At 51.9% G+C, this 57,671-nt stretch carries 39 protein-coding genes (2 of these 39 running past the window's edge); 33 read left to right on the top strand and 6 right to left on the bottom strand.

What is annotated here, in order from left to right:
• On the top strand, positions 1 to 105 hold the end of the coding sequence (locus B1728_RS26870; RefSeq protein WP_179136226.1) for a LysR family transcriptional regulator. It extends 771 nt beyond the left edge of the window; the window shows 105 of its 876 coding nt (coding positions 772-876); the start codon falls outside the window, past its left edge; it ends in the stop codon at positions 103 to 105.
• 68 nt (positions 106 to 173) lie between these two features.
• Here B1728_RS26870 and B1728_RS26865 read toward each other — a convergent pair whose 3' ends face one another.
• Positions 174 to 1,379, bottom strand: coding sequence for an MFS transporter (locus B1728_RS26865; protein ID WP_079913503.1), 1,206 nt, complete (start codon positions 1,377 to 1,379; stop codon positions 174 to 176).
• A 287-nt stretch (positions 1,380 to 1,666) separates the two neighbouring features.
• Here B1728_RS26865 and B1728_RS26860 point away from each other — a divergent pair, with 287 nt between their 5' ends.
• The 12 genes from B1728_RS26860 to B1728_RS26805 all read left to right on the top strand — a co-directional run bounded on the left by B1728_RS26860 (position 1,667) and on the right by B1728_RS26805 (position 13,878).
• On the top strand, positions 1,667 to 2,302 hold the full coding sequence (locus B1728_RS26860) for a GGDEF domain-containing protein (protein ID WP_079913502.1): 636 nt from the start codon (positions 1,667 to 1,669) through the stop codon (positions 2,300 to 2,302).
• A 240-nt stretch (positions 2,303 to 2,542) separates the two neighbouring features.
• The gene (locus tag B1728_RS26855) at positions 2,543 to 2,938 is read left to right on the top strand and encodes a Fur family transcriptional regulator (protein WP_079913501.1); all 396 of its coding nucleotides are present in this window, start codon (positions 2,543 to 2,545) and stop codon (positions 2,936 to 2,938) included.
• Entirely contained in the window at positions 2,917 to 3,666 is a 750-nt protein-coding gene (locus B1728_RS26850; protein ID WP_079913500.1) for a winged helix-turn-helix transcriptional regulator, read from the top strand. Before B1728_RS26855 ends, B1728_RS26850 begins: the two co-directional genes overlap by 22 nt.
• A gap of 205 nt (positions 3,667 to 3,871) precedes the next feature.
• Positions 3,872 to 4,795 carry an NAD(P)/FAD-dependent oxidoreductase gene (locus B1728_RS26845; protein WP_079913499.1) on the top strand — a complete coding sequence of 308 codons (924 nt, stop codon included), beginning with the start codon at positions 3,872 to 3,874 and terminating at the stop codon, positions 4,793 to 4,795.
• 32 nt (positions 4,796 to 4,827) lie between these two features.
• Positions 4,828 to 5,073, top strand: a complete 246-nt coding sequence (locus B1728_RS26840; protein ID WP_079913498.1) for a glutaredoxin family protein — start codon at positions 4,828 to 4,830, stop codon at positions 5,071 to 5,073.
• A gap of 66 nt (positions 5,074 to 5,139) precedes the next feature.
• Entirely contained in the window at positions 5,140 to 5,706 is a 567-nt protein-coding gene (locus B1728_RS26835; RefSeq protein ID WP_079913497.1) for a peroxiredoxin, read from the top strand.
• 264 nt (positions 5,707 to 5,970) lie between these two features.
• The gene (locus B1728_RS26830; protein WP_079913496.1) at positions 5,971 to 6,762 is read left to right on the top strand and encodes a (2Fe-2S)-binding protein; all 792 of its coding nucleotides are present in this window, start codon (positions 5,971 to 5,973) and stop codon (positions 6,760 to 6,762) included.
• A 376-nt stretch (positions 6,763 to 7,138) separates the two neighbouring features.
• Entirely contained in the window at positions 7,139 to 8,461 is a 1,323-nt protein-coding gene (locus tag B1728_RS26825) for an ABC transporter substrate-binding protein (protein WP_079913495.1), read from the top strand.
• A 291-nt stretch (positions 8,462 to 8,752) separates the two neighbouring features.
• Entirely contained in the window at positions 8,753 to 9,691 is a 939-nt protein-coding gene (locus tag B1728_RS26820; protein ID WP_079913494.1) for a carbohydrate ABC transporter permease, read from the top strand.
• A complete protein-coding gene (locus B1728_RS26815) occupies positions 9,688 to 10,509 on the top strand; it encodes a carbohydrate ABC transporter permease (RefSeq protein ID WP_179136225.1) in 822 nt (273 codons plus the stop codon). The genes B1728_RS26820 and B1728_RS26815 overlap by 4 nt, the downstream gene beginning before the upstream one ends.
• A 118-nt stretch (positions 10,510 to 10,627) precedes the next feature.
• The gene (locus tag B1728_RS26810) at positions 10,628 to 12,373 is read left to right on the top strand and encodes a cache domain-containing sensor histidine kinase (protein WP_179136224.1); all 1,746 of its coding nucleotides are present in this window, start codon (positions 10,628 to 10,630) and stop codon (positions 12,371 to 12,373) included.
• Positions 12,370 to 13,878 carry a helix-turn-helix domain-containing protein gene (locus B1728_RS26805; protein ID WP_079913492.1) on the top strand — a complete coding sequence of 503 codons (1,509 nt, stop codon included), beginning with the start codon at positions 12,370 to 12,372 and terminating at the stop codon, positions 13,876 to 13,878. The genes B1728_RS26810 and B1728_RS26805 overlap by 4 nt, the downstream gene beginning before the upstream one ends.
• Positions 13,879 to 14,080: 202 nt before the next feature.
• Here the strand turns inward: B1728_RS26805 and B1728_RS26800 are convergent, their stop codons facing one another.
• The 4 genes from B1728_RS26800 to B1728_RS36435 all read right to left on the bottom strand — a co-directional run bounded on the left by B1728_RS26800 (position 14,081) and on the right by B1728_RS36435 (position 18,063).
• Positions 14,081 to 15,085 carry an HD domain-containing protein gene (locus B1728_RS26800; protein WP_179136223.1) on the bottom strand — a complete coding sequence of 335 codons (1,005 nt, stop codon included), beginning with the start codon at positions 15,083 to 15,085 and terminating at the stop codon, positions 14,081 to 14,083.
• A 76-nt stretch (positions 15,086 to 15,161) separates the two neighbouring features.
• On the bottom strand, positions 15,162 to 16,964 hold the full coding sequence (locus tag B1728_RS26795) for a hypothetical protein (RefSeq protein WP_079913490.1): 1,803 nt from the start codon (positions 16,962 to 16,964) through the stop codon (positions 15,162 to 15,164).
• A 6-nt stretch (positions 16,965 to 16,970) separates the two neighbouring features.
• The gene (locus B1728_RS26790) at positions 16,971 to 17,918 is read right to left on the bottom strand and encodes a hypothetical protein (RefSeq protein WP_079913489.1); all 948 of its coding nucleotides are present in this window, start codon (positions 17,916 to 17,918) and stop codon (positions 16,971 to 16,973) included.
• Entirely contained in the window at positions 17,911 to 18,063 is a 153-nt protein-coding gene (locus B1728_RS36435) for a hypothetical protein (RefSeq protein WP_179136222.1), read from the bottom strand. The genes B1728_RS26790 and B1728_RS36435 overlap by 8 nt, the downstream gene beginning before the upstream one ends.
• A gap of 242 nt (positions 18,064 to 18,305) precedes the next feature.
• Here B1728_RS36435 and B1728_RS26785 point away from each other — a divergent pair, with 242 nt between their 5' ends.
• From B1728_RS26785 to B1728_RS26750, 8 genes are all read left to right on the top strand, one after another.
• Positions 18,306 to 20,069, top strand: coding sequence for a vWA domain-containing protein (locus tag B1728_RS26785; RefSeq protein ID WP_079913488.1), 1,764 nt, complete (start codon positions 18,306 to 18,308; stop codon positions 20,067 to 20,069).
• Positions 20,070 to 20,092: 23 nt separating this feature from the next.
• Positions 20,093 to 23,482: a tubulin-like doman-containing protein gene (locus B1728_RS26780; protein ID WP_079913487.1), complete on the top strand. Its 3,390-nt coding sequence runs from the start codon at positions 20,093 to 20,095 to the stop codon at positions 23,480 to 23,482.
• A gap of 51 nt (positions 23,483 to 23,533) precedes the next feature.
• Complete coding sequence (locus B1728_RS26775) at positions 23,534 to 25,912, top strand: hypothetical protein (RefSeq protein WP_079913486.1); 2,379 nt, start codon at positions 23,534 to 23,536, stop codon at positions 25,910 to 25,912.
• Between the two features lie 69 nt (positions 25,913 to 25,981).
• Positions 25,982 to 27,271 (top strand): vWA domain-containing protein, encoded by a 1,290-nt coding sequence (locus B1728_RS26770; RefSeq protein ID WP_079913485.1) that lies wholly within the window; start codon positions 25,982 to 25,984, stop codon positions 27,269 to 27,271.
• A 552-nt stretch (positions 27,272 to 27,823) separates the two neighbouring features.
• Positions 27,824 to 28,459: a hypothetical protein gene (locus tag B1728_RS26765; protein WP_079913484.1), complete on the top strand. Its 636-nt coding sequence runs from the start codon at positions 27,824 to 27,826 to the stop codon at positions 28,457 to 28,459.
• Positions 28,460 to 28,790: 331 nt separating this feature from the next.
• A complete protein-coding gene (locus tag B1728_RS26760; protein WP_079913483.1) occupies positions 28,791 to 30,056 on the top strand; it encodes a TRAFAC clade GTPase domain-containing protein in 1,266 nt (421 codons plus the stop codon).
• Positions 30,056 to 32,980: a GAP1-N2 domain-containing protein gene (locus B1728_RS26755; protein ID WP_079913482.1), complete on the top strand. Its 2,925-nt coding sequence runs from the start codon at positions 30,056 to 30,058 to the stop codon at positions 32,978 to 32,980. The genes B1728_RS26760 and B1728_RS26755 overlap by 1 nt, the downstream gene beginning before the upstream one ends.
• A gap of 171 nt (positions 32,981 to 33,151) precedes the next feature.
• Positions 33,152 to 33,808 (top strand): YheC/YheD family protein, encoded by a 657-nt coding sequence (locus tag B1728_RS26750; protein WP_079913481.1) that lies wholly within the window; start codon positions 33,152 to 33,154, stop codon positions 33,806 to 33,808.
• Between the two features lie 73 nt (positions 33,809 to 33,881).
• Here the strand turns inward: B1728_RS26750 and B1728_RS26745 are convergent, their stop codons facing one another.
• The gene (locus B1728_RS26745) at positions 33,882 to 35,105 is read right to left on the bottom strand and encodes an ROK family transcriptional regulator (RefSeq protein WP_079913480.1); all 1,224 of its coding nucleotides are present in this window, start codon (positions 35,103 to 35,105) and stop codon (positions 33,882 to 33,884) included.
• 352 nt (positions 35,106 to 35,457) lie between these two features.
• Here B1728_RS26745 and hepB (B1728_RS26740) point away from each other — a divergent pair, with 352 nt between their 5' ends.
• The 12 genes from hepB (B1728_RS26740) to B1728_RS26685 all read left to right on the top strand — a co-directional run.
• Complete coding sequence (gene hepB / locus B1728_RS26740; RefSeq protein WP_079913479.1) at positions 35,458 to 37,746, top strand: heparin/heparin-sulfate lyase HepB; 2,289 nt, start codon at positions 35,458 to 35,460, stop codon at positions 37,744 to 37,746.
• On the top strand, positions 37,736 to 39,193 hold the full coding sequence (locus B1728_RS26735) for a sulfatase family protein (RefSeq protein ID WP_079913478.1): 1,458 nt from the start codon (positions 37,736 to 37,738) through the stop codon (positions 39,191 to 39,193). The genes hepB (B1728_RS26740) and B1728_RS26735 overlap by 11 nt, the downstream gene beginning before the upstream one ends.
• Before the next feature lie 60 nt (positions 39,194 to 39,253).
• Positions 39,254 to 40,390, top strand: coding sequence for a glycoside hydrolase family 88 protein (locus B1728_RS26730; RefSeq protein WP_079913477.1), 1,137 nt, complete (start codon positions 39,254 to 39,256; stop codon positions 40,388 to 40,390).
• A gap of 56 nt (positions 40,391 to 40,446) precedes the next feature.
• Positions 40,447 to 42,486, top strand: a complete 2,040-nt coding sequence (locus tag B1728_RS26725) for a heparinase II/III domain-containing protein (protein WP_079913476.1) — start codon at positions 40,447 to 40,449, stop codon at positions 42,484 to 42,486.
• Positions 42,487 to 42,570: 84 nt separating this feature from the next.
• Positions 42,571 to 43,881, top strand: a complete 1,311-nt coding sequence (locus tag B1728_RS26720) for an ABC transporter substrate-binding protein (RefSeq protein WP_079913475.1) — start codon at positions 42,571 to 42,573, stop codon at positions 43,879 to 43,881.
• A 617-nt stretch (positions 43,882 to 44,498) separates the two neighbouring features.
• On the top strand, positions 44,499 to 46,742 hold the full coding sequence (gene hepB / locus B1728_RS26715; protein ID WP_079913474.1) for a heparin/heparin-sulfate lyase HepB: 2,244 nt from the start codon (positions 44,499 to 44,501) through the stop codon (positions 46,740 to 46,742).
• Positions 46,743 to 46,751: 9 nt separating this feature from the next.
• A complete protein-coding gene (locus tag B1728_RS26710; protein ID WP_079913473.1) occupies positions 46,752 to 48,647 on the top strand; it encodes a heparinase II/III family protein in 1,896 nt (631 codons plus the stop codon).
• Between the two features lie 65 nt (positions 48,648 to 48,712).
• The gene (locus B1728_RS26705; protein ID WP_079913472.1) at positions 48,713 to 50,218 is read left to right on the top strand and encodes a DUF3604 domain-containing protein; all 1,506 of its coding nucleotides are present in this window, start codon (positions 48,713 to 48,715) and stop codon (positions 50,216 to 50,218) included.
• 37 nt (positions 50,219 to 50,255) lie between these two features.
• A complete protein-coding gene (locus B1728_RS26700) occupies positions 50,256 to 51,659 on the top strand; it encodes a sulfatase family protein (RefSeq protein WP_079913471.1) in 1,404 nt (467 codons plus the stop codon).
• A 199-nt stretch (positions 51,660 to 51,858) separates the two neighbouring features.
• Complete coding sequence (locus B1728_RS26695; protein ID WP_179136221.1) at positions 51,859 to 53,154, top strand: ABC transporter substrate-binding protein; 1,296 nt, start codon at positions 51,859 to 51,861, stop codon at positions 53,152 to 53,154.
• A gap of 75 nt (positions 53,155 to 53,229) precedes the next feature.
• Complete coding sequence (locus B1728_RS26690) at positions 53,230 to 54,555, top strand: ABC transporter substrate-binding protein (RefSeq protein ID WP_079913469.1); 1,326 nt, start codon at positions 53,230 to 53,232, stop codon at positions 54,553 to 54,555.
• 340 nt (positions 54,556 to 54,895) lie between these two features.
• Positions 54,896 to 57,671, top strand: the 5' portion of a protein-coding gene (locus B1728_RS26685) for a discoidin domain-containing protein (RefSeq protein WP_079913468.1). Its footprint extends 1,007 nt past the window's final position; the window shows 2,776 of its 3,783 coding nt (coding positions 1-2,776); it begins with the start codon at positions 54,896 to 54,898; the stop codon falls past the right edge of the window.

Raw genomic sequence — 57,671 nt, 5'->3', positions numbered from 1 at the left:
GAACCCTTGTGCAAAAGGGAGATTGGTCTCGCTTGGGTTGAAGACCGGACATTATCTCCTTCGGCCGAGCTGTTCCGCACCTTTATCATCGAGCAGTTTCGCTAAAGACCACCCAGAGAGAAAAACAGGCCGCAAAAGAATTCGCTTGGAATTCCATGCAGCCTGTTTTTGCATTATGAAAGACGTGATGCCGTTTGGACCTTTTGTTTTTTGTGATGAAGGCCGTAATAGAGAATGACGGTAAAGGCGACGACGATGCCCCCGACAAGGTACATGACGTGATAATTGGTTTTGGCGGCAATAAGACCGAGAATATAGGAACCGAGCCCATACCCGGAATCGAAAAAGACGAAATATGTGCCGGTGGCCAGACCGCTTCGGTGGCTTGGAGCCGATTTGACGGCAATAGCCTGAAAGCTTGGCAGCAGTGCGCCGAAGCCGAGCCCAATAATGCCTCCGGTCAGCAGGAAGATGAAGGCCGTATTCGCTTGGCTCAGCCAGAGCATGCCGACGACGAACAGGACGATGCCGGGATAGACAAGCACATGCTCGCCTTTGCGGTCGAACAGTCTGCCGGTAAAGGGTCTGGATATAAGAATCATTGCGGCGAACACCATGAAGAAATAGCTGGCTACCTGCTCCAGGCCGATCGATTTGGCGTAGACGGAAATGAAGGTGGAGATAGCCCCGTAAGAAAACGCCAGTACACAGCCTGCTAACGAAATCGGAATTGCCTTAGGCTCGATAAATCTTTTCCAGTTCCAGGACGTGCCCGCGGTTTGGGCCGGTGCCGGAGTATCGGGAAGCTTGGTTATTGCCCCGCATAGGAAAGCCAGAAGAGAAAGAACGAAACAGGCGATGAACAGAACGTGGAAGCTGGCTTTTGTCATCAGCGTCAGTCCGAGGAAGGGACCGATGACCATGGCCAGGCTCATAAACAGACTGAAATAGCCGATCCCTTCGCCTCTGCGATGCGCGGGAATGATGTGAATCACTACCGCGGATGTGGCTGTAGCGGCGATGCCGAAGCCGATCCCGTGAATAAATCTTAGCAGTAAGAGAACATAAAAGTTAGTTACGACAAGATGCAATATGCTGCAAACGGCGAACAGGATGAGCGAGAAGAGAATGATTTTCTTCTTGTCCAGCTCGTCCAGCCATTTCCCCGTCAGTGGGCGGAAAATAACAGCACTAATGATGAACACAGTAGTGACCAGGCCGATTTGCTGGCCGCTTCCTTGCAGATGCTCCAGAACAAAGGTCGGAAGGGTCACCGCCAAAATATAAAAGGTCATATATACAAAAAAACTGCTGATACAAATCGTTATAAAATTGCGGCTCCACAAAGGAGCTTCTTGCTTTGCTGTCTGATTCTGCATATGAGAGTATCGCTTCCTTCTTCATTTATTATTGTGTCTGATGCGCATGAGGTTATTCATGGACCGAATAGCAACGCACAGCAAGTAAAGGTAATCTCACAAAATGTGAAATTACCTTAAGATCTTCTTTTATTCAATTGTTGTTATAACAATTATATGTATATCAATTAAAATTGTCAACGATGAGTGCCAGCTTTTTAGCAGAAAGGGTTGTTGACATTTCCATTTTTTTCTTATATAAAATTATATATATAGTATTATATATATTGATATAAGGATGTTTATATATGAAGGGAAGAATAGACGAAATGACTGGTTTACGCAACCGGGAGGCATTGGAGCTTCAGCTGAAGGAGACGTCTCAGGAATGTGAAGGAGTCGCTCTGGCTCTTATTGATGTGGACCATTTTTTGGACATCAACCGGCTGTTCGGTCATGATACCGGGGACCATGTATTGAAAACGATCGCGGATATCCTTAAGGAACAGACCTCGGAGCAAGCGGTGTTTCGCGTCTCCGGGGATGAATTTGCGGTAGTGCTGGCCGATTTCAGCCTGGAACAGGGCTTTTTGAAGATGGAGTCGGTTCGGGCGGCCGTACAAGCCTCGAACGAACGGTTTCAACTGCCGGCGGACGAGCAGGCACAGGAAATTAGTGTAACGGTAGGAGTGGCTCAATACCCGCGGGATGCCAAGGATATGAACGGGTTGATGCGGGCGGCCAATGCGGCGCTTATGTCGGCGAAGGAATCGGGGAGAAACCAGGTTGCGCTGCCTCCTAATGAGGAGATGGTGATGAAGACCTGCTATTATCCGGCGACGATGGTTCGGCAGCTGAAGACGCTGGCCGAGAAGCTGAAGAAGAAGGAGTCCATTTTATTCCGTGAAGCATTGGCGGATCTGATCCGCAAGTATGACCGCTAATCCCTTTGTCTTGGCCGTCAGAGGAATCCCTGATAAAGCAGACGGGAAATTATAAGAATAAGGAAAGACCTCCTGACGATGTCAGGCGGCACAAGGGCAGGCTGGACAAGCGCTGCTCTTGTTTGATTTGTGGAGTCCTGGCGAATTATGTTTCGTATGAAGTGAAAGGGATATTGACTTAGACTAAGTTTAAGATTAGAATTAATCTAAATATAATAAAAAAATACCGGGGGAATCACAATGAGCAGAAAAGGACAGCTGACACCTCAGCGGAAAGCAATCTATGAAATTGTGATGGAAAGCACCGATCACCCTACCGCTGCAGAAATTATTGAACGGTTGAACAAGCGCGGGCATCAATTTGCCTATGCAACCACCTACAATTCCTTGCGCTATTTGACGGAGGAAGGGCTGATTCGGGAGCTGAAGCTCGAAGGAGACGCAAGCCGATACGATGCACGGACAGAGGATCATCAGCACATCGTTTGCCGGGTTTGTGGCAAAGTGGATGAAGTCTTTACGCACGTTCCGGCCGAATGGTCGAAAGCCGTAGCGGAAGAGACCGGTTATATAGTGGAGGATGAACATATTTTGCTGAAAGGAGTGTGCCCTTCATGCAGCAGCAAAGAGAAGTAAGCGAATGGACGAATGTGGCAATAGATACGTCCCGGGATGAGCAGCCCATCGGAGCGTTTTGCTCCACCACGCATACCATTGTCATTATCAGCCCGTTTCCTCATGCCTTGCACGAATTGGTGAGAGAGCTGACAGCCAAGTGCTATGATGTACTGGTCTTTCATCATCTGGATGAGCACTCGCTCGCGGCGCTGCCGATTGATCTCCTGATTGTAGATGCAACTTACGATGCGCTTGTGCCGAAGCCGCGCCCGAATACGGTGTCGTCGCCGGCTCTTCTGCTCGTCAAAGGAACGGAGCGGCTGGTGGAGCCGGGCTTTTCATCTTACGAAGATGCTGTTGTCTGGTCTTCCGCGAGCACCGAGGCGATTCTCGAGCGGATTCAATCCAAGCTGCTCGGCGAAGGAAGGGTACCGGAGGAGCGGGGCGATCAAGTGCAGCATAAGGAGCTCCTCGTGGATTACAAACGAATGGCCGTATATCTCGGGGCCTCCCGCGTCGATTTGACCAAGACCGAGTTTGATCTGCTGAAGGCATTGCTCGATACCAATGGCGCCGTATTGTCCAGACAGGAGCTGATGGACCGCGTCTGGGGCGATCAATATTTCGGAGGCAGCAATACGGTGGACGTCCATGTCAAAAGTCTGCGGCAAAAGCTGAAGGACAATCCAAAGGCACCGACCTACATTGAAACGGTTCGCGGGGTCGGGTACCGGCTGGCTGATTAATAGGATATAAGTAAGAAAGGTGGGTTTGGCGATTCGTCGCTAAACCCACCTTTCCGCATGTAAGGGGCTGCTTCATGAAATCTTCACGAGAGTTTAATCAAACCTTCATGATCCATTGGGTTTGCCGTGGTAATATTCAGATATAAGATTTTTAGATTTAGTTTAAGTTTAAATATAAACAGAACGATCAGCAAGGAGGGTTTATATGTACGATGTCATCATTATCGGAGGAGGGCCGGCAGGCGCAACGGCGGCTTTGTATACGGCAAGAGGTCATTTATCCACTCTGGTGCTGGACAAAGCCCCGAATACCGGAGCCTTGGCGCTGACTCATAAGATCGCGAACTATCCCGGCGTTACCGAGGAGCTTAGCGGGAAGGAGCTGCTGGATCGCATTCGCGGCCAGGCCCGAGGCTTCGGGGCGGAGTTCAAGCAGACGACGATTACCGCCGTGGATCTGGAAGGGGAGTCGAAGCTTGTGTTTACGGCAGACGGCATGTTCGAGGCCAAAGCCGTAATCGTCGCTACCGGCTCCAAAGGGCGCAACCGGATGCTTCCGGGGGAGGAGAAGCTGCTCGGCCGCGGGGTAAGCACCTGCGCCACCTGCGACGGCGCCTTCTTCGAAGGTAAGGAAATCGCCGTGATCGGCGATTCCGAGGAAGCGCTGGATGAGGTACTGGCCTTGAACAAGCTGGTCTCGAAAATTCACTTTGTCGTGCCCCGCAATGAGCTGCAGGGAGCCGAGACGCTTCCGCCGCTGGATAAGGCCGAGCTGTATTTTCGGACAAGGCCTTTGGAGATCGTCGGCGAGCACCATGTGGAGGGACTGCGGGTGAAAACCCCGAACGGCGAAGAGCAGCAGCTCCAGGTGGATGGAGTCTTCGTCTTCTTATCGGGCAGCAAGCCCGGCACCGACTTTTTGCAGGATCAGGTTCCACTCGACGAGAACGGCTTTATGATCCTGGATGAATCCATGCAGTCGCCCGTTCCCGGAGTATTCGGAGCCGGAGAGGTTCGCCGTTCGCCGGTGAAGCAGGCGGTCGTCGCCGCAGCTGACGGCGCTATTGCCGCCATGGCGGTGGATAAATTCATCCATCGCAGAGCACAGCTGATTCCACAGTACAAATAAAATCATTTCTACAATCCAAGGAGGAACTGCCCATGTCTACAACAACTACACCGGTCATTGTTTATTCCAGCACAACCTGCACCTACTGCAGCCAGCTGAAAAAATATTTAACGGAGCAGCAAATTGCGTTTGAAGAGCGAAACATTGATGTGAATGAAGCTTACCGCGATGAGCTGGAAGCCATGGGGATGAGCTCGATTCCCGTCACGGTGATCGGAGAGACGAGAATTCTCGGCCTTAATCCGACCCGTATCAAAAAAGCACTGGCGCAGCAATGACACCATCGTCAAGCAGATATTTGACCATTAGTTAATTAAATAAAAACCACTAGGAGGACATTCATTATGACAACAACAACTACTAATGCAGAACAAACGGTAAAAATCGGACTGAAAGCACCATCGTTTCATCTTCCTTCCACCATCAATCTGGAGACGTTAGAAGAGCACGTATCCCTGGAACAATACCGCGGCCGCTGGGTTATGGTCTTCTTCTGGCCGTTCGACTTCACTTATGTGTGCCCGACGGAGATTATTGCCTTCAGCGACCATTATGACAAGTTTCAGGAGCTGGATTGCGAGGTCATAGGGATTTCCGTAGACAGCATCTATACCCACCGTGCTTGGATCAACACGCCGCGTGATCAACAGGGGATCGGACCGATCAGCTATCCGATAGCCTCGGATTTCAAGAAGGAGACCGCGAAGGCTTATGGCGTTCTAGATGACGCAACAGGCGCTGCTCATCGGGGACTGTTCATTATCGACCCGGATGGAATCCTGCGCTACCAGGTGGTAACTGATATGAACGTCGGCAGAAGCGTAGAGGAAACGCTGCGGATTCTTGAAGCGCTACAATCCGGCGGCATGTGCCCGGCCAACTGGAAAAAAGGGGATAAAACACTCGGTTAATAGTGACAAAAAGGATGACTCGCGATCAGCGGGTCATCTTTTTTTACAAATTCGGGGTTCCCTGCATAATAGAAAGTGTGTCATAGTTCACGATAAGTTTCGTTGACTAGTCTTAGGCAATCATGTATTTTTATGGAAGAACCCGAATCGTATAAATTTGACAGGGGATGGCATCCTGTTTATTATGAAAATGAGAATCGTTTTCACTAATAGACCTATGCGGAAGATGTGTGTGGTTACCATTAGGAGGGAGCTTCAGAGGTTGTGGATACGGCGTATTATGAAAATCAGTTTTTTGTGGTCTTGGAAGATCAGCCTGGTACGCTGTTCGGCGCATCGCTTTCTTGCCTGAGCAGAAGACAGGGAGCGAGCGCATTCATCCAAACCTATGCTCCGCTGCTCAAGGCGCTGGAGCCCGATGTGGCGGCTGCCTATTTTGCCAGCTGGTTCGGCGGGGTATGTGCGGCTTTCCAATATTCCCTATGGCATGATTCCTTTATCCCCGATTTTTCATTGGACAATATGGAAGTACAGATTTACGACAACGGCCGCAGGATCGCATTGGCTTTCCGGATGAAGGAGTGGCGGGGGGAACCGCTCACGTGGCCGAACCGGAACGATCGGTCGAAAGAGGCGATGATCCAGTTTTATGGCCAGCAGGTCAAGCCTTTGCTAGAAAGCCTTGCCGGGACCGTTTCCATCTCTGCCGGTATTCTATGGGCGACTATGATCACCCGAATGCACTATGCGATGGACCGCTGGTACAAGGAAGCCCATTCCGAAGAATCGCTCGTCCGGTTAAAGCAGGACATGGACACGCTTCTGCACGGACTTGATCCGGCACTATTCGGACGCTCCCGCAGCCCGTTCGATATCCGGTTCCGGATGATGGAGAATCCGAGAGTTCCCGGGGAACAAATGCGCATCAAGCCGGTATGCTGCCTGGCCTACAAGACGGATACGGATCATGGCTATTGCTATACCTGCCCTCGTCTAACGGAGGCGGAGCGCGAGGAAAAGGTACGGCGGATTAAAATGGAAGCAGGACATGGATAAGCGAGTGGAGCTCATTCTCATAAGAGGATGGGCTTTTTATAATTTGCAATTATAAATTCCCGGTTTCCCCACAAAGTATCTGAATCCTTGCGTGGGGATTTTGTCTGGGGAATCGGAATCCGCCTACTGAAGGCGGAAGGCTTATCTTCTCCGGTCAGGTACAAGGGCTGCGGACGGATGACCAGCTGCCAGTTAATAAATGAGCGCTTCTATTGTAGAATTGCATCATATGTAAGCGTGTTCATTTATGTTAAGATCAATTTCGAAAAGACAACTGCTACAACTACCCGGGAAATGATAATGACTTCAATTGGTCAATGCAGCAGGGGAAGACCTGTTATACCCAAAGCATGGAAACGATAAGGGAGGCCAATTCATGAACAAGAAACTGTGGAGCTCAGCAATGTTGGTTTTGACATGCTCTATCGCTTTAGCGGGATGCTCGCAAAGGCAAGGGGGAACGGCCGCGGAGAAGACGGCGGCACCTGCGCCGACGGCGGATACGGGCAAGAGCAGCTCTCCTGCCGGAAGCGGAGACAAGACAAGAATCACCGTCTATTCGACCGTCAACGACAAGCCGATTCAAGAGGTTTACAAGCAGATCGCAAGCGATTTTGCCAGGGAGAACGGAAAGGTCGATGTCGATTTGCAGTTCCCCGGCACGGAGTACGAAAACATTTTGAAGGTCAAAATGGCCGCGAACGATTTGCCCGATGTATTCGATACTCACGGCTGGGCCATTATCCGTTACGGCAAATATTTGGCCGATTTGAAGGACCAGCCTTGGGCGTCCCAGCTGACGAATACCATCAAGGATGTCGTGACGGACAAAAGCGGCAAGGTTCACGCGCTGGTGCTGAGCGAAGCCAAGGACGGCTTGACGTATAATGCGGATCTCCTGAAAAAATACAACATCGAACCGCCCAAAACGTTCGACGAGCTGATGGCTGCGGCTGAAAAATTGAAAACCGAGAGCAAAGGCGAGGTGACGCCCTTCTATTTCTCGGGAATCGACGATTGGATGATCGGGCAATATTTCGATTATTTCGCCACTTCCTTGTTGATTAGCCCTAAGGATAACGAAGCGCAGAACCTGCTCGACAAAAAGTTCGACTGGAACAAGTGGAAGCCGCTCCCGGACAAATTCCTGGAAATGCAGAAAAAAGGCTACATCAACAAAGATGTGCTGACGGCCAAATACAGCGACCTTCCCCAGCAGTTTTCTCAAGGTAAGGTAGCCTTCACCCTGCAAGGGCCATCCTTCGCCGATGAGGTTCATAAGATTAAAGCCGACCTGAAAATAGGCTTTATGCCCGTTCCCTCGATGGTACCGGGAGATGCACCGAACTTCTCGGGCGGCGAGCGCTATACGATGGGAGCGTGGAAGGACGGCAAGCATCTGGACGATGCGAAGAAGCTGATCGCTTATTTCGCGAAGCCGGAGAATATGACCAAGATCGCCAACGCGACGAAGCTTCCTCCCGGACTAAAAGGGGTCGAAGCGAAGCATGAGTTTACCGAGTATTACAACAAATACGCCGATATTCGGGTGTTCCCTTACTTTGACCGCGTCTATTTGCCTAACGGTATGTGGGATGTGATGTGCAAGACGGGAACGGCGCTGCTCGCCGGTAACGTGGATGCGAAGCAGTACAGCGATAAAATGAAGCAGGAAGTCGAGCGGCTTAGTAATAAATAAGCTTTCGGAGGGGCTTTTTGTCCCTGCGGTCAGATTGAAAGTCACTTTTGTTTTCAGCAATGGATAGTGGAAGAAGGTGAGGTGTCCCTCGGAAGAGCGATAGCGGCCGCCTTTGTTATCAGGAAATGACCGCTGAAAAACGTATACAATAAAGAATTTCCTGATAACAACAGCGGCTGGAGGGGGATACCTTACCGGATTCCCTGCTATCCTTTTGAAATACTTTGTTCTCATCAATCCCGGAGGGGCATCAAGCCTCTCCGATGCTATCACGGAAGGGTGGAAGCCGATATGGCCCCTGCGCCTATAGAGACAAGCCATCACACGAAGCCGCATCCCCGGCGCGAACGCCGGCGGCAATGGTTTCATTCGCCGGCATGGCTGAACCTGCTGTACGTTCCGGCGCTGCTCTTGTTTTGTTTGTTCATTTTTTACCCGTTTCTGAAAGGCATCTCGATCTCCATGACCAATTGGAACGGGTACTCCCAGGAATATAAGTGGATCGGCCTGAGCAACTACAAGCGGATGCTGACCGACCCCGATATGAGCAACGTCATTAAGAACACCCTCATCTACGGCCTGGGGAGCGCCTTGTTTCAGAACATCATCGGTCTGGCTTATGCGCTCTTCCTGAACCGGAATATCCGCATAAGAGGGCTGACCCGCACCATCATTTATTTGCCCGCCATCATCAGCCCGCTCATTATGGGCTACATCTGGTACTTTTTCTTTCAATATAACGGCGGCGCGATCAACGATATTTTATTGCTGTTTCAAGATAAGCCCGTCAATTTGCTGGGCAGTCCCAAAATCAATGTATGGATCATTACGTTCGTCAATACTTACCAGTACTTGGGAATTGCGATGATTATTTTTTTGGCCGGACTGCAGATTATCCCCAAGGATTACTATGAAGCCGCTACAATCGACGGGGCAGGCTCCTTCGCCAAATTTGCACATGTAACCTGGCCTCTGTTGGCCCCTTCTTTTACGGTCAGCGTCGTGCTGAACGTCATCGGGGGACTGAAGCTGTTTGACGTGGTTACCGCCATGACGAACAGCGGCCCCGGCTACGCCTCCGCTTCACTGTCGACCTTGATGTACCAGCTGTATTTTGGCCGGGAGGATGCGGGGTATGCTGCTGCAATCGGCAATCTGATGTTTGTGATGATTTCCATCGTGAGCATCACGGTGCTGTACTATTTGCGAAAGAGAGAGGTGAGCGCGTGAGCAGAGCATCGGTACGTTGGGGGGCGGAAATCGTTTCGGGAGTCCTCTGTCTGATTCACATTCTCCCTTTTTATATTTTGATCACAACCTCGTTTAAGGCCATCGACGACCCCAGCTCCAAATGGATCATGCCGGGCTATTTGTATCTCGATAATTTTTTGAATGCCTGGCATGAAGCCAACCTGGCCCGGGCATTTATGAACAATGTGACGGTAACGGCTTTTGCGTTGGCAGGCATTGTCATACTGGGCTCCATCGCTTCCTATCCGTTGGCACGATACCAGACAGGCTGGAACAAATTCATGTACGCCGTCTTTATATCAGCGCTGATCGTGCCTCCGCTGACGATTCTCGTTCCGCTCTATAAGCTGATGGTCGATATCGGGGGAATGAACCGGTTTTGGGGCATCATTATGCTGCACATTACGTTCAGTCTTCCGATCACGATTTTTTTGTACACCGGGTTTATCGGCACCATTCCCAAGGAGCTGGATGAAGCCGCCATGATTGATGGCGCGGGGAGACTCGGGCTCTTTTACCGGGTGCTGCTGCCCCTCCTGAAGCCGGTGACGGCCACCGTCCTGATCTTGACCGGGGTTACGATTTGGAGCGACTACCAATTCTCCGTCTTTTTCCTGCAGCAGCCGGTGACCCGAACGATTACGGTGGCGCTGTCGAGCTTTTTCGGACAGTATAACAATAACATCGGCTGGGTAGCGGCAGGCTCGTTCATGGCGGCGGTACCGATTACCGTGCTCTATTTGTTCCTGCAAAAATATTTTATACACGGTCTGTCCTCCGGTGCGGTCAAGGGATGAATGGCTTCAACGCCATCTCTAGACATGACGAAATGACGAAAGCGCTCTCTTCCCTCCCGGTATCGTGGTGGTATAAAATGGAACTAAACAATATACCATGGTCGGGATGTGGCCGCTCGTGAATTTGGCGTATTCGATCCGTTCCAAGCTATCCTTGCTGTTTCTGTTAACGCTTGTAATCCCTTTGGCGCTGATTGTGATCAGCGTGCCCGCTTACTACGAGAAGCTGATCGGAGAGCAGACGGCTACACTGACCGAAGGGACTTTAACGGCGCTCACGAACAATATTATGACGTATGTTGATGATCTGGAGCGCATGACGATTACGCCTTATCTGAACAATGACGTAATGGTCGCCTTGAAGCTCAAGGCAAGCCACCAGTATGCCATGGCAAGCGATTATGCCAAGATGGAAGCGGAAAAATCCTTGAACCTGATGCTTCCGAAGTTTTTGCGCAATGCGCGTAAAGATATTTTGGCGACTACGCTGATTCCGTATGACGGCTCGGTGTATGTGTCCTCCGCCTTCGGCATGAATGAACCGGTTCCCGGCTATCCGTTCCAGGAGCAGGATTGGTACCAGGAAGCGGTGCGTAAGGACGGGGCCGTTGCTTTTATCAGCGTCCATCTGCAGGATTATCTGAATACGTCCGATGTGAAGCAAGTGTTCTCGGTGGCCCGGCTTATTAAAGACCCCGATTCCGGCAAGCCGTTAGCCGTTATGATGGCCGATGCCGACACGGTCGTGCTTGAAAGCATCATTAAAGATGTGCCGTTCAGCAATAAGGCGATCGTAGTGATCCTTGATAACAACCGGAAGCTGCTGTACGCCAACTACTATGTTTCCCAAGCAATGCTTAGACAGCTGGCCCAGGGTCAGCATGAAATCAAGGGGGACGATGACAGCTATAAGGTCGTCAGCAAAACGGTCGCAAGCTCCAATTGGAGCATCGCCGTGCTGTTCCCGGATTCCGTTGTCAAAGCGCAGCTCAGCTGGATTTACTGGGTTGGATTGATGCTGGCGCTAGGCGGCCTGGTCATTACGCTGCTGCTGTATTTTACCGTATCGCACTGGATTGTGACCCCGTTCAAAAAAATGGTCGTCGTTATGAAAAGGGTCCAGAGAGGCGACTTGCAGACAAGGCTTGCGGTTAGAGGCAAGGACGAGATCGCCCAGCTCGGGATGAGTCTCAACACGATGATTGCCCAGCTGAAGGAGCTGATCGACCGTGAATATCATGCGGCTCTAGGCAGAAGAGAAGTGGAATACCGGGCGCTGCAGTCACAGATTCAGCCCCATTTTCTATACAATACGCTCAGCGGCTTCATCGGTCTGAACCGGAAGGGGGAGCGTCAGCTGCTGGAAAAAGCGATCCTGTCCTTAAGCAGTATGCTTAGATATATTCTGGAACGCAACGATTGGGTGAAGCTGGAGGAGGAGCTGGAGTTTCTCCGTAAATATGGCGAGCTGCAGCGGATGAGGTTTCAGGACAGACTACATTTTCGAATTGAAATGCAGGAGGAGCTCGGTTCCTTCCGCATTCCCAAGCTGCTCTTGCAGCCTATTGTGGAGAATGCCGTGATTCACGGCATCGAGCCCCTGGATCGGCCTTGCTCTCTTGCCGTTACCGCGCATACGCGATTCATCGGCGAGGATAACGAGCAGGAATGGCTCGAAATCATCATTCAGGATGACGGGGTGGGGTTCGACCCTTCAAGCGGGCCGGAAAGCGTCGGGTTATCGAATGTAAAGGAACGCTTGAGACTCTCCTTTGAACAGGCGGTATTTCAGTTGAACAGCGCGGTTGGAGATGGAACGCAAGTTAGATTTCAGATTCCATTGAAAGGCGGGGACAGAGGATGAATATCGTAATCGCCGACGATGAGGCCCTGGTTCGGTCCAGCCTGACCAGCATGCTCGAAGAGATGGAAGGCTCATGGAACGTGCTCGGCGAGGCCGCGAATGGGGAGGAGCTGCTGGACCTGGTTGGGCGCTGCCTGCCGGATATCGCTATTGTGGATATCAAGATGCCGAGACTGAGCGGCCTCGAAGCGATCCAGCAGGGGAGGCTGTTGTCCCCGTTGACCCAGTGGATCATAGTAAGCGGGTACTCGGAATTTTCCTTTGCCCAGCAGGCGCTGAAGCTGGGAGCATCGGAATATTTGCTCAAGCCGGTCGATCCGGAGGAGCTGCAAAGAACGCTTCATCGGGTTTATGCGAGCAATCAGCAGTATATTGCGTTGTTGAATCAGCAGTTCGAGAATACGCTGTTCAATCTATTTCATGGTCTTACCTCGATTACGGCGGAGCCGGAGGATAGCTTATTCCATCGCGGCAGCTTCCATGGAACCTTCGTCTGCCTGGATTCCTCCTTGCCGGCGAATCAACAGATTGCCCTGCAGCATGAGCTTTGCCGCGCTGCACGAAGCCTTATGAACACTTCTCTTGGCTGCGGCATGAATATCGGTATCTTTGCGCTGCCTGGCGGCGAAATGGCGTCGGTAAGCGCATGGGAGCCAGATAAGGGAATTGAAGCAAGACAGCGGGTAGTGAGCCATCAGGAAGCGCTGGAACGGACGCTGAATACCTTGAGCGGGAATGCGGCATCCGTTACGCTGATGCAAACCTCGGAATGCCGAAGCTTTCAGGAGCTTGTCGACCAGATGGGGCGGCTGCAGCGATGGGCGGAGCTGCGCCCTGTTCTCGGACTGAACCGCACATGGATGACGGAGGAGCTCGAGCCGCATGCGGAGCAGGAAGGGAAGCTTAAGCTCGGCAGGCTGATGATCATGGCAAGCCAGCAGTTCAAAAACAAGCTGTATGTCCAGTTTCAGCAAACGATCGGTGAATTGGGGCAGCTATGGGGCCGTACGGGCCTGTCCCGGGACCATCATGTTGAGCAGGCCCTATTGACCTACATGGGCTGTGTCTTTCCTCGGGACAGTGAAGCAGCGCCTGTTCGCACGGTTGAGGAGGGGTTCCGGTACCTTCAGGCGCTAGGCGACCGTCAGCTGCTGGGACCGCAAAGCATGGAGCAGCCGATCGATTGGGTAGAGCGCGTCATTGCCTACATCGAGAGCAGCTACATGAAGGATATCGGGATCAGTCAAATCGCGGCCGATTTGAACGTGACGCCTAACTATCTAAGCACGCTGTTTCATAAAAAAACCGGATCGACCTTTATGAAATATGTCACCCGGCTGCGGATACTCAAGGCCAAGGAGCTGCTCGCGGATAGCGGCCTGCAGGTACAGCAGGTTGCCGAAAGCGTCGGGTATTACAGCACAAGGCATTTCACCAAGCTTTTTACGGAAATGGTCGGCATGTATCCTTCGGACTATCGAAGATCCAGACAGACTTCCCTATAACCTTTATGAATCGGCGCGGCTTCTTCCCGGTCATCGTCTACCGGTGGAGAAGTCTTTTTTTATGGGGGCGCCCGGCTATGTACACCAAGCGAATCGGATCTCCTGCTTCATACCGCATATGCGCTGAGCATTGTATGCTGCTCCTGATGAATGAGCTTTATCAGAGAGCGGTCTCTCTGAAACGAACCTGCAGGCTCTGCTATCAGGGACGAAGCCGATAGTAACAGGCTCTGGGCAGCGATTCCAGCTTCCCCAAGGCTTCTTGGGCCGCAGGGTTTATGCTGCTTAACGGAAGGCCGCCGACTAACGGCTGCTTGAGGTATAGCTTGCGGATACCGACTTTCCTTGCCCCCGGATCCGTCTCGCCGCAGCTTTCTATTTTGTGAGGCTCCCTGAGCAGAACGTGCAGTGTGCCGTTCAATTCCGGACAAGCATCTGCGGCGGATTGCAGCAGTGACAGCAGCTCAGCGTCAGTCATTCGCGCAATAGCCAGCTGCATGCCTGGCTGTTCATAGCAGAACAAATGAACAGCACGGGACAGCAAATCATCCATCGCCAAAAACGGCGGATGCAAAAACATGAGGTTATCGTTGATTACAGCGTTCAGCAGGTGGAGGGCCGTTTCTTCATCGGTATCCATATAAATGCCGTGAAAGCGGATGCGGTGTACGATTTCCGATGGAGGGAGCTTATACCGGCCAGCCATATAGGTATCCCGCAAAAAGCTGTCGAGATGGTCAATACCCAGCCAATCGGACCGATGCGTCAATGGGGAGTCGGAGTTCAGCAGCTCGATGATCCGCTGCGGCGATAAGCCGTGGCGGGTTAAAATCTCGGAAACCGGCGGCTCCGCTATGGCCTCCTCCGTCATTTGATGATGGCTTATCCCAAGTGCCTGCTCTATCGTGTGGGAAAAAGGAAGATGTCCGATGTCATGCAGGATAGCTGCGGCATGCCATTCTCGCTGGCCGGGGAAAAAATGACGCAGGAGCGCCCAGACACCGACCGTATGCTCGAAGCGGGAATGGGTGACAGGACTGAATAAAGCACCTGCGCCATAATGATGCAGATGCTTTAATCTTCTTACTGCCGGGCATTGAAACAGCTCTCTTTCGAAAGGCTCCGGGTGAACCGTCAGCTGATAGAGCGGCTCCCATACGGAATCAAGCCCGAATGTTTGTTGAATAGGGACATAAGTCAAGGTCATTTGCACCCCCGGTTCCAATTTATGGATAAAGAGTTTCATTATAATGGGTTCCGCAAGGTTTGTAAATGACCTTTCCCTATGGAAGAAGGCGCCGATTGGCCGCTTCGGTTGCCGCCGGCTCGCTTGAGGTGAGGGCGGTCACCGCAATTTTATAGGCGGTTGCGGTCTGGGAGGAGCCGACACTTACACGGCTTTTATCGACATAAGTACCTGTGACTGTAACCGGCCCCGGCTTGAATTTCATGCTGCCGTTCAAGAGCACATAATCGTTATTCAGCTGAACGACGGCGGTGTCCCCGTCCACAGACACTATCGTGCAAGGAAAGCGAACAAGAGAGCCGATCTTTTGCTTCGGAAGCTCGCTCAGCGCAATATCCGCCGCTTCCGTTTTCATTTTGGATACGGCGTACTGGCCGTCCTTGTACTCGTAGTACGTCTTTTGTCCGGCAGGCTCTCCGGCTGCATGATCCACTGCCAGTATGCCGGGCCGTTCCTGAACGAGCCCGTCGGCTTCAATGTCCAGCAGCTTGCGCAGGTCCGCCGACTGGGCTTCATAGACTATATATCTGGCTTTGCGCTGCTTGCTCTCCGCCTCGATCAGAAGAACGGGAAGCCCGCGCATCGTAAATTGATCTGTCAACGTGATCGATTTGATATTCTGCTTCCCGTCAATGGAAGCCGCCGCTTGATTGATGCTTTGATCCGGCATCAGCCGCACCAGGACGACGGATTGATTGTCCGCAACGGCTGCCGCAGCGAGCTGCGAGCCCCATAGGCCTTTGGCGCTCGCGATATTCGTGAGCTTGACGTTGGCATCCAGCGCTTTGCGAAGCAGCTGCGAAGGATCGGCCTGGAGCCAGTGAAGCTCCGCATCGCGAATCTCTTTGCTGGTGTCCTTATAGCTGTTCAGCACCGTATAAAGCTCAATCGCTTCGGCGAATTTTTTGGCGGATACGAGCTGCTCAGCCCGGGTGAATTGACCCCTCATGGCATTTTGGACATAGGTGCTGAGCTTGGTTCGGGAATCAGCCAGCTCTTTGACGCTAAGCACCTTTTGCGAATTATCGATAAAGGCTTTCAAGTCGGTTTTCTTCAGCATCGCCGCAAGCGCATTTTGTATATTCGTCTCTATCAATGGCCCGAGCCATTCCGCTTGAATGCTATTGGATGTGTAAAATTTGCGGATTCGCACCGCTTCATCCACGGCTTCGCCGAACGATTTTTTCTGAAAAACCGACTCCATGCGGGCCTGATCATAGGCTTTCAGCCGTGATGCAAGCTCCTGTTTTTTCGTTTTTTCATCCTTGAAATAGACGGCCGGGATTTGCGCCAAGTAAGCAATTGCATTTTCGTTATCGAAAGCCTTTTTGGAAACAGCGGTTTGCAGGCTTTTTAACAAGCCTTCCTTTACGCCGGCGAAAGCCTCCGTTAACTGCTTCTCCACTTGGTAAGCGGCTTCGGCATCGGCAAACCGTTGTTGCGCCGTTTCGTCCCGGGACGAATAATCCGCTTTAATGCTCTGATAGGAATCGTATGCCTTGACCAGCGTCGGCACATCGTTGAGCGGAACGGCCGATTGGATGTCCGATACGATCGACATCAGTCCCCGTTTGAGCTCGGTTGCCGGGCGCAGCGCTTCCAGCGCCGCATCGATCTCCCGGTTTTTATAATTGATCATCGTGTTGGAACGGGCCTTCTGGTACAGCGCCTCCGCTTCAAGATCATGGCCTGCGGCTTGCTCCTTCTCCGCTTGGGCATACAGGTCCACCTTCACCCAGCTGGCATAGCTCTTGAAGCCGGCCAGGCAGACCATAAGCACGAGCAGAAGAGAGGAGGCGTACAGGTACCGGCTGGAACGGTGATACATCGAATTCGACATCGCCTGCTACCCTCCTAAACCTTGGGCTTGAAACTCGGGATCCGAGCCGTATTTCTGCTGGACGATGTCCCTTGTTCTGGCATACAGCTCCGGCGCTTCGTTCTGGCTGTCCTGAAGCAGGCGCGAAAGCCGGAGAAGCCGGTCACGCGGCAGCTCGTCAATAAAGGCAGTGACCAGCTCCTGATACTGCAGCACATAAGCCTTCACGCGGAGAGCGGCGCTGGCGGCCAGCGCCAGCGTCTCCCTGCCTTCAGGCAGCGCCTCGATCAGGACGCGATATTTCCACACGTAGCTGAGAGTGTCGCTCTTGATCAGCTGCGGGTTCACCTTGCTGACCTCGTGCAGGTAACGAACAAACTCCTTGTCAAAATCGTCGGGAATCAGCTCCGACAGCTCCAGCTCCATATCTCTTCGCAAAATAAAATGGTTCAGGCACATCAGCTTGAGCACCTTCACCTGATTGCCCTGGATCAAATAGCCGATTTCCCTCAGCTTTTCATAGGCGAGCTTATATTCTCCCGCCTTCAGATCCTGTCCCGCGTCCTCTACATCAAGCAGCAGCCCGTCTCGGATAGAGCGGTGCTCCTCCGCCAACAGCTGGTGAAGCAGCCGTTTCTCGATAGACGGGGCATACTTGCGGTTCAGCAGCAAATAGCCTGCGGCCAGAACAAAGCCTCCGACGATAGAAAGAATCATCTGAGGGCCGCTCTCGGCCAGGAAAAAAGCGGCCAGGCAGATGGAGAAGACGATCATGGAGTCTCTCCAGGCTCCCCGGCGGCGCACCGTACCCACGAGCTCCTGCAGCGATTGAAATTTTCCTTCCGCACCGCATTTCAAGCAACGGTCATGCCAAAGCACGGAATAAGAACCGCAACCTTTGCAATGTTTCAAACGTTCAAATGCATGGCGGGTTACGACGGATTTGCGGAATTGTACGGGAATTTTGCTACTCATGTCGCTCACCGTTGTTGTTCAAGGCTTGAATAAACCCGGCGTCGACAGCATTTGACGATACTTCCCGCTGCTTGGATGTATGAAAGTAGACCCAACGGACGGCAATAAAAACGGCGGCAAACGCAATTCCAATAAATGTCGGCATGGTTTTCTCCTGATATCAGATTCTCTTAGTGGAATTTTACATACCAAAAAGTTAATATGTTAGTAGACATAATATACAGCATAACTCCCACTTCGTTCCACCTTTGATTGTCTATTGACAGCGAAGCGGCTCGAACAAAGGCGATCGGGTAGCGAAGAATGCGAGATTTGCACGGCTGCAACAGGAGCATAGAATGCTTCGTTATGTTAAGTAAACCATCTTGCTTTGGAGGAATCAACACCATGAATAAAACCAAATCCATCATCCGCTTGCTTTCCGCGACGCTGCTGTTGCTTCTTACCTTGTCGCAAGCGGCATGGGCTGCCGATACGAACAGCGATACGAAAATCGACGCCGTGCTATCGGTAGACGTCAGCACCTCGATGAACGAGAGCGACGTCAATAAAGTAAGCTATGAGGCGATGAAAATGTTCGTCGACATGGCATCGGTCCAAGGGGACAAAATCGGGGTGGTCGCTTATACCGATCAGGTGCTTAGGGAAAAGGCGCTTCTAAAGATGAACAGCATGCAGGATAAACAAGATCTGAAGTCGTTCATCGACCAGCTGACGAGAGGACCTTATACGGATATTGCCGTTGGCGTCAGCGAAGCGGTCAAAGTGCTGGAATCGGGCTCCGAGCCGGGGCATGTTCCGCTCATCGTGTTGCTGACCGACGGGAACAACTCCCTCAATACGGGCAAGTCGCAGGATCAGTCCGATAAGGTGCTGAACGACGCGGTGAAGAAGGCCAAGGACAAGGGCATTCCGATCTATACGATCGGCCTTAATGCCGACGGGCAATTGAACAAGGACGCGCTGGAGCGCATCTCCAAGGAGACGAACGGCAAGCTGTTCGTGACGAGCACGGCGGACGATCTCCCGCAAATCCTGAGCGAGATCTATGCCAGCCATTTGAAGCTCAAGGTCGTTCCGCTGACGGGCTTTACGGCGAACGGGCAGTTCCAGGACGTAGCGGTCAAAATCCCGAATTCCAGCGTTCAGGAAGCGAATATTTCGATCATGTCCAGCAAGCCTGTGGAGGTCAAGCTGTTTAACCCTTCGGGTCAGGAGCAGGCGGTGCCTTCCGATAAGATCGTCTATTCCACTTCTAATGCATACTCGCTGATCAAAATTTTGAATCCGGTCCAGGGAGATTGGAAGCTGCAAATCAAAGGCGTTCCAAAAGAAAAAATCAATATCAATTTAATTTATAACTACGATTTGCAGGTGTCGATGGAACTTTCGTCGTCTATATCTTATGGGCCTGGTGTAACTGTGCCTGTCAAAGCGTATTTGCAGTCCAACGGACAGAACATTACGGACACCGATTTGTACAAAAATGCGAAGTCGACGCTGATCGTGACCGATCTTGATACGCAAAAAACGCAGGAGATTCCGCTGACTACGTCGGACAAAGGCATCGAGGGCTCCATGAAAATCGCGGATGCGCATGATTACGAGCTGAAGGTAAAGGTAGAGAATGCCAACTTCGTGCGGGAATCCCAGCCTGCCAAGGTATCGGCCAAGTCGGGGGCCAAGGCTGCAACGGACAACGGTGCGGCTGCGGAAGCCTCCAAGACGAACTGGGCGGTTACCGGCGGTTGGATTGCCGGAGTGCTCGTGCTGTTAGCCGCCGCATGGTTTGCCTTCTCCGCCTGGAAGAAAGCGAACAAGGGCTTCGTCGGGCAGATTGTCCTTGAAATCAAGGATGAAGATACCGGGGAGCGGACGAATCCGCAGTATAAGAAGCTGAATGCGTTCAAGGGCAAATGCCAGCTCCACCAGCTGCTGCAGCTGGCTCCTGAGTTTGCGGAGACCAGGGAAATCGTATTGAAGCCTGGAGCCGGCGATAACGTCGTGCTGTACAACGAGTCGGGCTGTACGATTGAAAAGGGCGGCCGGGTATTCGACGCATCCAAAGGAAAAGAGCTTAAAAATAACGATCGAGTCAAAATAACGCTACAAAATGTCAATAAATCGATTACTCTTGAGTATTTAAAATAGTTCCGTATACGGGAGGACATACCATGAAAGCAGTAGTCAGAGAGCATATACAACAGCTGGATGTATCGCTTGGCGGAGGGATTATCAGCGATAAAATCCGCGTAGATACGATAGACAATCCGATGCTGATCATCGGTCTTGGCGGCACGGGAATCGATGCGCTGCTCCGTTTGAAATACCAGATCAACCGCCGCTTCAAGCTGCCGGAGGACCCTTTTACGAAGAAGAAGAAGGAGAAGCCGAACAACGTCGAGTTTCTTGCCCTGGAGACTAACGAGCATGACCGCAACAAGAAATATAAGGGAATCGGGCTTGATCCGCTGACGGAATTCGTGCTGCTCTCCAATGCCGAAATCGGCAGCGTCCTGCAAAACCGCAGCGTACTGGAGGACTACATAAAGGAATGGCTTTCTCCTGAGCTGACCATCACCGATGGGATCAACGGAGCGTCAGGTGTCAGACAAGCCGGCCGCCTCCTGTTGTTTACCAAAATCGTTCAAGTCGTTCAAACGATCGAACGGAAGATCAAGACACTGTCGGTCGGCACGAACAAGAAGCTGATGGTGTTTCTGCTGACAGGTTTATCGGGAGGCACGGGTAGCGGATGCTTCCTGGACATCGCCTATATCGTACGCGGTATTATTGAGCGGGATTTCGGCTCTGCCGGAGTCGATAAGGTGAACCTGCTCGGCTATCTGTTCACACCGGACGTGAATCTGGCGAACAAGAGCTTGACTGAGCATTCCCGCGAATATATCAAGAAGAACGGCTATGCGGCTTTGAAAGAGCTCGATTACTGGATGAACGTGGATGAGCGCAATGAGCGCTTCAAGCAGCAGTACGCCAGCATTTTGAACGTCAATTCGCCTATGCCTCCGTTCAATCTGGCGCATTTGATCTCCGCGACCAATCTCGAGGGCAAGCTGCTGGAAAATGCGTACGATTACTGTATGAATGTGACGGCGGAAAATATTACGAACTTTATGGCGAGCGAGGACAAAAGCTCCGGCGAAGAATTCGCGATCCACGATTATATCAGCAACATTCGCACGAACATCAACCAGATGCCGAAGGCGTATGCCGCTAACTATCAGTACAACATTTTGGGCGCATCCTCTGCGGTGCTGCCGATTGAAGAAATGACGACTTACTTGGCTTACAAAGTATTTCAGCGCATGGAAAAAATGTTCGAAGCGGGCCCATCCCAGGAAGACGTGGAGAAGCTGGCTCACAAGCTGGGCATCGACCCGGATTCGATTCATCGGGAATTCGGCCAAAGGGTGCCGGAGCCGATTCCTGGCTACCAGAACAGCGAGCGCCTCAGCTACCATAATGTGATCAAGCAGCAGACGGTCAACCTCGATACCGAGCTGGAGCAAAATTTCCTGTCCCGGGCGCGTGAGGAATACATCAAATGCCGTAAGCAGCTGCCGGGCGAGAAGAAGGAGCTGTTCACCGAGCAGGTGACCAAAATCTTCAGAAATCCGGAGCAGGGACCGTTTTACGTGTCGCGTATCATTTTGCAGGATAAAGGCTTCTGTCTGCTCAAGCTGATCTCCTCCTATATCGAATCGTTGAAGGAGAGCATCTATCGCATTCCGCGCGATATCGAATCCGCTGAAGAGAGCTCGGAGCAGAAGATGACCGAAGCGCGCAGCGCCTTCATTTCCAAGGACAAGAAGAAGGATGCGTTTATCGAGGCTAAAATTCAGGAGTATTTGCTGCACGCCGACCGCGAGCGCATGGAACAAATGGTGGAGTTTTACGAGGATCTGTACCATTTGATTAATCAGGAAAATTCCCGCATTTATCAGGTATTCACGGAGCTGTTAAACGAGCTGAATAAAATTTTCGAGAAAAACGGCGATATCCTGACGAACGGACAAGAAGAGGTAGACCATAAAGGAAACCGGACGTACTACTGGAACGTGGTCAGCGTGCCGGACATCGCCAAGCTGATCAACCAGGTGACCGACGAGAAGAACGTAAATGACTTGATCCGCGACTTTACGAACGAGCTGCTGGTGAAGTCCAATCAATGGATCAAGGAGCAGGAAGTGGATGTCGTCAGCTCGATCTCGGAATTTTTGACGGACCATTTCGGGGATCTGATCACCAAGTCGATGGAAGAGTATTTGATCATCAAATACGGCAACGACGATTCCATCGAGAAGCTTGTGGAGCAGAAAATCTCAAGCCGCTTGTACGAGGAGGCGAAGCCGGTTTTCCATCTGAGCAACAGCTCGGGTCATTTCAACTTCCCTTCTTGGGGCTTCGTTTCGGTACCGGTTAAAGCGCCGAATATTTTCAAGGGCATCCGGAATTTCCAGGATCACGCCATCGCCAACTCTCGCTTCACGATCAAAGAGAGCGAAGTAAAGAACCGGATTTTCTGGCTGAACACCCAGAACGGGATTCCGCTGTTCCTGTATACGCCGCTTAAAGTGTATGAGACCAGCTACGAGAATACGATTCTGGAGCCGGAAGGCATCGGACGCCACCTTGTACAGACCGATAAGGTGAACTGGACTTATCTGCCGTCGCCAATCCCTGAGAAATCCTGGGGAGATACGTATGATAACAAGCGGGTAAAAAAATATAACGCGGAAGTGCGCGACCTGTTCGATCAGATGGTGGCTTACCGCTGCATCAGGGAAAAAGGTGAGGACAGCGGCACGATCAACCGGTACGAGTGCGTGTTCACGAAGCCATTTGATGTAGAGCGTCACCTGGAGTCGTACCAGCTTCAGCTTAACTCGCAAAAGCCGAACTTAGGAGAACTGCAGCGCTGCGTAGCCGATTTGAAACGGATGCTGGAGCAGGGGCTTCCGGTTGAGAGCACCAAGGATATTTTCGGCAGCGTGAACGAGGAGCTGGCCAAGGACAATTTGATCCGTTCTCCGGAGCTGCTGAAGCGAGTGAAGGAAGAATGGCGCAAAATGAATTCGATCACCCTCAAAATCGAGGAGCTCGAAAAGTTGCTCGACGCTCATAAGGATGAGGAGAAATTAATGCAGCTGTTTATCGATGCGTCCTATACGCTCACCATTCGCAAAAAAGGCGCCTTGTACGTCTATGACCATGACGCAGAGGAAGATCCTTGGGAGCCGTTCGTCAACCTGATGCAAAGCAACAAATTCGTAGAATACGAAATCTATTCCAAGATTCGCGGCCTGGATGAGAAGAAACGGAGCCTGCTGCAGCGCAAAGCAGCCAAACGGAGCCAGCAGCTGACGGCTTCGGCGGATATCAGCGAGTTGCTCGCAACGCTTCAGCAAATGGCTGAAGCCTATGCGGAGGCCAAGTCGGCCCTGGACTATGACCGCGTGGAATGGGAAAACGGTGAAGACATGTACCAGTTCTATAAGCTGGTATCCGGTAAAGTAAGCGATATGGTGAGAAGCCTGAAATAATGAGCTTTCGCCCGCTTTGTACAGAGCTGTGAAAGGAGGGAGCAGAGGACTATGCGCGACGCATTGCTAGCATTTGCAAATGAATATGACGCGGAGATGGACAGCCTGGGGAGCAACGACGATGAGCTGCGCAGCATCAACCATCCTCTCGTCTTCCTGTTTCTTGGCGACAAGACGGAGGAGGCGCTTCAGCAGATCCGCAAGCTGAACGGGAACCAGTGGAACAACAGTGACGGGGTTGTCTATCTGCATGTAGGGACGAAGCCGGTGGAGACGGATGATAATCTGTACTCCTGGACGCTGCCTGCCCTGTCAGAAGACAAGAAGACGGTGCGCACGAATACGCACAGGCAGTTTTATCTCGAGGAAGCCAAGCTGCTGGAGCTGAATGTGCTGCTTCGCCGGATGAACAGCCGGATTGCCCAATTCGGCCGGATGTATTCCAGCCTGCAGCGTTTGAATATTGCTGTCATTACTCAGCTGGATGACCCTTGCAACGTGCTGCTGCCGGAGCTGACCGTCCTGGCGAGGACGATATTCGGGGAACAGTTCCGCTCCGTGATGACGGACCTTTATGGGTTATTGGAGGAGAAGCAGGTCGGGGAGACCTATGCTTTCTCCTCTTCGCTTGGGGTCAGCTTTTTACGGGAAGTGGACAGATACCAGGACAGAGCTTACAGCTTCCAGGGGATGCTCCAGGTGACGGGGGAAGGCATCCGCATGCCGGTTCAGCACGGTCCCGCCCCGCTGTTTGATATGGTATACCTGCTGAGCACGAAGGACGAGAGGGGCCTGTTCGCGGACAGCGGAATGCGGGGGAGCTGCGAGATCGTTTGCAGCCTCAATCTGCTGAAGAACCGGATGGCGCCGGAGCAGACGGACCCGCAGCATGGTATTTATAACCATCAGCAGTTCAGGCAAAATATGATGCCGCCGGATGGAGATAACCGGTTTTACGTTTCGGCGGGTCTATCCAAGGTGAAGCGGCCGAATCAGCCGATTGCTTTGACCGTTCTGTACCATTGGTACCGGGTTGTTTTGGAGCGGCAGCGGGAGCAGGGCCAGGTCGATCGCAAAGAACTGATTGAACTGTTGGAGCTGGACGATCAGCAGTCAGACCAGACGATCCGCACTCTGATGGAAGAACCGGCCAAGGCGGTAGAGGGGATGTACGGGCTGCTCTATCATTCCATTTCCCCGGGACAATGGAGATCGATGACCTACCGGGAAGCGGAGACCGCCTTGTTCGGCAGCAATGCCCGGGTCTTTTTTGACACGAATGTAGCCCGGCGGGTCGAAGCGGCGCTTCTTCAACGGGACTATGGGCGTCAATTGGAGCGGCGGTTTCAGGAGCGCGTTATTGAGAACCCGCGGTACGGGGTCCTTGGCGGCTATGCGTGGACTTCGGAGGCTGCGGAAGAGAACACGGTCATGCCCGAGCTCAGGAGGCAGCTGAAGGAAACGGACGCGCTGCTGGAGCAGTGCGCAATGGACCTGGAGCTCCGGTATGAGGAGCAGGTAGATCCGCATTCGGGCGAGCGGGTATCGCTGTGGAGCCGTCTCACCAATCAGGTTCCGTTGAAGCAGGTTGTGAAAACCGTTCTGGACGATATTTATGGAATGAAGCTGGATATGCTTTATTACCAGGCGAAACGAAGTTTACTGGAGCAATACATCCAGAAGCTGGAAGAGCTCCATGTTCGGATGAAGCAGTATGTTGAGCAGCTCCAACAGATAGAGAAGCAGCTTCGTGATGCAAGCCGCAGCAGTATTTCCTTTACGAGCGACTATTTGGGGCGCAATATTAACGAGTATTACGAGTATGTCGTGAACCAGGTTACCAAGGAGCTGGAGGAGCGCCGCGGACCTCATTTTTATTGGGAGGAACGGTGTCTCGGGAATGTTTCGAAGCTGCTGATGCAAGGAGAGGAGCAGCTGCTTCGGAAGCTGATGGAATCGGTGAGGCACCATGTATTCATTCATCCGCTGTTCCATCAATCGTTTGAAGACGAGCTGCTGCAAAGAGCCAACGTGGTGACCAGCTACGATAACCGTGCCGTATTGTCCAAGGAAGAGCTGTTCCGTGATCTGTATGCGACCTTGGAAAGTGAGGCGGCTGTGCGGGCGGACGTCTATCGATCCACGCATCGTCATCGGTATGAAGAAAAATATTTGTTCGGCGACTTTCAGAGCGAATTTATTCAATACGCGTTTGCCGTCGATCGCGGCAGCCGTACTTACAAGCTGGGCTGCGTTCATGAGAAGAAAGCGAGCGGCATCGAGAAGCTGAATATGATGGGCGGCTTCCGGCTGGACGACTTCATGTACTACAGGAACGGCAAGCTCTATTACGATACCTATGTGGAGAACGGCTTCCAATTTCATAGAATGGAAGAAGCGGATGGAAAGCCGGAAGCATCGAGCTTATAGGTGGGATTCCTGACACACACACAATAATGGATTCCGATAGACTTTAAGCCGTAGAAAGAGGGGGACAAGGTGAAACAGCGAAAATGGAACGCGCTGATGACATTGATGAGTCTCATTGGCGGGCTGCTGGGCTTTTTCATCGGAGAAATCATATTAAATCAATGGGAAGGCCGGATGCATGAGACGCTGCTGATAGGCCTGTACTTCGGACAGTTCGCCCTTATTGTCGGGCTGTTCTGTTTGATCGCTGAGATCATTTCGCCCCGTTTGAACGGGAATAACTGGCGCCTGCGCTATGCCGGGGACGGCTGGAAGCTGCTTGTTCCGGGCACTCTGGTTATGCTGTTTGCCGCGGGGGCGTTGTTCCAGTTCCTTTACGGTTTTTCGATAGAGAAAAAGGATACGCCCAAGGATTATGTTCTTCTACTGGATATGTCCGAAAGCATGAAGGAAACGGACCCGAACAAGCAGAGCATTCAGGCCGCACAGTCGTTTATCCAGCGGATGGACCGCAGCGAACGGGCTGCGCTGTTTACCTTCAATGAGGGGGCCAAGCTAAATTTTCCGCTGACCAAAATAACGGATGCGGGAATCAAGAATCAGTTGTCCTCCAAGCTGGCGGAGGTTGATGAGCCTTCCGGGCAGACGGATATCGGGAATGCGTTGAATACCGTCATGGATTATTTGCATAAAGAAGGTGATCCGAAGCGCAGAGTTGCGGTGATTCTGATCTCGGACGGATACAATCAAGTGAATTATTCCAAGGTATTGGCGCCTTACATAGAGGAGCGTATTCAGGTTCATACGGTCGGCATTCTTCCTAATGATGACAGAGGCAATGAGGTGCTTAGAAGGATTTCCAACGATACGGGAGGAACCTTCCAAAATGTGCAGCGGGCGGATCGTGTATCATTGGCTTTCAATCAAATCTATGATTCGGTTCAGCACCGGCACCTGCTTAACGAACGCGTCGGCGCTTCTTCAGCCGATACGTATTACGCAATACTGCGCGTAGTTTTAATCACGCTGCTGGGCACATTGTTGGGGCTTTCGCTAGGCATCGTCTTCGATAATCGCTATTTGGCCAAAAGCTTCATGATTGGAGGCACGGTGGCCGGACTGCTTGCAGGCTTGATCCTGGAAAATGGTCTGCCTGGAGCCGATTATCCTTCGATCTACCGGGCTTTGGCGGATGCAGTGCTTGCGCTGGTTCTTTCGCTGTCCACGATGATCGTAGCCATCCGCCAGGATGAGGACCGAAGCAGCGGATTTCGCGGCGGACGCAGAGGACTAGCCGTGAAGGAACAGAGCCGTTTCGGCGACCGAAACGAGAGCAGAGTCGGCAAGCGATTTAGATAGTTAGATGAAGAGGGTTTTAGAAGGTAGTTCAGAACCTTAATGATTTAGATGATGGCTGTGGGCAGAGGTGGGGTATCCCCTGGAGGAGCGATAGCGTCCGCCTTTGTTGTCAGGAAATCACCGCTATAAAGGATATAAATAAAATTTCCTGACAACAACAGCGGCCGGAGGGGGATACCCCGCCGGAGTATCATGCACATCTGAATCTTTACGGATTTTTCCAATGGGCTGAGCTTACGAAGCAAGTTTTCTCCGAAAACTCAAAGCTGATGCTTACGAAGTCAGTTTTCTCCGAAAACTCTTAGCTGATGCTTACGAAGTCAGTTTTCTCCGAAAACTCTTAGCTGATGCTTACGAAGTCAGTTTTCTCCGAAAACTCTTAGCTGATGCTTACGAAGTCAGTTTTCTCCGAAAACTCTTAGCTGATGCTTACGAAGTCAGTTTTCTCCGAAAACTCTTAGCTGATGCTTACGAAGTCAGTTTTCTCCGAAAACTCTTAGCTGATGCTTACGAAGCAAGTTTTCTCCGAAAACTCTTAGGAGGATGATACATTTGCAATGGGACGAACCCGGCGAACCTTACCGAATTACGAAGGCCATGTGCCAGCTGCAGGATGGAGATTGCCTGTTAACCTGGCAGTGGCCTAAGGATGTCGATTACGTATATATTTACAGCTTTCCCGACGGGGCCGAGGAAGCGCCGGAGGTTCTTACGCCGAAGCAGCTGAAGCTGTTCACCCGTGAGGAGTATAAGGCGAAAGCCGGGTACCGGGAACGGGTCGATTATATCGGTCTTCGGGGATACCGTATCTTTCCGTGCCTCCGGAGCGACGGCAGCCTAACGCTGCTCAGGCAAACGGACGATGCCAATGTCGCACGCATGAACGGGGGAAGAGCCAAAATTCGCTGCTCGGTCAAATACGGCAGCAAACTATTTAGCAAGTATAAAAGCGCGCGGATCGAGCTGTTTTGTGAAATTGCCGTGCCTCAGGAAGCGCTCTGCTACGTGAAAAAAGAAGGGGCCGTTCCGGCTCACAAAGAGGACGGCATCGCGTATCCTTTCATGGATGACTTTCCTGTGGGGCGCACGGCTCTGCCTCAGGTTGAAATCGGCAAGAACGATTATATCAAAGTCTTTTTCACAGATAGCAAGCGATACAGCGAGCAATATGCTTTGATGTACGAGTAGAGGTTTCTTTTCTTTTAATCATTTGGTTAAAAAGGGTGTAGCTCTTAAAATTCGGTGAATAAGAGCGGAGCGGGTGAGATCGTTCTGGAGAAGCGAAGCGTTCGCCTTTGTCCACGGATTTTACACGCTACAATGATAAATTCCAAAAAATCCGGGGACAAGAGCGATCGGAAGAATGATCCACTCGCGCAGCGGACCCTATTCACCTGTTTTTACTCAGCCAGTTTTCTCCGAAAACTCAAGCAAATGCTTACGTAGCCAGTTTTCTCCGAAAACTCAAAGCGAATGCTTACGAAGTAAGTTTTCTTCGAAAACTCTAAGGAGGGATAACATGCTAGAAAACTTAAAAAATTGGTTTGGCAAAAAGGCGCCTGTCAAAGAAAAGCCGCCCTATTACAGTATCGTATGTCCTTACTGCTTCAGCAAATTCGACCCGGAGGAAGTCGTGTTCCGGGCTACTCATATAAAAGATCACGATGACGATTTTATGCTCCAGGAGGACCGCAGGCTGAACGATTGGCGGCGCAAATTCCATCTGTCCGAAGTCGACATGGAGGCGGTGATCGAGCCGCACACCATTCCCGAAGAGAACAAAACCTACTCGCAGAACGTGCTCATAGCTGTTACGGACCGCTACGGGGAGACGACCAAGCGCCGGCTTTGTCCGAGCTGCCATAACGAGCTGCCGATTTCAGCGGGGAAAGTGCCGAGCAACATTATCTCCATTGTCGGTGCTTCCCAGGTGGGCAAATCCGTCTACATGACGTCGCTGATCCACACCCTGCAGAACACGACCGCATCCAATTTTAACGCGGCCTGCATGCCGCTTAGTGCGGAAATCAGCCGCAAGTTTCGGCAAAATTACCATGAGCCGATTTTTGAACGCGGAAGCATGCTGCAGTCGACAAACCCGAACGAGCAGCAGGAGCCGTTTATCTTTCAATTCGTCTTCAAGGACCCTGAGCAGGCGCCGTTGACGCTCGTCTTTTTCGATGTAGCGGGCGAGGGCATGGTTGAGCGTGAGTACCTGGATATTTACGCATCCCATATCAAAAATTCCTCCGGTATTCTATTCCTCGTCGACCCGCTGCAAATTCGCAGCATCCGCGACCGGATTCACATTAACCTGGGCACGGAGGAGGGCGAGTTTGCCAACCGTTACGATGAGCCGCGGGAAGTGGTTATCAGCCTGTTTGAAAATTTCATCGCACATCAGCAGAACAGCAAGACGGACATCCCGACGGCGATCGTGCTGACCAAAAGCGATATGCTGCAGTACTTGAAGGAGGAAGACAGCGAATACATCCAGCCTAACAGCAATGTGTTCCGCAATGTGGTTCATAAAGGCTTCTTGAACCAGACCGAATTCGAGAACATCAACGGTGAAATCAGCCGTTTTATCGAGAAGGTAGACAGGCCCTTTAAAGATGCCATAGATGTGTATTTCACGAACACCGCTTACTTTGCGGTTTCGGCCCTTGGCGCCAACCCGGTCAACAAGCAGATAACGGGCGTCATTAACCCGACACGAGTCGACGAGCCGTTTATTTGGCTGCTCCACAAGCTGGACTATGTAGCTAGAAAAGAGGCGCAGTAATGGCTCAGAGAAAAATACAGCAGCAGTATTTTACCCGAGACCGGGAGGGAATCTTTCGCACCAGCGAAGGGTTTGATACCGTTGCGAAGTCACCGTCGCTCGACAACACTTTTATTAAGGCCATTTTACATCCTTATTGCGTTTACAAGGCACCGCAAGAGCTGCTGGCGCGGAATGAAGCGGACAGCAGTGCTTATCCGGAATCGCTGCTTGTTTTTCAAACCGATAACGGCGATATGGTCATCGGCCGCAGCGTGTACGTAGGGACGGATTTCACAGGCCAGCGAAGCGCATCGTTTACGCATCAGTATGTGGTGCCGAAGGAGCTGAAGGAGCCTTTCTTAAGGGACCCCAACCGGCTGTTTCGTATCAGCAGCTTCCAGAGCAGCTACGATATCCGCAACGGGAAGACGATTCCCGAGGTGGATGAGATCGAGTACGACCGGCATTATGACGAAGCGGCGCAGGAGCGGCTGCTAACCGAGCTGGGTATAGACTCCAAGCGGTTCCAGCAGCTGCTGCATGCGGTCATTTCATCCGTCACGAACAAAAGGAAGGTATATGTTGCGCTGGATACGGAAGTATCACAGAGTGCGGATAAGGCCAGACGGCTGCTGGAAATCATCTATCGCTGCATCCCGTATGCCTTTCGCCGCCAGCTGGGCTTCATGACCTTTAACAGCGAGCCGGAAAGCAAGCAGAACCTTCATGTCATTTTTGTTGAAAAGGGCAGTCTGCGGCTCCCGGACCGGCGAATCGAAAAGGATTATGTGTTCGATTTTCCTAACCAGAAATTCATCAATACGGACATCCCCGACAGCGAGCAGCCTTTACTGGATTTTGTATGGCATTTCCGTCATGAAACGGAGCCGCTTCAAGGCCTGTTTGATTTTTGCGAGGAAGCGCTGCAGGACATGGGGCTGAATATCCCCTTGGCTGTGTCGACCTATTCGCAGCTGCTGACGCTGTATGAGATCGAGCAGGGCGACGAGACGCTGTATGAGCGCAACCGGTCAGGGACGATGAGCTCCATTCTGAGCTTTTTGCGCAAGGAGAGCGGCGGCGGCAAGCCGCGGTTAAGGGAGCTATTCATTGGCTTGCTTCGCAAGGACGCTTCCAACAGCGAAATATTACCGGATTCGGCTTATATTCAGAGTCTGCTGGACTATTACGTGCTGGCGTCGGAAGGGGAACAAGCGCTGCTTGTCCAATGCTTCATCATTTTCTTGAATCGTTCGACCTCACGCTCCGAAGAGGGAACGACTGGTGCCGCACGGCTGTTTGAGCCGATGCTGTCTCATCCCTCGAACGTGTTTGGAATTCTGATGAAGGAGCTGCAGAAGCAGTCCTCCGCCGCGGCGGAGCAATATGTGACCTACCGGATGGAGCAAGTTGGAACGGCAGATAGTCTGAAGGCTGAGATCGATTTTTGGCTGGAGCAGGCGGGGGGAGTCGTCCAGGCGCGCTTCTTTGTCCAGGGGGCGAAGAAAAAAGTCAAGCAGCTGCTGCAAAAGGCCGGAGCCAAACGGATTGAAATCACCGCGGGGCTGTATGGTTATTTTCAGCAATTGCTTAAGAGTAGCAAGGACAAGCAGGTGGAGTCTTTAGGCGATTCTATGCTGCTGGACTTACAGTTGGAGCTGCTTGAGACGATTCAATTCGACAGCTTGACGTATGATGATGTAACCCGCCTCGACTTCATGGTGGACCCTATCGATGCCGAAGTGTTTCAGCAGATGGAAAAAAGCAAGAGGCAGACCGTCATCGTCCTTGCTCTACTATATCGGATGCTGATGCTGAAGCCGGAGGAGGAAGCCGAAGCGCTTGAGGCGCTGCAGGAGCTGGGATCTTCCGATCTGGAGCGGGTACAGGGTTCGTTACAACGGTTGTTGGCCAATCGGATCGATTCCAGCCGCTTCAGCGCGATAACGTTCGCATTTTATGTTCCCGAAGCGGAACGAAGCTTCCAATTCTCAGCCGGGTACGATTATGACGGGATGCTCGAATATATCGCGACTCATATGAGCGACTCGGAAACGATGTACGACTTTTTGCTCCGTTCGGCGAAGGATCGTAAGTTTCTGGATGAGAAGGATATGATTCAGCCAACCTACAAAGCGGCGGTCATCCGTTATTTTGACGTTCATGACGCCCGCGCTTTCAGGGACAAAGCGGTTCGGGAAAAGCTGCTAGCGGTTTCCAATGCGTCCTACCTTGAAGTATTTCAAGCCATCAAACTGAAGCAAGCGGGGAAATGGACTCGTTTTTTCGTTCGAAATAAGCGGAAGCTGATTCGGTCCAGTTTTATTGCAGTTCCTGTTATAGCTATTCTTCTCTATGTATTATGGACTCCGATGCTGAACTGGATAGCCAGCTTCGGGCCGCCTCCGGAGGTTGTGGTTGAGGCGCTGCCGGAAACGTCCACGACCATGAATTTGCCGATCAAGGCTAGTGTGGCGGGAGATCAATCAAAAGCAGCTACAGTTAAAATGTATTTGAACGGTCAATACGTGTCTAACGGTACCCTCGATACGACGATAACCCTTCATGACGGCGAGAATAGTATTGAACTGAAAGCTGTCAATCGCGGGGGGACAGAGTCGGAGGTCATTCGGAAAAAGGTGATGTACGCCATGCCTTCTCCGACGCTAACGTACAATCCGATTCCCGAGACCTCCAAGACGGCTTCCGTCATGATCTCGGCTACGGCCAAAGATACGAATGATGCGAGTCCGACCATTTATATTAACGGGCAGGCCGTGGGCCAAGGCTCCGTATCCTGGTCGATGAATTTGACGCCTGGAGAAAATATCGTAGAGCTTAAGGCGGGCAATAAATTCGGTAAAATGAGCGATACCATCAAAAAGACGATCAAATATACGCCATCCGCTTCAGCTACCGCAGCGGGCACGGGGAAGAAATAGTTTCGTGAAAGCCGTTCTTTTGGGATACTCCCAAGGGACGGCTTTTACTCTTTGCCGGCTGCTGTTCCCTCCTCAAACGTCATGGACGGACAAAGGTACAGGAGTTGTCTGGCTTGGATGCATATGGTACTGGTAGAGGGATAATTGCCAGTAACAAGGGGGGATTCGGCCGTGTCCAGATTGGTTCCGAACAAATGGCTGAAGACGAATGTACTGCTTAGACATCGCGAGATTGTGAAGCACATTCCGGAAACGAGGGTGTATTCCAGGGCGGTGCTGGTACGTATGCTGAACCAGTACGGACGGGTGGTTATGAAGCCTTGCATTGGCTTCGGTGGACATGGACTCATTCTCATATCCAAGCTGAGGTCGGGCTATACGGTTCATCACCGTGAAAAAATCTTGAGCAGGATGAGCTTCGGGACGATGCTGGCCCTTGTTGAACGCCTGCGCCGAAAAAGAGCCTACTTGGTGCAGCGCGGCCTAGTATTAGCGAGTATTTCCGGCCGCCCCGTAGATTACCGGGTGAAGCTGCTTCGGCGGCACGGAAAATGGTTTACTAAAGCGATTGTCGGCCGATTGGCTAAGCCTGGATTGTTCGTGACAAACATTCACAGCGGCGGAACGGTGTTAAGGGCAAATGACGCTCTTCGCCGCTCGCTATCCATTTCTCCCCATGCCAAAAAGCAGGAGATGAACAGGCTCTCCTACCTGGGGATGGAGGCGCTGACTAGAGCGTTTCCGGGGATTGATAAGCTCGGGTTCGATTATGGGCTCGATAGACAGGGGAATATTTGGATGCTCGAGGTCAATACTCAGCCGCGTTAATTAGAGGGGGTACTCAATCGTGAGCACCCCCTTTAGTCTTCCCTATGAAGCCCGGCCGCTGCCGGGAATAGTTTTACTTCACCATGCTGGACTGCGGAGAAAAATGGGCAAACGACATATGCCGGTCCAGCGCCATATTGGCAGCTCCCAGCGCGCCGCCGATTTCCTTGAACTCGCCGATATGGACGACTGTAGAGGCGGATAGCTGCCCCATGGCGCGCTGTCTCATCACCTTCACGGCCGTTTGCACATAGGACGGGCAATCCTTAGGTATAGAGCCTCCTAGAATAATAGCCTCCGGATTCAGCAGATTGACCAGATTGGCCATCGTAATGCCCAGATAGGTGGCGGCATTATGAACGACTTGCGAAGCCAGCTCGTCTCCTTGCTCGGCGGCATGGCAAATATCCTCGGCCTTGAGCATCTGCAGATCAAAGCCCGGCTGCATATGAAGCGATGAAGGGGTCCCCATCCGCAGCAGCTTGCGCGCTTCCAGCTCCATGGCTGGAGCGGCGGACATCATTTGCAGGCAACCGTTGTTGCCGCAAGGGCATAGCGGGCCGTCGACATCGACCGTCGTATGGCCGATTTCACCGGCGCCCCCCAAGGCTCCGTGAATGAGCTCCCGGTGGACATAGATGCCGGCCCCGATGCCGGAATCGATTCCGATATAAATCATGTGCTGGTAGTCTTTCCCCGCACCGTAGCGGCATTCGGACAAGCCGCGGGCCCGGCTGCGGTTCAGCACAACCGTCGGCCAGCCCAGCGCTTTTTCCAGCATCGAACCGAGCTCCACCTGCTGCCATCCCATGACGGCCGAGCTGCGCAGCAGACCGTTATGCGTATCGACAAGGCCAGGGACGCCGACGCCCAGCAAAGGGATTGGACTTTTGTCTATTTGCTTAATAAAGTCAGGGATTTCACAGACCAAGGCCTGCACGGCAGCCTCCGGAGTCAGCGGGCTGAACGAGATCTGCTTCTTCTCGATGGTGTTGCCCAGCAGGTCGAAGGCGCCCAGCGTCCATGTCTGATGGTTCAGGTCGGCACCTAGTATCATATGGGAATAGGGGACGAGCTCCAGATTCGTGGCCGGTCTTCCCCCGGTAGATTGGCGCAGTACGGTTTCATGCACGAGTCCCAGCTCAATCAGCTCGTTGATGGTGACAGAGATCGTCGCACGGCTCAGATCGGTCATTTGAGTCAGCTCGATTCGGGACATCGGGCCGTGCACTCTCAGCATCTGAAGGATCGCGGTTTTGCTTCCTTTTTGATCCCAAATTTTGCGAATGTTATCCATAGCTTTCCCTCGCCATTCATTTTCGGTCTCCAATATTGATAATGTAACCATATCAAAATTATCGCGAGTTAGCAATGGAGCTTGAGGGGATAAAATTTAATTTTTTACATAAATATTGAAAACCCCGCTCTAAAAGCAGAGGTTTTTATATTATTTTATCTAATCTAAGTTTAGTTATTGACATAAGTTTGGCGCGGACGTATGATCAGGAGGAGAAGTAAAGCAGCCGTCGGGATATCTACATAGTTTATTATTGATAACGTTTACAATTAGCGGCGCAAAGCGGCTATAGTGTTGCCAGGAATTGAAACGATTAAACCCTAAGCAGAATAGCGATAGGAGGTCAGCTGCCATGTTTGCCAAACCTGAATTAACACCGCCGCCGGAGCATCCGCGGTTATTTTTGCGCAAGGAGCATCTGCCGGAGCTGAGGGAGAAGATGACGAGGCCGGAGCTGAAGCAGGAGTGGGAACGGCTCGTCCAGTACAGCAGGTTCAGTATAGAGGAGGCGAACTCCGAGCATTGCCCCGGGGACGTGTACGTTATCGAAGCCAATGCGCTTCTGTATCTGCTGCAGGGTGATCGGGAAGCCGGTCTCAAAGCCAAGCAGTTAGCGCTCAGCAGCATTACGAAGAGCTTCAACCCCAACTTTCAGGACATTTCCAGAGAAATTGGGCGGCTTATGCTGGCCGGGGCGATCGTGTACGATTGGTGCTACGATCTTGTGACGGATGAAGAAAGAACCTTTTTTATCGGGCATTTCAAACGGCTGGCAGGATTGCTGGAGTGCGGCTATCCGCCGGTTAAGGAGGGCGCGTTCGTAGGACACAGCTGCGAGTGGATGATTCAGCGCGATATGCTGGGTACGGGCATCGCCATTTATGACGAGGAGCCGGAAATGTATGATTTAGCCGCAGGCAGGGTTCTTCATCAGATGGTTCCGGCTCGCAATTTCTTTTATCCTTCGGGCTGGCATCATCAAGGCGACGGCTATGGCGGCGTACGGTTCCAGGGGGAACTCTTCCCTACATGGATGTTCGACCGGATGGGCTTTGGTAATGTATACGACGCCTCGCAGCGTGAGGTCGGATACCAGTGGATTTATACACGCCGGCCAGACGGTAAGCTGCTTCGCGACGGGGATACGACTCCGGTTATGCAGAAGCAGACGAAGTATACGAGGCTCCATTTCATTTATTGGATTTTGGGCGGTTACTACAAGGACCCTTACTTCATAGCCCAGAAGCAGATGGACGAAGGAAGGCTGCAGGATAAGGATGTTTTATTCGCTTTCCTGTTCGCCGATCCGAATGTGGAAGCCAAGCCGTTTGACGAACTGCCTCTCACCCGTTATTTCGGGGCACCGACCGGCGTAATGGTAGCGCGTACAGGCTGGGAGACGGGAATGGACTCGAACGTCGTGGTCGCCGAGATGAAGGTGGGCATGTACCAATACAACAACCATCAGCATTTGGATGCGGGTGCGTTCCAAATTTACTACAAGGGCAATCTGGCTATTGACTCAGGCTCCTACAAGGGTTCGTCAGGGAAGTATCATTCCCCGCATAACAAGTACTACTTCAAAAGAACGATCGCGCACAACACGATGCTGGTTTACGACCCGGATGAGCTGAAGCAGTATCCGTATGTCAAGGATGGGGGTCTGGTATGGCCCAATGTGAACGACGGCGGGCAGCGCTGGCCTAATGAGGGGCGTCCGCCTCTCACGCTGGACGATCTGCTGAATAAGGATTTCAAACGCGCAGATGTCCTTGCTCATGCAATAGGTCCTGACCCGATGAAGCCGAGCTACTCCTATCTAAAAGGAGACATAACGGCAGCCTACTCGAGCAAAATGAAGCAGTTCCAGCGTTCCTTTCTGTTCCTGAATTTTCAGGATACGGAGCATCCGGCGGCATTGATCGTGTTTGACCGCGTCGTATCGGCGAATCCGGACTTTCCAAAATATTGGCTGCTGCACAGCATTGAGGAGCCGCAGACGGCGGGCAGCCGAACCGTTATTTCCCGCAGCGAGGATGGTTATAACGGTCAGCTGATCAACGATACGCTGCTTCCTGCAGCGGAAAACCAGACCATCGAAAAGGTCGGCGGTCCGGGCAAAGAGTATTGGGTGTTCGGCACCAACTACGTAAATGATTTTCCGGGTACGAAGGAGCAGGGCGAATGGCGAATCGAGGTTAGTCCGAAGGTGCCTGCGGAAGAGGACTTATTTTTAAATGTTATGCAGGTAAAGGATATAGATGGTCCTGAAGCGTTGCCGACACAGAGACTCGATGGAGAGGCTGTGGTCGGCATCAAAATAAACGATTGGATCGCTCTTTTCTCCAGGAGCGGGCAGCGATTGCAGGAGGATGTGATCCTTCCGGATACTGCTGAAGGAACGGTCGTTGGCGGAAGCCTCCATTATTTCGCAGCTGATCTCGCAGCAGGGCAATGGAGTGTGGAACAGGAATGTGCGGGAGCAATAGGTGCGGAATGGAGAACATTGCTCACAGCGGAAGTAACAGAAGAGGCTGGAGTCTTGCATTGGCAGAGTGAGGGAGCGGCGGGCCGACTTAGGCTGATTCACTTAAATGGCTCGAACCATGGATCAACAGGGGGGTGCAAGCATGAGCGATAAACCGAATGTAGTCATTATTATGGCGGACCAGCTGCGCTGGGATGCGTTTGGAGCCCATACGCCTCATATCAACCAACTGAAAGCACAGAGCGTCGTTTTCGACCGGGCTTACTGCGCATCGCCGCTTTGCGTCCCGGCTCGCGGGGCTTTTTTCACGGGGAAATATCCCAACGTTACAGGCTCGCTCATCAATCCGTGGACGGAGCAGGAGAAGCAGCATGGGATGGTTCGGGAAGAGCATACCCATTGGTATGAGCTGCTGGAGCAGCAGTGGGACAGCTGGCATACGGGGAAGCAGCACCTCTTCACCGCCCCTAAGCTGGAGCACCGTGAGGACAGCAAGACGCATTGGCTGCAGCTGGAGCAGCGTTATGAGGCGTTCCTCAAGAAGAACGGCAAGACAAAGCCGGGAGGACCGGCATTTCAGGGGCTTGTTCCGGAGCTTGCCTACGGCAAAATTACGAGGAAGCGCAAGTATTCGACTCCAACGATAGGCAGGTATGATGAGGAACTGGATTTCTTTTATGACGGCTTCATTCTAAATGATTCTTTGGAGGCGATTCGCAATAGGGATCGCAGCAAGCCGTTTGCTTTGAATGCGATGTTCCTTGCGCCGCACCCTCCGCTGGATATACCTGATCCATGGTACTCCATGATTCAGGAGGTGAAGCTGCCGGATAACGTCGGTGTATGGGCGGATAATCAATCTCCGCTTCAGCTGTACAACTTGACGGGTGTGTTGGGCACGCCTTATACGCGTGAGGAATGGGAGCGAATCTGGAAGGTTTATCTGGGGCTGGTTGCGCTGCTCGATCATTGCGTCGGACAGCTGATCACTGAGCTGAAGCAGCAGGGGCTGTACGATAATACGCTGATTCTTTTCGCAAGTGATCATGGAGAGATGCTGGGTTCCCACAAGCTATGGCAAAAAATGTGCATGTACGAGGAATCGGTCAAAACGCCGTTATACTTTAAATTTCCGGCTGGGTTTACCCCCGCAATGGAACGCTCTGAAGAGCTCGTCAGCAGTGTCGATGTGCTGCCGACCTTATGTGATTTTCTTGGAATTGAGGAGCCTCAAGGGGTATCGGGCTTATCCCTCATGCCTCTTATTCGAGGGGAACAAGAGAAGCTGGAGCGGGAGCGGATTTTCATCCAGTTTGACGGGAACGGGGCGCGCAGCAATTTTCAACGCTGTGTGATGGAAGGTGACTACAAGTTAATCGTTGATATGTTCAAGGATGAGAGCTTCATGGAGCTGTACGATGTGAAGAACGATCCTCAGGAGATGAATAACTTGGCCTTCCAGTCCGAGGAGTACGGAAGCCGGATCGAAAGCCTGCTGGGCAGCTTGAGGCAGCATATGCGGGATACCAACGATCTGCTCGAGCTTCCGGCTGACCTATACGATTGTTTCCTGGCCGATTATTCGGAATTTAAGGCTTAAGACTTGGAATGGGCTATATAGAACGATCTGCAAAGAATCGAACCTAAAGGAGAGAATACGATGTCAGCGGTTACATACGATTTGTGGGTGGAGGAAGCATGGAATAAGGTTGTCGCCAAGGTGGAGCAAACGAGCAAGACGATCGGAGCCGGGTTCCCCCACGTATCCAAAGAAGGGAAATATGACTGTACGGACCCGCAGGGCTGGACCTCCGGCTTCTGGCCGGGACTGCTGTGGCTTCTATACCGCGATACGAACAATGAAGCGCTTAGGCAGCTGGCTGAGCAATGCGAGAGCAAGATGGATGTATGCATCGATGAGTACACACGGTTGCATCATGATGTAGGCTTCATGTGGAGCTTAACCTCAGTTGCTAACTATAAACTAACCGGCAACGAAGCTTCTAAGCTGCGGGCGTTGAAGGTGGCGGCATGGCTGGCCGGGAGGTTCAACCTTAAGGGAAGCTTCATTCGTGCCTGGAATCAAAGCAACTGGGAGAGCGCTAACGGAAACACCGGCTGGGCCATCATTGATTGTATGATGAACTTAAGCCTGCTTTTCTGGGCTTCAGAACAAATCGGGGACCCAAGATTCAAGCATATTGCCGAGGCTCATGCCCATATGGTGATGCGCGAATTTATCCGTGCCGACGGCTCGGTGTATCACATTGTGGAGTTTGATCCGGAGACAGGAGAGCGTATCGGGGCCTTGGGCGGCCAAGGCTTTGCTCCTGAATCGGCGTGGGCAAGAGGAACAACCTGGGCCTTGTACGGTCTGGCTCTTTGCTACCGTTATACCGGGAACGATGCTTATTTGCAAGCTAGTAAAAAGGTAGCCCATTTCTTCCTCGCAAATCTTCCGGAAGATCTGGTGCCATACTGGGATTTCCGCCTGACTACACAGGAAGGCGCTCCAAGAGATTCCTCGGCGGCAGCGATTGCCGCAAGCGGTTTGCTGCTGCTGGCAGAATCACTTCCGGCTGAAGAAGGACGTCTATATGAGACATCCGCGAAGCGGATTCTCAAATCGTTAGTAGACCACTATGCAATCTGGGATACAAGCGATGAAGCGATTTTGCCTCACGGCACAGGGCATTGGCCTGCGAACAAAAATATCGACGTCGGCCTGATCTATGGCGACTACTATTTCGTCGAGGCATTAGCGAAGCTGCGCGGACAGACGAAGCTGTTCTGGTAAAAAAAACGCGCGCTGTCTGTCATGGACAGCGTCAAGCTGGCACTGGAGGAAACGGGATGCCATTTCTCAAAATGACTCGAGCTGTGGTCGTTATGCTCCTGGCGATAGGCATAACCATAATGCCGGCTTGCTCCGGAGATACGGCCGCTCCGTCTTCGAGCGAGAAGTCCGAGGGGACTGCGCAGGCAGAGCCGACACCTTCCCCGCAGGTGTTTGCGCCATACACCGGCGGGCCGCCGACGGCGGAACGGATCATCGCCGACCTGCAAAAAAACAATCCGAAGCAGCGTCACCCAAGGCTGTTCGCGACAGCCGACACGTTTGCGAAGCTGAAGGACACGGTCAAGACCGATCCGCAGCTGCGCAAATGGTACGGTGATTTGCAGCGGGCGACCGACAAAACGTTGGCGAAGCCGGTCGGAGCGTACGAAACACCGGATGGACGGCGCATGCTGTCCGCCCGAGATGCAAGACCGATCATCGAGCAGAATGCGATGATGTACCGGCTCAGCGGGGATGAAAAGTACGCGAAGCGAGCCGTGCAGGAAATGATGGCGATGGTTGCGTTCCCGGATTGGAACGATAAGAAGGAATTTCTTAATACGGCTGAGATCACAGCAGGCATGGGGATCGGCTACGATTGGCTGTACGACTATCTCATGCAGGAGCAGCGGGATTCCATCCGTAAGGCCATGGTGGAGAAGGGGCTGCAAAAAGCGCTTGACGCCCACAACAAACAGGTTTGGTGGAGCGTCAGGACCGATCCGGTGAACAACTGGAGCGCCGTCTGCAACGGCGGCATCATCGTGGGAGCTCTCGCTATCGGAGACGAGGAGCAAGAGAAGGCGCTTGCCGGAGAGATTATTCTCCGCTCATTGCAATCTGTACAAAACATTATTTTAAGCCATTGGGAGCCGGACGGCGGCTGGAGCGAAGGTCCAGGCTACTGGCGGTACATGATGGAATATACGGTCAGCTATATGGCAGCGATGCAGTCTTCGCTTGGCACAACCTATGGGCACGCGCAGACACCGGCTCTGCATAAGACGGCTTACTTCCCGGTGTATGTGACCGGACCACAGGGAACATTCAACTTTGCGGATAGCGACAGCGGCAAGATGAAAATTCCGGAGCTGTTTTGGCTGGCCAAGGCAACGAACGATCCTATGCTTGCCGGACAGCGGCTTACTATGATGGAGGATGCCAAGCAGGCTGGCGGGGTATATGATCTGCTCTGGTATGATCCATCGTTTCACGATGCGAAAATGACTCTTCCGACCGACCAATATTACCGCGATGCGGAGCTGGTCATTATGCGGAGCAAATGGAATGATCCGGCAGCGTCATATGTCGGCTTCAAAGCGGGCACGGCTATCGCAAGCCACTCGCACTCCGATATCGGCGAATTCGTCTTTCACGCGAACGGCGAGCAGTGGGCTATCGATCCCGGCAAGGAGGATTATAACTTAAAGGGCTACTTTGAGTATGACAAGGAGCGGTATACCTATTACCGGCTGAAGCCGGAGGGACACAATACGATCCTGCTGAACCCAGACCAGCGGTTTCAGCAGGATCAGGCTTCCATGAACCGAATAACCCGATACGAGTCGAAGCCTCAGGGGGCTTTAGCGATAGCGGATATGCAGCCTGCCTATACGAGAAATGCCGACGCTGCGAAGCGAGGCATTCGGTTTGTCGACCGCAAAGGGCTCATTGTTCAAGATGAGCTTCAAGCCAAGAAGCCCTCGACGTTCTGGTGGTTTATGAACACGAAGGCGTCCATTCAGGTGGCCGAGGACGGCAAATCGGCATTGCTAAGCCAGAACGGCAAAAGGCTGTGGGTGACGATGACCTTTCCGAAGGATGCGTCACCTCCGTCACAAGCGAAATTTCAGATTATGGATGCCAAGCCGCTTCCAGAGTCGTTGAATCCGAAAGGGCAGACACCTAATAATGGCATTCGCAAGCTGGCTATTAAGCTTGATGGGGTTCAGGATGTGCGAATGGCTGTAGAGCTCGTTCCGCTCGCAGCAGGAGAGGCAGTGCCTTCGGCAGGTCATGATTATGTACCGCTCTCCGAGTGGAAGCTGCCTTAATGATAGAAGCTTCGATATAACGGACCGATTGCGTTGGATTCATCTTTACACACTTCTCATACGTGAATAGGGGGTCTTACGGAGATGAAAAAAGGTTTGGTTCTGCCAGGTTTGCTCTGTTTGTCCGTGGCACTGTCCGGCTGCTCCAAGGAAAAGGCGGGGGAGACCGTCGTCAAGCCGGAATCCAAGGAGCCTGTCAAACTTGTAGTGTACAGCTATAGCTCAGGGATTCAGGAGTCGGAATTTCAGAAGTTTTTTGTAGAGCCGGTTCAGAAGAAATATCCAAATATTACGATGCAGCTCGTTTCCCGCAATGGAGACAAGGACACGCCGGAGCAAATTATCGCTTCGGGCAATCTGCCCGATCTCATTTTGACGAGCAATGTGTATATCGGCATGTTCAACAAGCTGGGGCTGGGCATGGATCTGAACGAGTTGGCGAAAAAGAACAACCTGGATTTCAACCGATTCGATCCGGTAGGGATGGGAGCGATCAAGCAGTTCGGGGATAAAGGTGAGGTATACGCTGTCCCTTTCTCGATGAATTACGGCCTCATGCTGTACAACAAAGACATTTTCGACAAATTCGGGGTCCCTTATCCGCAGGACGGCATGACGTGGGATCAGGCGATTGCGGTGGCGAAGAACCTGACTCGTAAGGAGGACGGGATTCAGTACATCGGTATTGATCCCGATTACCCGGAGAACCTGACCCGGCAGTACTCGCTTCCCTATGTAGATGAGAAGGAGGAGAAGCCGGAGATCAATACGCCGGGCTATAAGGCGGCTTTCACCAAGCTGAAGGCGATGTATGAGATTCCTGGCTTTATCGGCGAGAAGAACAAGTTCATGTATACGTCCAACGGCTTTTTCAAGGATCGGATCTTGGCGATGTACCCGGTCTGGGGCGATGGCGTCGTCGGTACGATCGAGGATATGGCGCAGCAAGGGAGCTCGGTTAACTGGGATATGGTCACGTATCCGAGCTTCGAGGACCGTCCCGGTGTCGGCAAGCCTGTCGATCTGCATCTGATGATGATCTCGCCGCAGAGCAAGCATCAGGAGGAAGCGTTCAAAGTGATTACAACCCTGGTCTCCGATGAAGCGCAGATCACGATGAACAAAACCGGAAGAATGACATCCTTGAACAACGATACGGTCAAGAAAACATATGCCTCCGAGCTAAAAGGCTTCCAGGGCAAAAACGTGCAGGCCGTCTTCAAAACGAAACAGGCGCCTATCGTCAAGCCGACCGATTACGATCTTCCTTTCAAGCAGCTGATACGTGACGGCGCCAAAGATATGGCGGTTAACCACAAGGACGTCAATACCGTCCTGAGGGAGATTCAGGAAAAAGCGGAGAAGACGATGGTGGATATGAAAAAATCCCGATGACCGATGCAAAGCAGAGTAGCATAACCGTGTTTATAAGGAAGTTTTTTTCGCCAATAGAAATGCTGTTCACCTCGTCCGGATGGACTAAGTGAACAAGAGCATTTCTATGTGGAGAAAAAATCTAAGTGATCGTAGTAATTCATGATGAGCGACCGCGTTAAGAGGTAGATTTTTTCGCCAATAGAAATGTTGTTCACTCGTCCGAGTGGACTAAGTGAACAAGAGCATTTAGAGAAAAAATCTAAATAATCGATGCAAATCAAGTAGTATGACCGCGTGAGCGGTGAGATTGTTGAGACATTCATTAATTCAGAAAAAAGCGAAAGGTGAGAGGTGGGGTGTCCCCTTGCTTACGAAGTAAGTTTTCCTTTGGAAAACTCTCAAGCGTCCGCCTTTGTTCTCGGGAAATATCCTCTAGCAAATCTAATCAAAATTTCCCGAGAACAACAGCTAAGGGCTTTGCGTAGCAAAGCCTACTTCGGAAGCATGGCCGGAAGGGGATACCCCACCGGGGGACCAAAGCATTTTTTCCATGTTTTTACGCCTCAACAAGCTCACCGCGCTAGCGTCAGTTTTATTTGCAATCGAACACCCTCACAAGAAAAGGAGGCCACAGCATGTACCCGAAACCGCCTGTTACACCGCCGCCGGAGCATCCGCGTCTACTGTTGCGGAGTCAGCATTTGCCCGGTTTAAGGGAGAAACGATTCAAGCCGGAAATGAAGCAAGTATGGGAGCGGCTTGTGGAGTTCAGCCAGGTGGATATTAGCCAGGCGCATTCCGCTGAACACCCGGATGAAGCTTATCTCATCGAAGCGAACGCGCTGATGTATATACTCAATGGAGATCAAGAAGCGGGACTTCGAGCCAAAGCATTGGCGCTCGCCACCATTACAAAATCATTCAATCCGAACTTTCAGGATATTTCCCGAGCTATCGGGCGCCTGATGTCGTCTGCAGCCGTTGTCTACGACTGGTGCCGCGATCTGATCGATGATACGGAACGGCAGTTGATGATCGGTCATTTCAAACGATTAGCCGGCATGCTGGAATGCGGCTTCCCTCCGAGGAAGGAGGGCTCCATCGTTGGTCATACGAGCGAATGGATGCTGATGCGTGATCTTATCGGTACGGGTATCGCCATCTACGACGAGGACCCGGAAATTTATGACGTAGCCGCAGGACGCTTTTATGCCGAGATGGTACCTGCACGGAATTTCTTTTATCCTTCGGGCTGGCATCATCAAGGAGATAATTACGGCACCTATCGATACCAGGCGGAGCTGTTCGCTACTTGGATTTTGGACCGCATGGGAGCCGGCAATCCTTACGACCCTTCCCAAGGGGAAGTAGGGTATCAATGGATTTATACAAGAAGGCCGGACGGCAAGCTGCTGCGGGACGGAGATAGCGATAACCCATTGTATGCGGAAAACAAATATATTCAGTTTTTCCCGCTTGTGTACTTGATGTCCGGCAGCTACTACGAAAATCCTTACTTCATGGATCAGCAGTTCCGCGAATATCCAACGATACCGGACATGTACGTGTTTCACGCCTTTTTGTTCTATAACCCGGAGGTGAAGCCCAAGTCGATCCAGGAGCTGCCGCTTACCCGTTATTTCGGGTCACCGACAGGAATTATGATCGCAAGAACCGGCTGGGATGAGGGGATGGATAAAAGCTCACCGACGGTAGTCGCCGAGATGCGTATAGGGGAATACCAGTACAACAACCATCAGCATTTGGATGCGGGTGCATTCCAGCTGTATTACAAGGGCTACTTGGCTATCGATTCCGGGATTTACAAAGGCTCCTCCGGCAAATACCATTCGCCGCATAACAAATATTATTTCAAACGGACGATCGCCCATAACACGGTTCTTGTTTACGATCCCGATGAGTTAGAGCATCATCCTTACGTCAAAGACGGCGGCCTCACATGGCCGAACGTGAATGATGGCGGGCAGCGCTGGCCAAATGAAGGGCGACCGCCGCTTACGCTGGACGATTTGCTGAACAAAGACTTCAAGCGCGGTGAAGTACTGGCGCATGCGTACGGTCCGGACCCGGTACAGCCTGACTTTTCTTATTTAAAAGGCGACATTACCGCTGCGTATTCGAGCAAGATGAAGCAGTTCCAGCGCTCCTTCATGTTCTTAAACTTTAAGGATGCGAACCATCCGGCCGCACTCATTGTGTTCGACCGCGTCAAATCAGCTAACCCGGATTTCAAAAAATATTGGCTTTTGCACAGCATCGAAGAGCCGCAGGTCGACGGCAGCCGTACCGTCATCTCGCGCAGCGAGGACGGCTATAACGGACAGCTCATTAACGATACGCTGCTCCCAACGGCTGATAATCTCGAAATCACCCCAGTCGGGGGCCCGGGTAAGGAGTTTTGGGTATTCGGCACCAATTACATCAACGATTTTCCGAGCACGAAGGAACAGGGAGCGTGGCGTATCGAGGTCAGCCCGGCTCAGGCTGCGGAGCAGGACATTTTCTTGAACGTGATGCAGCTTAAGGATACGGACGGACCTGAAGCGCTGCCGACCTATCGAGTGGACAGTGATCCGCTTGTCGGGGCGCAGATCAAGGATTGGGTCGTTCTTTTCAGCAAGAACGGACAGCGACTGTCTGAAGAGCTGGTTATTCCTTCAGCACCGGTTATATCAGAAGCTTCGGCATCGCTTCACTATGTCATAGCCGACCTGGCGGCAGGAGATTGGATCGCAGAACGTGGGGATGTACGAGAGCAGTATGTGGTCACGGAAGAGAGCGGCGTGCTCCACCTTACGGAAGTGTCGACCCCTGTCCGTCTCATTCCCTTAACCGCAAAAGCGGAAGGAAAGGAGTAAAGTTTCCTGATGAACAATCTTGGTGATCGTTTAAGTACGGAAGAACTGGCTGAATCTCTGTTAAGCAAAGCAGCCTACCGCCCTTTTCCGGATATTGAGCAGAGGGGCGAGTGGGAGTTACTGCCTGAAGAGCTTCGACTATCGGTTATTGCGGAGGGGGAAAAGTACCTCGATTATGCATGGCCGATCCTGACCGCGACAATGTATATGGAGTTTTTGAATAATGGCAACCGGACGCGCTACGACGGACCGTATCATCTGCGCAGAAGAGCGGTGACAAGTCTTGCCCTCGCCGAATGCGTGGAGAATCAAGGGCGTTTTGTGAATGATCTGATCAATGGCATTTGGCAGATCAGCGAAGAATCCAGTTGGGTCATCTCGGCCCATAACCGGATGTTCCAGCGCGAGCATCCCAGTCTGCCGGATACCTCGATTCAGCCCGGCGTCGATCTGTTCGCTGCCGAGACAGGCAACCTATTCGCATGGCTGCACTACCTGCTTAAGCCAGTATTCGATCGGATCAACCCGCTTATAGATCAGCGGATCGTTAACGAGCTGAGGCATCGTATTCTGGAGCCTTATCTGGAACGGGATGATTGCTGGTGGATGGGGATCCAGGATCGGGATAAGCGGCTGAACAACTGGACGCCTTGGTGTACGTCCAACTGTTTAAGCGCCTTTCTCCTGGCGGAGGAGGATGACAGCAGAAGGCTGCTGGCTGTTCGTAAGGCGATGAAGAGCCTGGACCGGTTCTTATCAATGCACCCGGCGGATGGGGGCTGCGACGAGGGTCCCGGCTATTGGAACAAAGCAGGCGGATCGCTGTTTGATTGCCTGGAGCTTCTGTATACCGCAACTAACGGTGCCTTGAATGTGTATGGTGAGCCGTTGATTCAAAATATCGGCCGTTATATTTACAAGGTTCATATCCATGATAGATACTTCCTTAATTTTGCGGACGGTCCCCACAGGATAACGGTGGAGGAAGATATCGTATACCGCTACGGGAAACGGATAAGTGACGATAATATGATGGCTCTCGGAACGGCCGTGCACCAAATGCTGCGTACCGAAGGATGGAAGAATATGAAATTTCTATCGTTTCTCCGTGTGCTCCCCGCATTGTTTCATTACAGCATGATTGAGAATGAGAACAGACCGCTAACGTTTCAACGGGATATGTACATGGACGGCATTCAGGTCATGGCAGCACGAGAGACCGAATCCTCGGATCACGGCTTGTACCTGGCCATGAAGGGCGGACACAATCTGGAAAGCCATAACCATAACGATGTAGGGCACTTTGTCGTGTATGCGGATGGACTGCCGGTGCTCATCGATATTGGTGTCGAGGAGTATACGGCCAAAACGTTTAGCGCGCAGCGATACGAGATTTGGACGATGCAGTCCGGGTACCACAACCTTCCTACAATTAACGGCTTCATGCAGCAGGACGGAAATAACTACCGCGCCTCAGCAGCACAATACGAAGTTACGGGAGCAAGCTCACAGCTCAGCATGGACATCGCGTCCGCTTACCTGCCTGAAGCGGGAATCCGTTCTTGGAACCGGTGCTGCCGCTTGAACCGCTTGCCACAGGCCGTTGTTGAGCTGGAGGAACGGTATGCCTTTGCCGACGGTACAGCATGCCAATTTACACTTAACTTCATGACGTGCTGCCAGCCGGTGATCGATAGCGGCGGACGCATTAGTTTACGCCGTAACGATCAAGAAGCTTTATACATGGAATACGATTCCGAACAATTTACCGCTGCGGTGGAGACCATACCCATCGAGGACAAAAAGCTTCGCAATGCCTGGGGAGAGCGGCTTCAGCGCATTGTGCTGACACCTAACCAATCCCGGCAGGAAGGAAGCCACCTCATTCGTTTCCGCCAGCCTTAAACATAAGTGCCAAATACAAAGAGATAGCATACCTTCGACCATACGAATAGGAGAGGAATAATACTATGCCATTATACTGGGGAGATTTGCACAACCACTGCGGAATCAGCTACGGATTCGGAGGATTGGAGAACGCTTTGCTTGCGGCCAAGGGCCAGCTTGATTTCGTAGCCATTATCGGTCATGCGTCCTGGTACGACATTCCTGCCCGCACGGAAGGACTGGAATACCTGGTCGATTTTCATAAGGAAGGGTTCGCCAAGCTGCGCGGGCATTGGGATTATGTACGAGAGACGGTTAAGAGCTTCAACGTGCCGGGAGAATTCGTCACCTTTCAGGGCTATGAAGCGCACTCCAGCCAATACGGCGACCATCATTTCGTCTCGCCGGACGATGATCTGCCGCTTTTAGAGGGAGAATCCCCTGCAGCAATCGTGGAAAAGCTGGCGCCGCGCCGGGTTATCGCCGTTCCACATCATGTCGGATATACGCCGGGATACCGCGGAGGCAACTGGGACAGCTTCAACAGCGCTATCAGTCCGATTGTCGAGGTGTATTCCAAGCACGGCAGCGGCATGTCCGATCAGTCCCTATATCCGTACTACCACGACATGGGGCCCCGCGACTCCCGAAGCAGTGTGTATGAGGCGCTGAAACGGAAGCATCGCTTCGGCTTCGTCGGTTCGACGGATCACCATGCGGGGTATCCGGGTTCTTACGGGGATGGCAGATTGGCCGTATTGGCCGACTCCAAAACCCGCGAGTCCATCTGGGAAGCGATTCTGGCACGCAGAACGTACGCGGTGACCGGAGATAAAATCGCCTGCCGGTTCAGCATGAACGGGCACTTGATGGGCAGCGAGGTGCAAGCGAGCGACCGCCAGCTGGAGCTGGAGGTTACAGCATGCGATCAAATCGATAAAATTGTCGTTTACAAAAACCTGAGGCCTTGGAAAGTCATTAACGGAGAATCCTTGATAAACCCAAGTCCCGAAGCTGCAAAAGCGGCGGGCAAATATAAAGTAAGAGTCGAAATGGGCTGGGGCAACAGCAAAAACGGCTTTAAGTGGCAAGGAACCGCCAATGTAAGCCATGGTAAGCTGCTTTCCGTAGAAACCTGCTTCCGCGGTCGCAGCGTATTGGCTCCTACGCCGGAAATGAAGGACGATCCTTCTATGAATGAGCTTGGCAATAAGCTGATCCGCCAATCGGATGAAGCCGTCGAATGGAGCTGCATGACGTTCAAAAACCCGACGACGCTGCATCCGCATACGGCTGCGCTCATCCTCGAAATCGAAGGAGACTTGGACACGACGATCCAAGTGCAAATCAACGATGCAGAAATGTCGGCAACCGTAGGAGAGCTGCTGGAGGGCAACAGAACACAGCATTTGCAGCCGTATAATTCCGAAGCTATCGTCCTGCATCATGCGATTCCAGAGCAGGCTTACACCGTGAAGGAAGCCTGGACGGATACCCAAGTGGAGTCCGAATGCGATGTCTACCATGTCGAGATCAAGCAGGTCAACGGCCAATGCGCTTGGATCTCGCCGATTTATGCGCTTGCTTGAAGCGAAGCTTCAGCTAAGCAAAAGGAGGCAAAGAACGATGAACCGACCGAACATCGTGTTTATAATGAGCGATGACCATGCGGCCCATGCGATGAGCTGCTATGGCAGCCGAATCAATCAAACGCCGAATCTGGACCGCATTGCGAATGAAGGGATGCGGTATGACAACTGCTTTTGCACGAATGCCATCTGCGCTCCGAGCCGGGCGACAATACTGACCGGCTTGTACAATCATCTGAACGGCGTTCAGACGCTGGGTGATCATTTTGACGGCCGCCAGCAGACGGTGGCTAAGCTGCTTCAACAGGACGGATACCAGACGGCCATCATCGGTAAGTGGCATCTAGGCCATGGAGGCTACAGCGATCCGACCGGCTTCGATTATTGGAACGTATTGCCTGGACAGGGGGACTACCATGACCCCAAGTTCATTCAAATGGGTGAAGAAAAGCAATACGAGGGATACGTTACCGATATTATTACCGATGAATCGATCGATTGGATCGGCAAGAGGGATAAAGAGCGCCCGTTCTTCCTGATGTGTCATCATAAAGCGCCGCATCGCCCTTGGATTCCTGATGCCAAGCATGCTCATTTATACGAGGATATCGACATACCGGAGCCGCCGACCTTCGATGACGATTACAGTAACCGGGCAGCGGCTGCCGAAGCGGCGATTATGAGAATCGACCGCGATTTGAAGAAGCGGGACTTGAAGATGGACCCGCCGGAGGGCTTGACCGAGCGCGAGCTGAAGAGCTGGAAGTACCAGCGCTACATAAAGGATTACTTGCGCTGCGTAGCATCCATAGACGAAAACGTAGGCCGTCTCTTGGATAAGCTCGAGGAGGAAGGCATTGCGGATAATACGATGGTGATCTATACGTCGGACCAAGGCTTTTTCCTGGGAGATCATGGCTGGTTTGATAAACGCTTTATGTATGAGGAATCTTTACGCATGCCATTCGTCGTACGCTATCCTCAAGAGATTAAAGCAGGCACAGTACAGGATGCGATGGCGCTTAACGTCGATTTTGCCCCAACCTTCCTGGATTACGCAGGAATCGATGTGCCTGACTTTATGCAGGGAGTCAGCTTGCGCCCCCTAATGCAGGACCAAAAACCGGAAGGCTGGCGCACCTCCATGTATTATCGGTACTGGATGCATCTTAGTGAGCATGGCGTCTATGCCCATTACGGCTTGCGGACGCATGACTACAAACTGATCTACTACTATGCCGATGCGCTTGGAGCTACCGATGCGATTGACGATCCGAAGCCTCCGGAATGGGAGCTGTTCGACTTGCGTAAGGACTCCAACGAAATGAACAACGTATACCATCATCCGGCTTATGCTGAGACGGTGAAGCAGCTAACTGAGGAGCTGCACCGCAAGCAGCTTGAAGTCAAGGATACGCCTTACGTGGAGGCTGCGCGTTAGCCCGGATGGAGAAGCTGCAGGGCAGACCTGCCCGGGACGGAACAAGTGCCAGTCAGTCCGGCCTTGTAGATTAGCCTAAAGCATTGATCTTGCACTACTGATCTTGTAATACCATGCTCCTTCTGTACAGACAGCGGAAACTTTTGAAGTTGAATGCGAATAGGAGGGACCTAGTACGGGAAAAGGAATCCAAATCAGCTTGGCTGCACTGTCATCTGTTCTTGCCGTTACTTTCATCTCGGCCTGCAGCAAGCAGAGTGCTCCGGACAACGAAAACCCCCAAGTGAAGCATGAGCCGGTAACGCTGAAATTTTATACCGGTGATAAGGATTATGAGGAAAAATTCCGTACCGAAGTCGAAGCGAAGGTGAAGCAGAAATACCCTTACATCTCCTTTGAGTTTCAAGGAGCCGATCAAGGTAAAGAAATTCAGGATCTCGTGCTCGCCGGAGATAGTCCGGACATCTATTACCAGGGAATTTCAGCGCTAAACGAGAAGCTGGTCAAGTTCAATCTTCAATATGACTTGACGGAGCTGATCAAGAAATCGAATTTGGATCTGAGCCGAATCGATCCGGCCTATCTCGACATCATCAAGAACGCTTCGGCAAGCTACGGAGCCGGGTTGTACGGTCTGCCCGTCAACGCGTATACTCCGGTGCTTTATTACAATAAAGATATTTTCGACAAATTCGGAATCCCGTACCCTAAGGACGGCATGACCTGGGACGATGCCTATGCGTTAGCCCAAAAGCTAACTCGTTACGAGGATGGGGTTCAATACCGCGGGATGACCATGAACTTCATTTACTTATTGGATAACAATCAGCTTGGAGCGCCGTACCTGCATGCCAGCGAGGACAAATCGGCGGTGAATACGGATGCTTGGAAGTCGATTTTCTCCACGCTAACGAGATTTTACCGTTTTCCGATGAACACGCCTATGGATGAAAGAAGCCGGGTGAAGGAAGTGAACAGCTTCATGAAGGAGCGGGTCTCTGCCATGCATGCGGATGTTACGGCTGCCGCAGAGAGCTTTCCGGATGATTTTACGAGCTGGGATATGGTCTCACTGCCTACGATGAAGGAGGCTCCAGGCACGAATGCGCAGATTAACCCCCGTTTCTACTACCTGATCAGCGCAAGCAAGCATAAAGAGGAAGCGTTCAAGGTGCTTGAATTGGTGTTGTCCGATGAAATGCAGATGCAGGCAAGCAAATCGGGGAAGGCTACGGTGCTAAAAAATCCGGCTATTCAGCAAGCTTTCGGACAGGAGTTTTCCAAGTTGAAGGGCAAGCATACGGAAGCTCTTTATGTAAATAAGCCCGTCCAAGCGACACCTGCGCGGGACTCGAAGCTGGTTACGGTTCCGGTGACCACACCGCTGAATAAGGAGTTCAACAATGTACTTACCGGCAAAAAGGACGTAAATACGGCGCTTAGGGATTTGGAAGAAACGATCAATAAGGCGATTATCGCCGAGAAGCAGAAGTAAAGGAACATGGGATGAGAACAGTGCAAGGTCCATATTGAGGAAAATGGATCATTAGACGAAAAAAGGGGTGTCCACATGAAATCGTGGGTTATAAGATCAGGGAAAGCGGCGGCTGTCTCCATAGTAGCGGCAAGCTTACTGGCAGGCTGCAGCAGTGGGAAGCAGGAAGGGGCTTCGGCATCAACCAAAAAGGAGCCAGTGGAGCTCGTCTTCTATCAAACGGGGAATGCCGATTGGAAAGAAGAAGACTTCATGAACAATTACGGCAATTATATTAAGCAAAAATTTCCTAATATCATTCCCAAATTCGTTCCGGTTCCCGCCTCCAAATCGATGGATGCTCTGATTACCGGAGGTCAGCAGTTTGATGTCCTGATTTTTTCGATAGGCCATACGCATCTGAATTTGATCCGCAACGAGTTCCAGATGGATATCAGTGACTTGATCAAGAAAAAGAGCGTCGATTTGACCCGGTTCGAGCCGTTCACCATCGATCAGCAAAAGGAAATCGCCAACGGCGGGATCTACGGTCTCCCATTGTCCAATACATCTCCTGTCATTATGTACAACAAGGACATTTTCGACAAATTCGGAGTGCCTTATCCGAAGGACGGTATGACCTGGGATGAAATCTATGATCTGGCCAAGCAAGTGACCCGTAACGATAATGGTACGCAATATTACGGCTTTCTAGCGTCGCCAGAGCATATTTCCAAGACGAATCAGTTCTCGGCGCCTTTCGTCGATCCTAAGACATCGAAGCCGATGTTCGACGATCCGAAGATGATGGCCTTCCTGGATAACCTGAAGCGCTTCTATCAATTAATCCCGTCTCCAGACGGCAAGCCGCTGGCAGGGGGCTTCTTCGCTTCCACAGCGCAGTCCAATATGTTTGCAAAAGATCGGACGCTGGCAATGTGGTCCCACTTCTCCAACTCGGCGATCAACTTCCCGGATGATTTGAACTGGGATTACGTTTCTTTACCATACTTTAAGGAACTGGGTGAAGTAGGGCCGCAAGCTTACCCTGGTTATATCTACATCAGTAAGACTAGTAAGCATCAAGACGAGGCTATGGACGTCATTCAAGCACTGACCTCGGATGAATTCCAAACAATGCGTTCCAAGATGGGGATCGAAACTGCTTTGAAAAATCCGGAGATCAAGAAGACATTTGCTCAGGACCTGCCGAAATACAAAGGCAAAAACATCAACGCCATCTTCCCGAAAAAATACGCGGCTCCGGCTCCTTTGACCGAGTATAACGATCTAGCCTGGAAGCGCCTTAACGATGCTTTCGGCTTTATCGGCCGGGGCCAAAAGGACAGCGTCACCGCTGTTCGGGAAGCTAACGAGCTTCTCGCCAAAGATATTGAGGCGGAAAAAGCTAAAAAGAAATAGAAACGATCGTTTGCAGGATAGGGCGGATTAGCTTTTAGGTTTATGGGAAACCAACTTTACGAGAAATCTGCCATATAAGCAGGTGGGGTATGCTTCGGAAGAGTTTACGTCCGCCTTTGAAACCCGTGAATATACCGCTAACTTCTAAATCAAATTCACGGGTTTCAACAGCGGCTGGAGGAGCATATCCCACCGAAATATAGTGGCAGCATTTCGAGTTTTTTCGGTTTCACCATAACCTAAAGCAACCCGACCTACTCCTGCAAAACAGATCGTAGGAAATGGAGGAACGAAATACCCTACTGTGAGATGGATCTATTAACCGAAAGAGGTGTTACTGATGAAGCTAAGAACGAGTCCATACTTTAAAGGGTTGCTGCTCTTTATGACAGCGCTGCTGATCCTGAGCGGTTTCACGTCTTATTCGGCTTGGGCGGGAGGCAGCGCTCTTGCATATGCCGATGGAGCGGCGCCGGTCATTTACGTAAATGATAACTTCGACACGCATGGTTCCGGCGCCCCTAAAGGATGGTCGGCGTCCGGACTGACTTCAGGGGCGATGATCACAGGTGAAGAGGTCGCAGGCCGAACAGGAAAAAGCCTCCACCTTCGCAGTGGGACCGCGTCGGATTTGGTGTTGACCAAGACCTTCACCTCGCCTTTGACAGGCAATGTAGCTATCGAGATGAAGGTCAAATACAACCAAGCGAAGTTTTATAGCCCTCTGATCCAAATCAAGTCGAGTACGAATGTTCAGTCCGCGCTGCTGGAATTCAAGGCGGACGGCTATATGTATGCTGGGGGCGCGAAGCTGCCGGGAGGCACCTATGCGGCGGATACTTGGTACCAAGTGACGGTCATCGTCAAACATGCGACGAAGAAAATCGACGTGTACGTAGACGGCGTCAAAAAAATGGCGGACGGCATCTACAGCAATTCCGCTACGATGAACGATATCGCTTCGTTTAAAGCTTATACGAAGGCACAGACGGGAACGGATAATGAGTTTTGGATGGATGATGTGCGCGTGTATGCAAGTGAAGTGCCGCTTGACGACTCCTACTTTCAAACGCCCGATCCTGGCACTGGAAATGCGAATGATGCTTATGCTCAAGCCAGACTGAAGCAGTCCATCGCATTGCTGGCAGGCTTCCCGAATGCTTACGCTTTTTTGCAGCGCAAGCCATTGAATGCCGCCGATCCGACGGTGAAGCCCCGAGTGGAGAACGGCAAAGTGCTCGTTCCGCTGCAATTTGTGGCAGAGCAGTTGGACGTTCCGTATAGCTGGAATGCGACGGCAGGTACTGTTACGTTGGGCCCGAAATCAGGGACGCTAGGCAGTGCCTTGACGCTGACGGTCGGCAGCTCCAATGTGACAGGGGGCAGCAGTCCGATCGTACTCGATGCACCCGTGCGTCTAATCGGAACCACGGTGCTCGTTTCCTCCGATTTGTTCTCGAAAGCTTTGGGACAGCATGTGCTGTCGCACGATGAGCTGGTACTGATCAGTACGGCCAATCCGCTGCCGGATGAGAGCGAGCTGTTGAAGCTGACGAAGGAGGCCATTCGCCGCATCGTCTACGATCGCCCGACGGCAGCAGAGCTGGTGGCCGAGCTGAAGCAGCATAACCCGAATCAGCAGCACCCCCGGTTGTTCATGACGCCGGACCGTATCACCTCACTGCAAAACCAAATTCAAACGGACGCCAATTTGTCCAAATGGTATGGCGATTTGCGCAAAAGCGCAGATACCGTGCTGACCACACCGGTAGGTACATACGATCTCCCCGATGGCCGGCGGATGGATTCCGCCAAGGATGCGCGCCCTTTTATCGAGAAGACGGCGCTCATGTATTTGTTAAGCGGAGAGACCAAGTACGCGCAGCGGGCGGTCGATGAAATGCTGAAGGCCGCCTCCATTCCGAATTGGAATGAGCAGAATGAGTTTCTGAACACATCGGAGCTCACTGCAGGCATGGCCATAGGATATGACTGGCTGTACAGCTATTTAACCCAGCAGCAAAGGGACACAATCCGCACGGCGATCCGTGACAAGGGGTTATCCAAAGCCATCGACGCCCATAACAATAACGCTTGGTGGGTGAGCTTGTCGGATAACGAGAAGATCAGCAACTGGAACGCCGTATGCAACGGCGGTATTATCCTGGGCGCTCTTGCCATTGGAGATGAGGAGGAAGCCGTCGCAGGGGACATTATGGCGAAATCGCTTCGCTCGCTGGAGGATTTTATCCTGCTGGAATTTAATCCCGACGGAGGCTGGAGCGAAGGGCCCGGCTACTGGCGCTATACGGTAGAATATTTGGTAACCTATATGGCAGCCATGCAAACCGCATTAGGCAAAACCTACGGTCATACGGAAACGCCCGGCTTCTACAAGACGGCTTACTTCATAAATTATGTGCTTAGTCCGCAGGGCTCGTTTAACTTTGGCGATTCCAACAGCTTCAAAATACGGGCGCCGGAGCTGTTCTGGATGGCGAAGCAGCTTAACAATCCGGATGTAGCCGGACTTCGGTTATTGCTGATGCAGGAAGCGAAGCAGGCGGGCGGTGTATACGATCTGCTCTGGTACGATCCGAGCTTGCTGAACATGAACGTATCCATTCCGTTAGATCAGTATTTCCGCAATACGGAGCTCGCCACATTCCGCAGCAAATGGAATGACTTAACGGCTAGATTCGCTGGAATCATGGGCGGCAAAGGCAATTCCAGCCATGCACATTCTGATGTCGGCAATTTCGTCTTTGAGGCTGACGGCGTCCAGTGGGCTATTGATTTAGGAAGCGATGATTATAACCTTCCTAATTATTTTGACTATGATAACCAGCGGTTCAAATATTACCGGCTCATGCCGGAAGGCCATAATACGGTTGTGATCAATCCGGACGGTACCTTCGAGCAGGACCAATACGCATTCAGCCCGATCGAACGCTATGAATCGAAGCCTCAGGGAGGGCTGGCTATCGTCAATATGACGCCGGCTTATGCCAAGAATGCCGCCACGGCCAAGAGAGGCTTGATGTTCGGTAATAACCGAAACACCCTGACGGTTCAGGATGAAATTCATGCCAAAGCGCCATCGACGATATGGTGGT

The organism is Paenibacillus sp. 32352, assembly GCF_002042965.1.
GTDB classification, from domain to species: domain Bacteria; phylum Bacillota; class Bacilli; order Paenibacillales; family NBRC-103111; genus Paenibacillus_S; species Paenibacillus_S vulneris.
The sequence above is the reverse complement of the archived record's forward strand: the minus strand, read 5'-3'. Positions and strand labels throughout refer to the sequence as shown.

Bases quoted from the DNA above. Each gene is read 5' to 3' on its own strand.
- B1728_RS36435 (WP_179136222.1), bottom strand. From the start codon at position 18,063: ATGCCGACATTTATTGGAATTGCGTTTGCCGCCGTTTTTATTGCCGTC.
- B1728_RS26755 (WP_079913482.1), top strand. From the start codon at position 30,056: ATGGCTCAGAGAAAAATACAGCAGCAGTATTTTACCCGAGACCGGGAG.
- B1728_RS26690 (WP_079913469.1), top strand. From the start codon at position 53,230: ATGAAATCGTGGGTTATAAGATCAGGGAAAGCGGCGGCTGTCTCCATA.
- B1728_RS26840 (WP_079913498.1), top strand. From the start codon at position 4,828: ATGTCTACAACAACTACACCGGTCATTGTTTATTCCAGCACAACCTGC.
- B1728_RS26820 (WP_079913494.1), top strand. From the start codon at position 8,753: ATGGCCCCTGCGCCTATAGAGACAAGCCATCACACGAAGCCGCATCCC.
- B1728_RS26700 (WP_079913471.1), top strand. From the start codon at position 50,256: ATGAACCGACCGAACATCGTGTTTATAATGAGCGATGACCATGCGGCC.
- B1728_RS26795 (WP_079913490.1), bottom strand. From the start codon at position 16,964: ATGTCGAATTCGATGTATCACCGTTCCAGCCGGTACCTGTACGCCTCC.
- B1728_RS26735 (WP_079913478.1), top strand. From the start codon at position 37,736: ATGAGCGATAAACCGAATGTAGTCATTATTATGGCGGACCAGCTGCGC.
- B1728_RS26835 (WP_079913497.1), top strand. From the start codon at position 5,140: ATGACAACAACAACTACTAATGCAGAACAAACGGTAAAAATCGGACTG.
- hepB (WP_079913474.1), top strand. From the start codon at position 44,499: ATGTACCCGAAACCGCCTGTTACACCGCCGCCGGAGCATCCGCGTCTA.
- B1728_RS26780 (WP_079913487.1), top strand. From the start codon at position 20,093: ATGAAAGCAGTAGTCAGAGAGCATATACAACAGCTGGATGTATCGCTT.
- B1728_RS26850 (WP_079913500.1), top strand. From the start codon at position 2,917: ATGCAGCAGCAAAGAGAAGTAAGCGAATGGACGAATGTGGCAATAGAT.
- B1728_RS26720 (WP_079913475.1), top strand. From the start codon at position 42,571: ATGAAAAAAGGTTTGGTTCTGCCAGGTTTGCTCTGTTTGTCCGTGGCA.
- B1728_RS26825 (WP_079913495.1), top strand. From the start codon at position 7,139: ATGAACAAGAAACTGTGGAGCTCAGCAATGTTGGTTTTGACATGCTCT.
- B1728_RS26855 (WP_079913501.1), top strand. From the start codon at position 2,543: ATGAGCAGAAAAGGACAGCTGACACCTCAGCGGAAAGCAATCTATGAA.
- B1728_RS26745 (WP_079913480.1), bottom strand. From the start codon at position 35,105: ATGGATAACATTCGCAAAATTTGGGATCAAAAAGGAAGCAAAACCGCG.
- B1728_RS26790 (WP_079913489.1), bottom strand. From the start codon at position 17,918: ATGAGTAGCAAAATTCCCGTACAATTCCGCAAATCCGTCGTAACCCGC.
- hepB (WP_079913479.1), top strand. From the start codon at position 35,458: ATGTTTGCCAAACCTGAATTAACACCGCCGCCGGAGCATCCGCGGTTA.
- B1728_RS26785 (WP_079913488.1), top strand. From the start codon at position 18,306: ATGAATAAAACCAAATCCATCATCCGCTTGCTTTCCGCGACGCTGCTG.
- B1728_RS26860 (WP_079913502.1), top strand. From the start codon at position 1,667: ATGAAGGGAAGAATAGACGAAATGACTGGTTTACGCAACCGGGAGGCA.
- B1728_RS26845 (WP_079913499.1), top strand. From the start codon at position 3,872: ATGTACGATGTCATCATTATCGGAGGAGGGCCGGCAGGCGCAACGGCG.
- B1728_RS26710 (WP_079913473.1), top strand. From the start codon at position 46,752: ATGAACAATCTTGGTGATCGTTTAAGTACGGAAGAACTGGCTGAATCT.
- B1728_RS26805 (WP_079913492.1), top strand. From the start codon at position 12,370: ATGAATATCGTAATCGCCGACGATGAGGCCCTGGTTCGGTCCAGCCTG.
- B1728_RS26775 (WP_079913486.1), top strand. From the start codon at position 23,534: ATGCGCGACGCATTGCTAGCATTTGCAAATGAATATGACGCGGAGATG.
- B1728_RS26760 (WP_079913483.1), top strand. From the start codon at position 28,791: ATGCTAGAAAACTTAAAAAATTGGTTTGGCAAAAAGGCGCCTGTCAAA.
- B1728_RS26725 (WP_079913476.1), top strand. From the start codon at position 40,447: ATGCCATTTCTCAAAATGACTCGAGCTGTGGTCGTTATGCTCCTGGCG.
- B1728_RS26705 (WP_079913472.1), top strand. From the start codon at position 48,713: ATGCCATTATACTGGGGAGATTTGCACAACCACTGCGGAATCAGCTAC.
- B1728_RS26730 (WP_079913477.1), top strand. From the start codon at position 39,254: ATGTCAGCGGTTACATACGATTTGTGGGTGGAGGAAGCATGGAATAAG.
- B1728_RS26800 (WP_179136223.1), bottom strand. From the start codon at position 15,085: ATGACCTTGACTTATGTCCCTATTCAACAAACATTCGGGCTTGATTCC.
- B1728_RS26865 (WP_079913503.1), bottom strand. From the start codon at position 1,379: ATGCAGAATCAGACAGCAAAGCAAGAAGCTCCTTTGTGGAGCCGCAAT.